Genomic DNA, 57,671 nt, shown 5'->3' on the forward strand with positions numbered 1-57,671 from the left:
GCCTGAGCCTGAGCCTGAGCCTGAGCCTGAGCCTGAGCCTGAGCCTGAGCCTGAGCCTGAGAAAAAGAAGAAAGATGTTCTGGATACCATTTTCTCTATGGCAGCGAATGAATCTCTAGCCCAAGGGAATAATGCAGTAATGACAGAAAATATGGCGTTAATGATTGCGCCAGGTATTCTTAAAAAGAATAGTGATGAAATTGTTGAACGACTTGTCAGTGCAGGTATTGATGTTAATATCGTTAATCGTAATGGAGAAACACCATTTTATCAGGCAGTGAGTCATTCTCGCTCAATAGAGACATTAAAAGTCCTCTTAGATGCTGGAGCCGATGTGAATAAAGCGGATAATGCGGGAATAACACCGTTGATGTCGGCAGTCATAGGCCATAATCTCCAACAAGTATCGATGCTTTTGGCTCTTGGGACGAATGTTAATCAAACGAATAAATATGGAACGACTGCACTGCAATTAGCCGCTAAATATGGTTCAAAAGAAATTATTTCTATATTGATACGAAATGGTGCGGAAATTGATTTTATCTCTACTGATGGCATCAGTGCACTCACGGTAGCAACAAAATTTGAAAAAAAAGAGAATGTTGTGACATTGCTTGCCGAGGGTGCTGATGTGAACCTGAAAAATAAAGCCGGTTATGCGGCGATAGGATATAGCCATAAGGGGAATATTCGCCAGCTATTGCTCGATAACGATGCAGAGACAAAGGGGCAAGAAGTCCTAATGGCGCAAAGTGATCTACAGTATTGTGTTGATAACTTTTTAGATTTCGTTAACACATCGATGATGGCTAGCGCGATTACGGGGGGGCGTCCCAGCGAATTCGGACAACACAAAACTTGTCAAGGATTCGGTCGATTATCTATGTCTAGTTTTATGGATAAAATAAAATTTGAGCAGACAGAGACACAATACATGGATAAAACGATCCAATGTACCGTGGAGAAAAATAGTGCTACGTGCCATTAGTTTTATACCCTAACTAATTCAAGTCTCAGGACAAAAACGGCAACGCGTTTTTGAACAGCGCTTGCGCTGAGGTCAAAGGGGCGAGGCTCATGGATGAGCCGAGTAACGAACGAAGCCAATGCACATGCAACTTGAAGTATGACGGGTATAATATAGATGTGTGGTTCATAAAGACTGAGTTCACGGGCACTTCAGATGTTTGCTGGCGGATGACAACAAAGCTGGAAGATGCCTGAGAGGCAAGAGGCAAGAGGCAAGAGGCAAGAGGCAAGAGGCAAGAGGCAAGAGGTATTGAGGTGTGTAGGGTGGAGGAGCATCGTTCAGCCCGGATGGGATGGATGGCCTAAACACTACATGCTTCATAGTGGAAAATTTTCATTCAGGATCGCTATCTTACGATAGCGTATTGCCCTGTAATGTGGATTGTTCGGGGATAAATTAATGGGTATCAAAAACCAGGCCGTTCGAACGCATTTTCTTTAAATGAATACTTGCCCATTCTCCCCCCATATTTGATGCTTTGAGGAATAGTTGGTAAGCCTTACGGTCATTTTTAATGACGCCTTTACCTTCGTAATAACATATACCAAGATTAGTGATGCCATTGACGTTATTCTGAGCAGCTGCTTTTTCGTACCAAATAACGGCATTATTCATATCTACAGGGAAACCCCGTCCCTTTTCATAACAATAGGCGACAGTATTCTGTGCTTCTGCATGCCCCAATTCTGCCGCTTTTAACATCCAATGGCAGGATGATGCCTTATTCTCTTCAACTCCCAGGCCAAAGTCATAAAAACGGCCTATTATAAAATCAATTTCGGCATCAGGACTTTCAGCCGTCCATGTTTCAAGGCGTTTGAGCTCTGAGGAGGCTTCAAGGTTTAGCTCTTTTTTGAAAGCTATTTCATCTTTTTCAGGACGGTTAACGAGTAAACGGAACATCAGTCGAGCATAGGCGGGGCGAACTGAGCGATCGTTTTTGACCTCTTCTCTCGCCGTGTTGACTTGCTCTTTAATGATATCAGGTAAAGATGACGCGATTGCGTGATTAAAAAGCGGATTAAGTAGCAGGACACTTATAAATAAAACTTTATACACGATATATTATTTCCATATAATAAAAAACGAACTATAACCTTTTACGTGCAATACCGCCATCCTAATTTATTTTTGTTATTGCCGTTGCTAAATGTGAATCGGTATCCAGCTATGTGATAGCGGTTTTCGTCGTCATATTATTTTTTTATAGATAGGCCGGGTATTTATTCTCTATGGTATTCTCTGACGGATTATATCAACGGCAAAAGGACATTGTGATGAGGATTATTGATGCGACCGCTGAGCATATTGCCAGCATTCAAGAAATTTATGCATGGCATGTTGTGAATGGTATCGCGACTTTTGAAACGGTTTCACCTACGGTTGAAGAGATGTTGGAACGACTCACCGCCGTTCATGGCGCAGGAACGCCATGGCTTGTTGCGGAAGTTGATGGTGTTATTGCCGGTTACTGCTATCTTGCGCCTTATCGACCACGATATGCTTATCGCTTCACGCTCGAAGACTCTGTTTATATTCATCCGCATCAACAGGGGAAAGGGATCGGGAAAGCATTGTTGACCGAAGCGATTCGTCGGGCGGAAGTGACTGGGTTTCGTCAGTTGGTTGCGGTTATTGGCAACAGTGAAAACCGTGGTTCTATTGCTCTCCATCGGTCTCTTGGCTTTGAATTGACAGGGATCTTGAAATCCGTGGGGTTCAAGCATGAACGTTGGGTTGATACTGTGATTATGCAAAAGTCACTCGGTGAAGAAGTCCATAGTACGCAGCCATAATATTCCCCTTCTTGCTTTAAGCGACGTTAGTGTTGGCGAAAATGGAAACATTTTTTTGAGTTTTTATCGCCACGCTCCCGCTATTGAATGCTTGCTGACTCGATGATATTCCAGTGAAGATATCGCGCGTAATATTGTTGTAAGCCAGATATTCCACCATCATTTCTTGCTTGAATACTGACAAATATTGTTTTCTGTACTACGGTCTAAGTAATTATCATGTCACGGAGATGAATATGGGCTTTTGGCGAATTGTCTTTACCATTATTTTGCCACCGTTAGGCGTTCTTTTAGGGAAGGGGATCGGTGGTGCATTTATTCTGAATATCATTCTAACGCTGTTGGGGTATTTCCCTGGACTGATCCATGCGTTTTGGGTTCAGACGAAAACGGATGGTATTTAGCAGAAAATATGCGGTGTGGTCTATTATATTAAATATCACATATTATTAATATTCAGTTACAAATAGTATGGCGACCAAATAGTATTCTGCTTCGGCAGAATACTATTTGAGTATAAACAGTCACTATTCAGATTTAACTACCTGATTGCGTCCTTGTTGTTTAGCCTGATAAAGCGCGATATCCGCCCGATTAATCAACATATCCAGTGTTTCATTGTTTTTATATTCAGCAACTCCACAGCTAATAGTGATCTGAATAGTATCATCTTTTGTGCGTACTTTTGCCGATTCAATCTTTTTACGTAGTGTGTCAGCGCGGAGCAAGGCATTATCGAGATTGCAATCGTCCAGCAGAATAACAAATTCCTCCCCGCCCCAACGACAAGCTTGATCGCTATGGCGAACGGTCTGTTGTATCAGATTGGCGATGTGGCGCAGCACGATATCGCCTACGCCATGGCCATAGTGATCATTAACTTGTTTAAAGTGGTCAATATCAACCAATAAAATGGAAATACTACGGTGCTGGGAGATGCGTTTGGCCAATAATCGTTTGAAAAAATAGTCAAATGCCTGCCTATTCATAATGCCAGTGAGTTTATCCGTCGTTGCCATCTGTTCCAGTCGCCGTTGATAACCACCAATCGTCAACCAGAGCAGAAATAAAAACAGCATACTGACACTAATGCTAACACCCAGGTTTTTCATCAATGTGGCGAAAAGTCGTTTCTCACTGGGATGATTGCTTTGTTCCACCATCAGATACCAGCCAAACTCGGGCAGTAAACGAGTGTTCAGGAATATCTGCTCGCCATTTACATGGTATTCATATGCCCCGCCAGGAACCGTTAAAATAGATGTTGCCAGTGAGGAAAGACCGGGTTGATCCTGAATCTTTAGCGGACGGTTGTATGTGGCTCCATGAAGGGAAACGTTACCCGTTTTATCAATAAAGTAAATCGTACGGTTATAGCGCTGTTCATATTTTTCAATCAGGAGTTTGACCCGATCAACAGGGATACCCACACCCGTGACGCCAATGAAATTATTGTTATAGTCCATCACTCGATGATTGATGAAAATATCCATACGAGTGCGTTTTTCGGGATCCACGGAAATATCTATCGAATAAGGGGTTTCTTCTGAGAGCGTACTGGCCTGGAAGTACCATTGATCGTCAGGAACGTTTTCCGAGATCGTTTTTAGAATACGCTGCGGATCGTAGTAGAGCTTTGTTTTATCCGAAACGAAAAAAGAGAATACCGTATTGAATCGATTATCAATCTCTTTCAGGTAACGAATCATGGCTTGTGGGTCGCTTTCATTATTGAGCACCCAGTCCCGCAAAAACGTGTCATGCGCCATCAGAGATGAAATAAAAATAGGTTTGAGTAGGTCTTGCTGAATTTCGGAATAGACATTATCACTGGTTAAAGGAAGGGTATTTTCTGCGATTTCTTCTTCTAATGATTTTCTTGCGACTTCGTAACTGGTCCAACTAATAATCAAAAATGCGGCGAGGAGCATAGTGGAAAACAGGACGATTGCCCGGGGTTTATTTAACCAGCGTGAATTTGTCATTAATTTCATTCGCAAGACAGTACCCTCAGTGTAGTAACCAAATGATAAGGCAACTCAAGATCCATCTTGCACCCAACAAAAACAGCTGAGCATCTTACTGAAGTTAAGCAGTCACGCCAAGAAACATCAATGCAGTGATGAGCAAAGAAACGTCAATTCGCGGCGATCAACTTTAATGTTGAATGTGTTGTAGTTTATTTGTAAAAAAGAATAGGAATACTGATGAAGAGAATGAAAAAAAGGGACCGCGAATTTGCATTGTCCCTTGTTGGAATTATGGGCAGCGTGTCGACGTATTATTTAAAAATACGGAAGCGCTCTTCATCGGAGATGTAGGCTTTTTCGCCTGCCGGTTGTTCAATGGAGCCGAAGGGTAATTGGGCGCGTAGCTTCCAACTGTCAGGCAAGTTCCACTGTTTCTTTACATCATCATCAATGAGCGGATTGTAATGCTGCAACGATGCGCCAATTTTTTCCTGTGCCAACGTGGACCACACCGCAAATTGAGCAATACCGGTAGAATGTTCTGACCAGATCGGGAAATTATCGGCATACAGTGCAAATTTTTCTTGCAGACCTTTGATAACGGCGGTGTCTTCAAAAAAGAGCACGGTACCCGCGCCTGCGGCAAAGGAGGCGAGTTTTTGTTCTGTCGCGGCAAATGCGTTTTCAGGGACAATTTTCTTCAGTTGTTGCTTAACAATATCCCAAACTTTGGCATGTTGTTCACCGAATAGTATAACAACACGAGAGCTCTGTGAGTTGAACGAGGAGGGGCTTTCTTTCACAGCTTCGGTAATTAGCGTGGTAACGGCCTCTTCAGAGATTGGCAATTTATTGCCAATCGCATAGATACTGCGGCGTTCTTTGATAGCTTGTAAAAAAGCATTACTCATGATCTGTTCCTCTTTACATGATAATTGATCTGTACTGTGTCACTGATATTTATTGCACGCAAGGCAATAGTCTTTTGATTTATATATGTAAATCTACTAACGATGAATGAATTCGTTATACCCGTCATACGTCAAGTTGCTTGTGCGTTGGCTACGCTCGTTACTTGGCTCACACTCGTGGGCTAACGCTTTGTCCTGAAACTTGAGTGAGTTAGGGTCTGTTCCTTTAAAGCAAGACCGCGTTAGAACAGGGGGATAGGCCTGCCTTCGTCATTTACCGCCACAAAATTAAACTGTCCTGAAATCACTTTCGTTCGGCCTTCTGCATACATTTGTTCCAGAAAAACGTTAACGTCAACGGTCAGGCTGGTTCTTCCCACACGACTGACCTGTCCGATGAGTTCAATAATCGTTCCTGACGGTATGGGCGTATTGAAATTGATTTTTTCAGTAGAAACTGTCACCAGAGGTTTATGGCAAAAACGGGTTGCCGTAATGAACGATATTTCATCCATCCACGATAGCGCCGTACCACCAAATAGCGTGGAATGATGATTGATATTAGTAGGGAAAACGACCTTAGCAACTTTAGTGATGGCGTTTTGGATTCTGTCGTCGAGAGAAAGCGGCTGACTCATCGTGTATCTGGCCTGCTTGAGAAGCGAATAAACATTCTACACCAGAAATATATACAAGGTCATAACAATATGCGCGACAACGCGTAGAAGAAAAGGTAGATAAAGAAAGGTGCGGCCCTAATGTATTAGAGGCCGCGTTTACGGTTTCAAACGTAGTTTCAAGCGGATAGGTGCTCAGCCCCACAGACATCACAGGTCGGGTTTTGCGGCAGTTTGATCTCTCGAAACTGTAACGTCATCGCATCAAACATCAGTAATCGCCCTCTGGCGATGTGACCGTAATGGGTCAACAGTTTGATCGCCTCCATGGCTTGTAGGCTACCGATGGTGCCAACGAGGGGGGCCATGACGCCTGCTTCTACGCAAGTTAGCGCATTATCACCAAACAACCGGCTCAGACAGCGGTAACAAGGCTCTCCCGGTTGATAGGTAAAGACACTGATTTGGCCTTCCATGCGAATCGCCGCGCCGGAAATTAACGGTTTCTTTAGCTGAAAACCTAGCCGGTTCAAGCGATCGCGAATAGAGACATTGTCGGTACAATCCAATACAGCATCGTGCTTTTCCATCAGTTCTCTTAGCGCATCGTCTTCCAGATTGGCATTCACCGTGTCCAGAGAAAGATGCGGATTAAGGGCTGATAGTGCGATACGAGCGGATTCGACTTTTGCCATCCCAATGCGTGCATCGCAGTGCAATATCTGGCGCTGTAGATTGGAAAGTGAAACGGTATCAAAATCCAGCAGGGTCAGATGACCGACACCCGCAGAGGCCAGATATTGCGATGCCGCACAGCCTAATCCACCAAGCCCTACAATCAGCAGGCGCGAGGCTTTTAGCTTTTCCTGCCCGTCAAAATCAAAACCTCGTAATACAATCTGACGGTTATAGCGTAGCGCCTCGGTGTCACTGAGTTCCGGCAGCATAATCAATGTCCTAGTAGTGAGTTGAACGGCTCTATTTCGACCCATTCTCCGGCAGCAACACGGCCTCGTTCCGCTTCCAGAACAATAAAACAGTTGGCGAGGCTAAAAGAACTGAAGACATGCGACCCCTGATGTCCGGTGGTGCTGACTTCCCATTCGCCCTGTTCGTTGCGGCGAAAGATACCGCGTTGAAAATCGGTACGTCCCGGTGTTTTTTTCAAATTGCTGACAGTTTTTACACGCAGGCGTGCGGGTAAATGCCAGGCCGTGTGTCCACTCAAACGAGCCAGCAGAGGCTGAACCAATTGATAGAAGGTGAGGGCCGCGGAAACTGGGTTTCCAGGCAGACCACAGAACCAGGCATGTTGAAGTTTACCGAAAGCGAATGGCTTACCGGGTTTGATTGCCAACTTCCAGAAGTGGATATCACCCAATTCGTCCAGTATCTGTTTTGTATAATCGGCTTCACCGACGGAGACGCCTCCGCTGCTAATCACGAGGTCGGCATGCTGGTCTGCCTGATGAAAGGCCGCGCGTAACGCCGCTGGATCGTCACGAATAATGCCCAAATCATGAACTTCGCAACCGATTTGCTCCAGCATCAGACGCACGGCAAAACGGTTAGTGTCATAAATTTGACCCGCCTGAAGCGGCGTACCGACAGGCTGAAGTTCATCGCCTGTTGAAAAAATAGCGACTTTCAAACGACGATGAACGGCAATCTGAGCGATCCCGAGTGACGCCAGCAACGGCAATTCTGCTGCGCTTAATTTTCTTCCTGCTGATAGAACCACTGCGTCAGCATGAATATCCTCTCCTGCCAGACGGATATTTTGTCCGGGTTTGACGTCATGCGTAAAACGTACACCAGCCTCACTCACTTCGGCGTGTTCCTGCATGATAACGGCGTCAGCACCCTTCGGAATTGGCGCACCTGTCATGATCCTGATGCAACTTTTTTCAGGCCATTCGTCATCAAAGGGGGCACCAGCAAAGGCTTTCCCAGCCACGGTTAGCGGTGCTGAGGCAACAAGATCGGCGCAACGGACGGCATAACCATCCATGGCAGAATTAGCAAAGGGAGGGACGCTTATCGGTGACGTGATTGGATGCGCGGTAATGCGGTCTGTGGCGTCATACAGTGAAATATTTTCTGTCTCAGGAATGGGTGATACCTGATCAAGTATCATTTTCAAGGCCTGTTCGAGGGGCAATAAGCCAGAGGTCACGCTTTCCATCTGCACTCCATGATTGGTTTCGCCGGAGAAGGTTTATGGGCGAAAACAGGGATCGTATGCCAACATTATGTCAGATAACGTCGCCACGGAGAATGTTCGTGGGTCAATGAATGGGCGGGTTTCGTGGCCGAAAATGATGTCATGAATGATCGTGATACGTTGGTTGGTACGTTTATATCATTTGTTTATTTTTATTAACTTAATGTTCTAAAAAGATTTTTTATCAGAGCATTGATTCAGTTTCTCCTTTACATCATTCCCGGTGCTAAATATAGTCAAAACGGTTTGAACTGTCACAATCACGATCCTATTACATGGAGATTCATTGTTAATGGTATTAGCACGGCACCCTTTTGCTGCGGCCTCTTCCCCGGAATCAGGGCTTTCTCTGCCTGATGAACGGGTGCTGGCGGTTCGTGATTTGAGCGTTTATTTTGAGCAGCAAGGCCAGCGAACGGATGCGGTACGTCATTTAACTTTTTCTGTCGATCGGGGTGAAACGCTGGCGATTGTCGGTGAGTCTGGATCGGGGAAATCTGTCACATCGTTGGCCGTGATGCGTCTGATAGAACAGGCTGGTGGGGTGATAAATCATGGCGACATGCTGTTCCGTCGGCGTAATGGTCAGGTGCTGGATTTACGACACAGCAGCCCATCATTGATGCGGACGCTACGTGGTGCCGATTTAGCCATGATTTTTCAAGAGCCGATGACGTCGCTTAATCCAGTCTTTCCGGTCGGCGAGCAAATCGCTGAATCTATCCGATTACATCAGGGCATGAACCACCGGGCAGCGCGTCAGGAAGCGCTGCGTATGCTGGATTTGGTTCGTATTCCTGAGGCGCGTAATGTTTTGGATCGTTACCCCCATCAGCTTTCTGGCGGGATGCGACAACGTGTCATGATTGCAATGGCGCTTTCCTGTAAGCCTTCCCTGCTAATTGCTGATGAACCGACAACAGCATTGGATGTGACGATTCAGGCTCAAATTTTACAACTGATTCGCGTGTTGAAACGAGAAATGAATATGGCGGTTATCTTCATTACTCATGATATGGGCGTGGTCGCTGAAATTGCCGATCGGGTCATGGTGATGTATCGCGGCGAAAGCGTGGAAGCTGGGCCGGTGAACCAAATTTTTCAAACACCACAGCATGATTATACGCGAGCCTTGTTGGCGGCCGTGCCGACGTTGGGATCGATGAAGGGGCAGACGTTTCCTGCAAAATTTCCGTTGCTGAGTGATCAGGTTCACCACGTTGACAACAGTGCGCCACAGAATACGATTCCACTGAATGCGTCGCCTATTTTACAGGTGCAGAATTTGGTCACTCGCTTTCCGGTACGTAGCGGCCTGTTGAACCGCATAACCCGCCAGGTTCATGCGGTGGAGAAAGTGAGTTTCGATCTCTATCCTGGCGAAACGTTGTCACTGGTCGGCGAATCGGGTTGTGGTAAATCAACGACCGGTCGAGCCCTGCTGAAACTGGTAGAGAGCCAAAGTGGAACGATTATTTTTGATGGGCGACAGATTAATCAACTGAGCGGATCAGCGTTACAGCACATGCGTAAGGATATTCAGTTTATTTTTCAGGATCCTTATGCATCGCTGGATCCTCGCCTTACGGTCGGGTTTTCTATTATGGAGCCGCTTCTGGTGCATGGCATCGGAAGCCGGCAGGAAGCTGAACAGCGTGTTGAATGGTTACTCACCCGGGTGGGTTTACAGCCTGAGCATGCCCGACGTTATCCACATGAGTTTTCTGGTGGGCAGCGCCAGCGAATTTGCATTGCCAGAGCGCTGGCGCTCAACCCCAAAGTGGTGATCGCAGATGAAGCGGTTTCGGCGTTGGATGTGTCCATTCAGGCGCAGATCGTCAATTTGATGTTGGATTTACAACGTGAATTCGGCATTGCTTTTCTCTTTATTTCTCATGATATGGCCGTCGTTGAGCGAATTAGCCATCGGGTTGCGGTGATGTATATGGGACAGATCGTGGAAATCGGCCCACGCAGCGCGGTGTTTGAAAATCCCGCTCATCCCTATACCCGTAAGCTGATGGCAGCGGTGCCTGTCGCCGATCCGTCGCGCCATCATCGTGAGCAGGTTTTACTGGTTGATGAAATACCCAGCCCGATTCGGGCTATCGGCGATGAACCTACCGTCGCGCCTCTGGTTCAGGTCGGTGAACGACATTTTGTTGCGCACCACCCGATTGCTGGCGCTTACTGACAGGGATTCACAAGGAGAACGTAACACGATGAATGTTATTACTTTTAAGCGTAATTGGTTAGTGGCTGCTGGCGTTGCTGCGGCACTGGCGGCAGCGCCCGTCTGGGCAGCGAAAGATGCGGTAATTGCGGTGGCGTCCAATTTTACTAGCCTTGACCCTTACGATGCTAATGATTCGCTGTCACAAACCGTGGCTAAATCGTTCTATCAGGGGCTATTTGGTTTTGACAAAGATATGAAACTTATCAATGTGTTGGCGGATAGCTATGACGTCAGCACGGATGGTCTGGTTTATACCGTCAAATTGCATCCCGGTGTGAAATTTCATGATGGCACAGATTTCAATGCTGAGGCCGTAAAGGTCAATCTCGACCGGGCCAGTAATCCAGAGAACCGACTGAAACGTTATAATCTGTTCAAAATGATTGATAAAACCGAGGTGGTTGACGCCCAAACGGTGAAAATCTCACTGAAGTCTCCATTCTCGGCGTTTATCAATAATCTGGCACACCCTGCGGCCGTGATGATTTCCCCCGCTGCGCTCAAACAATATGGCAAGGAAATCGGTTTTCACCCGGTGGGAACCGGTCCATACCGTTTCGTGACCTGGAACCAAACCGATTACGTCAAGGTGGAAAAATTCACCGGCTACTGGAAAACGGGATTGCCGAAGCTGGATAGCATTACCTGGCGTCCTGTTGTCGATAACAATACACGAGCGGCGTTGTTACAAACGGGCGAAGCGCACTTTGCTTACCCGATCCCGTTTGAGCAGGCTAAGATTTTGGAGAAAAATGACAAGCTGGCGCTGGTGGCATCGCCGTCGATCCTGCATCGTTACATCAGCATGAATGTTACACAGAAGCCGTTTGACAACCCCAAGGTTCGTCAGGCCCTCAATTATGCCATCAATAAAGAAGCGCTGATTAAAGTGGCTTTCTCCGGCTATGCCACGCCGGCAGAGGGGCCATTGCCGCCAAACATTGATTATTCGGTGAAGTATCAGCCTTGGCCTTATGATCCGGCTAAAGCCCGTGAACTACTGAAAGAAGCGGGATATCCAAACGGATTTACCACCACGTTGTGGTCATCACATAATCATAGCACGGCGCAAAAAGTGTTGCAGTTTACGCAGCAGCAACTGGCGCAGGTGGGGATAAAAGTGAATGTTACCGCAATGGATGCGGGTCAGCGGGCCGCAGAGGTTGAAGGCAAAGGGGTGAAGGACACGGGTGTCCGCCTGTTCTATACCGGCTGGTCCGCGTCGACCGGCGAGGCTGACTGGGCGTTGTCACCGCTGTTTGCAACCTCATCCTGGCCGCCAGCGTTGTTTAATACCGCATTTTACAGTAATCCACAGGTTGATGCGGACTTGACTAACGCACTTAAAACAACCGATCGTACCGAGAAGCAGAAATTGTACAAAGATGCACAGGATAAAATTTGGGCCGATGCGCCGTGGATTTTCCTGGCAACGGAGCGTCTGGTTTCCGCGAATAGTAAGACACTGAGTGGATTTTACGTGATGCCAGATACGCTGTTCAGCTTTGATGATGCCGATCTGAAAGAGTAAATTTGGTGAAATTCCATGCCATCAGGGAGGTCCGTTCGGCCTCCCTCCTTTTTGACACTGGTGGAGGGTAAGGGTAGAAACCGACCCATGTTGAATTATTTTATTAAACGTTTATTAGGGCTAATTCCCACGCTGCTGATCGTCATGGTACTGGTGTTTCTGTTTGTCCATCTGTTGCCGGGGGATCCTGCGCGTCTGGCGGCCGGTCGCGAAGCGGATGCCACGGTGGTTGAGCTGGTCCGTCAGGATTTGGGGCTGGATAAACCGTTGTCAGAACAATTTTGGCGTTTTTTTGTGCGCAGTCTGCAAGGCGATTTCGGTACGTCCATCGTATCTAAACGACCGGTTGTGGATGAGATTGCCACACGTTTCATGCCGACATTCTGGCTGACGGTCAGCAGTATGGTCTGGGCCGTGATTTTTGGCATGGCAATCGGTGTGGTATCGGCCGTGTGGCGCAATGGTTGGCCAGACAGGATTGGTATGACGCTGGCGGTATCCGGAATCTCGTTTCCTGCCTTTGCGCTGGGTATGCTACTGATGCAGGTTTTTTCCGTTGAGTTGGGATGGTTGCCTACTGTGGGGGCGGATACCTGGCTGCACTATATTTTGCCGTCGATTACGCTGGGGGCGGCAGTGGCTGCGGTGATGGCCCGTTTCACCCGAGCTTCTTTTGTCGAAGTGATGCAAGAAGATTATATGCGCACTGCGCGGGCAAAAGGGGTGAGAGAATCGCTGGTGGTGATCAAACATGGGTTACGCAATGCGCTTATTCCTGTTATCACCATGATGGGGCTACAGTTTGGCTTTCTGTTGGGCGGCTCGATTGTGGTTGAAAAAGTATTTAACTGGCCTGGTTTGGGGCGATTGCTGGTCGATTCGGTCGAGATGCGAGACTATCCCGTTATTCAGGCTGAAGTTTTGTTGTTTTCTCTGGAGTTTATCCTGATTAATTTGTTGGTCGACATGTTGTATGCCGCCATTAACCCGTCGATTCGTTATAAATAAGGGAAGGGAATGAGAAACTGGCGACGCAAAGCGGTGTTATCCACTCTGCCGGTGCTCAGCGAGCATCAGATTCGCACACCGTGGCGCGAGTTCTGGCGGCGTTTCCGCCATCAGCATGTTGCTATGCTGGCGGGCATATTCGTGGCTTTACTGATACTCATCGCTTTACTGGCTCCTTACCTAGTTCCTTATGATGCAGAAAGTTATTTTGATTATGACCGGTTAAACGAAGGGCCTTCAGCGGTGCACTGGCTCGGCGTGGATTCGCTGGGGCGTGATATTTTCAGTCGTATTCTGCTGGGGACCCGCATCTCGCTGGCAGCGGGTATTTTTTCCGTACTGGTTGGGATGTTGCTTGGTACATCATTGGGGCTGCTGGCGGGATATTATGAAGGCTGGTGGGACCGCATTATTATGCGAATTTGCGATGTGTTGTTCGCTTTTCCCGGTATTCTGCTGGCGATTGCGGTTGTTGCCATCATGGGAAGCGGAATGGCGAATGTGATTGTCGCGGTGGCGATTTTCAGCATCCCGGCATTTGCCCGTTTGGTGAGAGGGAATACGCTGGTATTGAAACATCAAACCTACATCGAATCTGCGCGGAGCATTGGCGCATCTGATTGGGTTATAGTTTTTCGTCATATTTTGCCCGGTACGGTGTCGTCGATAGTGGTGTATTTCTCCATGCGTATTGGGATGTCAATTATTACCGCGGCCAGTTTGTCTTTCCTGGGGCTTGGCGCACAGCCTCCGACGCCAGAATGGGGCGCGATGTTAAATGAAGCTCGTTCAGATATGGTGATTGCGCCACACGTGGCGATTTTCCCCAGTCTGGCTATTTTCCTGACGGTGCTGGCTTTTAACCTATTGGGCGATGGTTTACGCGATGCGTTGGATCCGAAGCTGAAGGGGTAAAGAGCAGAGTGTGATTGTGAATGCGTCAAAATATAAACGCCGCCCAGTGTTATCACTGGGCGGCGTTTTTACATAACAAATCACCCGTCATACTTCAAGTTGCCTGTGCGTTGGCTACGATCAGTCACCCGAATCACTTACTCAAGTAAGCTCATCGGGATTCCTTCGCTTGCCGCCTTCACGCAACTCGAATTATTTAGGGGGTATTGGTCAATCAGAAAGACGTTCGTTTATAACTACGATACTGCGGTTGCCAGAAGTTGTGTGCGATGGCTTTTGCCAGCGCATCAGCAGATGTAACGACGGCAACGCCCTGCAACTGCGCCGCTTTACCTACTTCCAGCGCAATGCGCTTGGACACGTCTTGAATATCTGCGATATCCGGCAATAATGCCCCTTCACCGTTGTTAGCCATAGGCGAACAGTCAGCCAATGCGCGACTGGCTGCCATCAACATGCCATCCGTAATGCGTTTTGCGCCGGAAGCCAGAACGCCGAGGCCAATCCCAGGGAAGATAAATGAGTTGTTACACTGGGCAATAGGGTAAACCTTATCTTGATAGGTGACCGGGCTGAACGGGCTCCCCGTTGCGACCAGTGCGGCTCCTTCAGTCCAGCGGATGATGTCTTCCGGACGCGCTTCTACCCGAGATGTTGGGTTCGACAGTGGCATAACGATTGGTCGAGCACAGTGTTTGTGCATTTCACGGATGATCTCTTCCGTGAACAGGCCAGGCTGGCCGGACACACCAATCATGATGGTGGGCTTGGCATTACGGACGACTTCCAGCAGCGAGATAGCATCACTGGCTGCATCCCAGTGAGTGAGTTGCTCGCTTTTTTGTACCAGTTTGCTTTGGAAATCAAGCAGGTTAGGCAGTTTATCCGTCAACAGGCCAAAACGGTCAACCATAAAGACGCGTGCACGAGCTTCGCTTTCACTCAGTCCTTCGGACTTCATCTGGGCGATGATTTGTTCAGCGATGCCACAGCCGGCGGAACCAGCACCGAGGAACACAACGGTTTGGTCGCGCAGTTGGCTACCCGCCGCTCGGCTGGCGGCAATCAGACTACCCAGCGCAACCGCAGCCGTTCCCTGAATATCATCATTAAAACTACAGATTTCATCACGATAGCGATTCAACAGCGGCGTGGCGTTTTTCTGGGCGAAATCTTCGAACTGTAACAAGACGTTCGGCCAACGGCGTTTGACGGCCTGAATAAATTCATCAACAAACGCGTAATATTCGTCATCCGTAATACGAGGATGACGCCAGCCCATGTACAGCGGATCGTTTAGGCGCTGTGGGTTATTCGTGCCAACATCCAGAACGACTGGCAGGGTATAAGCTGGGCTAATGCCGCCACAGGCGGTGTATAGAGACAGTTTACCGATCGGAATACCCATACCACCAATACCCTGATCGCCTAGTCCTAAAATACGTTCCCCATCAGTGACCACAATGACTTTTACATTCTGCTCGGTGGCATTCTGTAACATGTCGTCAATATAGGCACGATTTGGGTAGGAAATAAATAAGCCGCGTGCCCGACGATAGATATCAGAGAAATGCTCACAGGCTTCGCCTACCGTTGGGGTGTAAATGATTGGCATCATTTCACTCAGGTGAGCATCCAGCAGGCGGTAGAATAGGGTTTCGTTGGTATCTTGGATGTTGCGCAGATAGACATGCTTATCGATATCGTTCTTGAATTCCTGATATTGACGCCAGGCTCGTTCAGCCTGTTCTTCAATGGTTTCAACCGCTTCAGGCAATAAACCATGCAGGTTAAAGTTAGCGCGTTCTTCTTGGGTAAATGCGCTACCTTTATTCAGCAATGGGAACTCAAGCAGGATAGGGCCAGCATAAGGGATGTAGAGGGGACGTTTACTTTCGTATTCTAATTCCATGACTTTTTTTACTCTTCGGGTAACAGAAACGAATCCAAGGGGAGATCAATAAAAGCTGAGCCGGATCTTAAATTACCCAGAAAATATGTACAGGAAATGTTAATTAAAATAGTTACAGATGACTTGCATCCGTGGGAAAAAATAAGATGAATCGATTCATCTTGTTTACATTTCTATTATTCATCCATGAAACACAGTGCAACATCGGTACACCCCAATTCTCCCAGTATGATCTGCGACGCGGCGTACTGACTGATAGCGGCATGTCGACGTTCGACGAGCGTGGCTCGAACGATATCGGTTGGCGCTTCTCCGGCAAGATTCATTACATTCAGAGCGGCTTGCAACGGTGGCAGGCTGGGGTTAAATGCGGCGTTTTCCGCATAACGACCCGTATAAATATGGCCGTTCACCGTTTCCAGCGCGATGCCGCTGATTGCGTGGCTGTATGGTGCGTGGCTACGGTTGGCTGCCTCCAATGCTTGTAATGTTAATCGGTCTGCATTGTCCAATTGATAACCATGATTGATGTCATCCAGCAACAACGTTTTGATTTGTAAATCGTTCGGTCCAAACGCATCGGGCAAATAATAGCTGAGTCGCGCAGGTTGGTGCCCCGGTAATTGGATGAGAAGCGTTGAGGCGCAGTTCAGTTCATTCATAAACTGCCTGCAATGGCCGCAAGGTGTGTAATTCACCGTAATAGACGTTAACGCTTTTTCATTGCGCAGCCAGGCATGGACGATGGCACTTTGTTCTGCATGCACGGTTTGTTGTAACTGCACATGAGCAAATTCCATATTGGCACCAAAATAGATGTTGCCGCTCACGCCTTGTGCGATCGCGCCGACCTGGAAATGAGAAATTTCAGCTTGAGCACAGGAAGCCGCTAACGGTAACAATGCTAATGCCAGCGAATCGCGAGTCATATGACTGGAAAGACACAGATTTTCGACCTCATCATTCGTGAGCATAGCGGAAAAATCGTGGCGGCTCAGGATGGGGAATAGCGCAGACTGCAAATCGCCAGGTAACCGTTGAAAAGCGTTATCGAATCGTGGGTGCATAGTGGCTTACTCGTGAGCGGGTCAATGAACCTTATGTTAGAGAGCGAATCAGCTATAAATGGTGATACATATCTCCTTTGAGATGAAAGGCATGAAAGTTAAACGTTAAATGCGAGATGTTTCTCAAATTTCATGCCGAACTACTGACCAACGAATTGCAGTAGAAGAGGAAAAACAAACGGTGCGATCAGCGAGGTAATAATGCCGCAAATAACCAGTGCTAATGAGCTGAAAGCACCTTCCTGAAAATCGACTTCGGCACAACGTGCCGTGCCCAACGCGTGCGATGCGGTTCCCATTGACAAGCCGCGCGCTGCCTTGGTTTTGATACCGACGCGGTTGAACAGGCTGTGCCCCAATACCGCGCCCAAAATGCCCACAAAAATCACGCAAACCGCACTGATTGCAGGAATACCGCCAATGGAACTGGCGACGGCCATGGCAATGGGGGTAGTAACGGATTTCGGTAACACGGATGCCGCGATCTCTGGTGATGCCCCCATCCACAATGCGACCATGGTTCCTGTCACGATGGCGGTCACGCTACCGATAAAACAAACGCTGATGATCGATTTCCAACGGGCTCGAATCTGATGTAATTGCTCGTATAAAGGAAAGGCTAACGCGACGACTGCGGGTTGTAGTAAATCGTTGAGGACCTCGCTACCTTTGAAATAATGGTCGTAAGGAATATCCAATAACAAAAGCAGCGGGATGATAATGGCCATTGAGATCAGTAACGGGTTCAGCAATGGCATTTTGGTCCAAATCGCCAGTCGACGTGCGGCAAAAAAGACAAACAGCGTGAGTGGCAAAGACCACCATAAAGAGGCCAACATTATTTTTTATCCTCATCTTGCAGACGATTATCTGCGATGATTTTTTCTCGTTGCATGAGTTGCGTGCTGAAACCGACGACGAGCATCACAATAAAAGTGCTGATCGCACAGGATACGACAATGGGGCCGAACTGTTGTTTAAGCAGTTCGTAATAGCTCATTACGCCCACACCAATAGGGACAAACAGCAATGCCATATAACGGATTAGCAGATGGCAACCGGGCTTTACCCAGGTTGACGGCAGGATCTGCGAGGCAAGCAGCGCGAACAGAACCAGCATACCAATGATGCTACCGGGGATAGTCAGCGGAAGTAGCGCGGATATCGCATTGCCCGCCAACAGACAGAGGTAAATCAATGCGAAAGCGCGTAAATACTGCCAGCACAGAGTGATCGTATTGCGCATAGGAAATTCCTGATTAATTGAGTGGCTATCATAACGCTAATAGAATTAGCGTGCTACAGCTCACAGGTTTTCCGGGCAATATGATGGGCTGGCCGTCTTCTGATACCAACTTGGGGTATAGGATTAATCGTTAAATAGACTGGCGTTTGCCAGTGCATCACCGATAGCGGTGGTAAGTCGGTGTAATTGTTCGGGATGAATGATGAACGGCGGCATGAGATAGATCAGTTTACCAAACGGCCGAATCCAGACACCCTGTTCGACAAAAAAGTGCTGCAACCGCGCCATATTGACAGGTTGGTGCGTTTCAACCACCCCGATCGCGCCCAAAACCCGCACACCGGCGACGCGTTCGGATGTGGCGAGCGGCATGAGCGCCTGGCGCAATTGCTGTTCTATCGCACTAACCTGTGCCTGCCAATGATTCGTTGCCAGTAGCGATAAACTCGCGTTGGCGGCAGCACAGGCGAGTGGGTTACCCATGAATGTCGGGCCGTGCATAAAGCATCCTGCTTCACCATTGCTAATCGTGGTGGCGATAGCTCTGGTTGTCAGCGTGGCAGATAGTGTCATGTAGCCGCCAGTCAATGCTTTCCCCAGACACATGATATCGGGTGAAATTTTGGCATGCTCACAAGCGAACAGTTTTCCTGTGCGGCCAAACCCCGTCGCGATTTCATCCGCAATCAATAATACGTGGTATTGATCACACAGTTCGCGAACGTGTCGGAGATAGGTCGGATGATAAAACCGCATTCCTCCAGCCCCCTGAACAATCGGCTCCAGAATGATCGCGGCAATTTCATGCGATCGTTCGGCTAGCGCATTCCGCAAAGGAGCGATATCGGCATCTTGCCAATCACTGCCAAAGGAGCACTGTGGTGCAGTGACAAACAAATGATTGGGAAGATAGCCTTGATAAAGGCTATGCATGGAGTTTTGCGGATCACAAACCGACATCGCGCCGAGCGTATCGCCATGATAACCATGGCGCAGTGTGAGGAAACGCTGCCGTTTTTCACCTCGAGCCTGCCAGTACTGTAGTGCCATTTTCATTGCGACTTCAACGGCAACCGATCCTGAGTCAGCGAGGAAAACACACTCTAGTTCAGCGGGAGTCATTGACACGAGCTGGCGGCAGAGCGCGACAGCGGCAGGATGCGTAATGCCACCAAACATGACGTGTGACATCTGGGAAAGTTGCTGCTGTACCGCCTGATTTATCGCCGGGTGGTTATAGCCATGAATGGCAGCCCACCAGGAAGACATGCCATCAATGAGTTTACGCCCATCATCAAGCTGAAGTTCTACGCCAGTCGCCGACACGACGGGATAGCAGGGAAGTGGTTGTGTCATTGAGGTGTAAGGGTGCCAGATATGGCATCGATCAAATGCTAAATCTTCTGGAGTCATCGAGTTCATACTATTTTTTACGTAAACCAAACTGGATATAATTTGGTTGACAGTATATCGGGTAGATTTAAACTGGCGAAACAATTTTATTTTGGAGACGCCGTGATGGCTGACCGCATTTACTGGACGCTTGAGCAAGCAAAGGATCTTTTTAATAAACCATTTCTGGAACTGATGTTTGAGGCTCAGCAGGTCCACCGTCAGCATTTTGACCCTCGTCAGGTGCAGGTTAGTACACTGCTATCGATAAAAACTGGCGCTTGCCCGGAAGATTGTAAGTATTGTCCACAAAGCTCGCGTTATCGGACAGGCATTGAAACCGAGCGGCTGATGCAGGTGGAACAAGTGCTGGAATCAGCACGTCAGGCAAAAGCCGCCGGTTCGACCCGTTTTTGTATGGGGGCCGCGTGGAAAAACCCGCATGAGCGCGATATGCCTTATCTGGAGCAGATGGTCCAGGGGGTTAAGGAACTGGGTATGGAAACCTGTATGACGCTTGGGACGTTGAGTGGCGATCAGGCGGAGAGACTCGCCTCGGCGGGGCTGGATTTCTATAACCACAATCTGGATACCTCCCCAGAGTTCTACGGCAATATCATCACGACGCGCAGTTATCAGGAACGCCTGGATACGCTGGGGAAAGTACGACATGCCGGGATTAAAGTCTGCTCGGGCGGTATTGTCGGGCTGGGCGAAACGGTACGAGACAGAGCCGGACTCTTGGTACAGTTGGCTAACCTGCCCAAGCCGCCGGAAAGTGTGCCGATTAATATGCTGGTCAAGGTGAAGGGAACGCCTTTAGCCGATAACGATGACGTTGATCCGTTTGATTTTATCCGCACCATTGCCGTCGCGCGCATCATGATGCCATCGTCTTACGTGCGACTATCGGCAGGGCGTGAACAGATGAGTGAACAAACGCAAGCCATGTGTTTTATGGCGGGCGCTAACTCCATTTTCTATGGCTGCAAACTGCTGACCACACCGAATCCGAAAGAAGACAAAGATGTGATGTTGTTCCGCAAACTCGGGCTGAATCCGCAGCAGACCGAAGTTGAGTACGGTGATAACCAACAGCAGGCGCGGTTGGTGAATCAATTGACCCACGGTGATAGCGAGCAGTTTTACAATGCGGCGGTTTAAGATCGTGTGTTTGTCTAAAGCTGAATCATCCGTACAGAAAAGTAAGATAACGCGGAGCCCGGTACGATGAGTTGGCAAGCACGCATTGCGCAGGCGTTGACGCAACGGCAACAGGACGATGCATACCGTTGGCGGCAGGTTAATCAGGGTGGAAATGGACGCTGGCTGGTGCAGGATGAACGCCGTTATCTGAATTTTTCCAGTAATGATTATCTGGGGTTGAGCCATCATCCAGAGATCATTCGTGCCTGGCAGCAGGGCGCGGAGCGGTACGGTATTGGCAGCGGCGGTTCGGGTCATGTGACAGGCTATACCGATGCACATGCCACACTGGAAGCGCAACTGGCCGACTGGCTGGGCTATCCACGAGCGATATTATTGATTTCCGGCTACGCGGCGAATCAGGCGATTATCGCTGCGTTAATGCAAGCGGGTGACCGGATTCTGGCCGATAAATTGAGCCATGCCTCATTATTAGAGGCGGCAGTACATTCACCTGCGACACTGCGGCGCTTTTCGCATAATCAGGCGGAGAGTCTGCAACAATTGCTGGAAAAGCCAGAAGACGGTCAAACGCTGGTGGTGACCGAAGGTGTCTTCAGCATGGATGGCGATAGTGCGCCATTAGCGCAACTGTATGCGCAATCGAAAGCGCACGATGCGCTACTGATGGTGGATGATGCCCACGGCATTGGTGTTTTCGGAGAGGCAGGGCGAGGAAGTTGCTGGCAGCAGGGTGTCAAACCCGATCTGTTAGTGGTGACATTCGGTAAGGCATTTGGTGTCAGTGGGGCAGCGGTGTTATGCGATGAGCCTCTCGCTGAATATTTCTTGCAGTTCGCCCGTCATCTGATTTACAGCACGGCGATGCCAGCAGCTCAAGCCTGTGCGCTCAGTGCCGCGCTAAACTGTATTCGCAACGAACAGGAACGGCGGGATGCGTTACAGCGTAATATTGCGCAGTTCCGGGCCGGCTTTTCTACTGCGTCGTACCAACTGATGAACTCATCAAGTGCTATCCAGCCTCTGGTGGTAGGTGATAATGCCCGGGCGCTTGCCCTCATGGCGGCACTGCGAGAACAGAATCTTTGGGTTAGCGCGATGCGTCCTCCCACCGTCCCCCCGGGCAGTGCGCGATTGCGTATTACGCTAACGGCGTCTCATCAACCGGAAGATATCGAGCAATTGCTGGCGGCGATCCATCATGTCTGTTGACCAAGATCACAAGCAGGCGATTGCACGAGCGTTTGGCCGGGCGGCTACGGGTTACGATCGTTTTGCTGAATTACAACGTACCACAGGTAAACGCTTGCTCGATTTTATCCCACCACAGACGGGGAAACAGGTGCTTGATGCCGGTTGCGGGACGGGGTACTTCAGTCGCTATTGGCAGCAGCAGGGAAAACAGGTAACGGCGCTGGATCTTTCTCCGGCGATGTTAGCGTATGCCAATGAGCAACAGGTCGCCGAACATTATGTGCAAGGCGATATCGAGAGCCTGCCGTTGGAAACGGGTTGTGTAGATATGAGCTACAGCAATTTAGCGGTGCAGTGGTGTGATGATTTGCCCCAGGCGTTGGCCGAGCTGTATCGCGTTACGCGTTCAAACGGCGTTATCGCTTTTTCTACGCTAGCGGCGGGATCGTTGAAAGAACTGTCACAAGCCTGGTTGCAGTTGGATGGCACGCATCGGGTCAACTCTTTCCTCACGCCTGATGTAATAGAGGCGGCGTGTCAGCCATATCGCTATCAACTTCACCGTGAGCATGTCACCTGCTATTTCCCAAGTGTATTCGAGTTGATGAAGTCGTTGAAAGGCATTGGCGCGACCTGGTTGCATCAGGGGCGAACCCCTGGGTTGTTGAGTCGCACCCGGCTGAACCGTTTATCAACGCTTTACCCATACCATTCCGAAGGGTACCCACTTACCTATCAATTAATTTATGGAGTGATTTATCGTGATTAAGCGCTGGTTCGTCACCGGTACCGATACCGAGGTCGGCAAAACGATAGCCAGTTGCGCGTTGTTGCAGGCGGCAAATCATGCCGGATATCGTACGGTTGGCTATAAACCTGTGGCATCTGGTAGCGAGCTCACGCCAGAGGGCGTTCGTAATAGCGATGCGCTGGCCCTTCAGGCTAACAGCAGTGTCTCGCTTGATTATCAGGCAGTGAATCCGATGGCATTTGTGGAGCCAACGTCACCGCACATTGTCAGTAGAGAAGAACGGCGGCCAATTCATTTGTCTGAGCTATCTTCTGGGCTTCGCGCGTTGGAAACGCGAGCGGATTGGGTGTTGGTGGAAGGGGCAGGGGGATGGTTTACGCCGCTGTCGGAGCAAGAAACGTTTGCCGATTGGGTCAATCAGGAACAACTGCCGGTTATTCTGGTGGTGGGGATCAAATTAGGTTGCATAAATCATGCGTTACTGACTGCCAATGTGATTGCACATTCAGGATTGCGGCTGGCCGGTTGGATCGCGAACGATATTATCCGACCGGGAAAACGACATCAGGAATACCTAAACTATCTACAGCATCATCTCTCTGCGCCAATGTTGGGCGAAATTCCCCATTTGGGTGCGCCGCAGCGGCATAATTTGGGGCAGTATATTGATTTGTCTCGTTTGGGCTAATGATTGTTTTTAGTATTTTTCAATCTAATACTTATAAGATAAATCGCACAAAGAGTGGGAAAAAAATCCATATTCATGGCGATATAGGATAAAGCGGGTATTTCTACAACTCAGGGGGGATGCGGGGTTGTGGGAGTTATCCACCATTTCTGTGGATAACTGTGTGCATTAGAGATAGAAAAATCACGTCAGACGAGAGCGGGCGCGGGTTGACGGCAGGTTGACGCTATTCTCCGCTTTTTAGATAATTTATTCAAAATCATAATGTTAATTAAAATCAAGTTTCTTTTTTATGCCTAATGTCGAGCTGCATGAATTAGCAACATAAGTAACGCCCACACGTTAAAAAAAAGGTGAAATTGGGGATAAATAGGGATGATATCTTCTGGCAGAACGGCGATGAATGTGCTAGCCAATTGCTTTGCTTAATCATTATCCAATAGCGGAATAATTTCCTTGATGCTGTTTTTATATCCAGTATTATGTGGGTGGTAAAATCCACGTTAGGTTCCCATAATAATCAGCGTGGAAAGACATCACCCTATCCCATAGATTGTAAAATACAGGCTGATTCTGTTCAAACCGTCCCATCCGCTTGCCATGGGCAACCAGGCATGATGAGTAGCGTAGTTAACTATGAGTAAAGTCTTTAAACTGAAGTCCGATTTTAAACCCGCGGGCGATCAACCCGAGGCCATCCGTCGCCTGGAAGAGGGGCTGGAGGATGGGTTAGCGCATCAGACGCTGCTTGGCGTGACGGGGTCCGGTAAAACGTTCACTATCGCCAATGTTATTGCTGATTTAAATCGTCCAACCATGATTCTGGCGCCGAACAAGACGCTGGCGGCACAGCTTTACGGTGAGATGAAGGCCTTTTTCCCGGATAACGCGGTGGAATACTTTGTCTCGTATTACGATTACTACCAGCCAGAGGCGTATGTTCCCAGTTCCGATACGTTTATCGAGAAAGATGCGTCAGTGAACGAACATATTGAACAGATGCGCCTTTCTGCGACCAAAGCACTGTTGGAGCGAAAAGATGTGGTGGTGGTCGCTTCGGTTTCCGCTATTTACGGTTTGGGCGATCCCGATCTTTATTTGAAAATGATGCTGCACCTGACACAAGGTATGTTGATTGACCAACGCGCGATCTTGCGGCGGTTGGCTGAGCTGCAATATACGCGCAATGATCAGGTATTTCAGCGCGGTACGTTTCGCGTGCGTGGGGAGGTGATCGATATATTCCCCGCCGAATCGGATGATATCGCGTTGCGTGTCGAATTGTTCGATGAGGAAGTCGAACGGCTATCGTTATTTGATCCGCTGACGGGGCATGTTGTTCAGACGATGCCGCGCTATACCATTTACCCGAAAACGCACTACGTGACGCCGCGAGAGCGTATTTTGCAGGCAATGGAAGATATTAAGGTTGAGCTGGCCGAGCGTAGAAAGGTGTTGTTGGCGAACGATAAGCTGGTGGAAGAGCAGCGACTGAGTCAGCGCACGCAGTTTGATCTGGAGATGATGAACGAACTGGGCTATTGCTCCGGTATTGAAAACTATTCACGTTTTCTGTCTGGTCGCGGGCCCGGCGAGCCTCCGCCGACCTTGTTTGATTATCTGCCTGCCGACGGGTTGCTGGTCGTGGATGAATCACACGTGACCATACCGCAAATTGGCGGAATGTATCGTGGCGATCGGGCGCGTAAAGAAACGCTGGTTGAATATGGTTTCCGGCTACCGTCGGCGCTGGATAACCGGCCAATGAAATTCGAAGAGTTTGAGGCACTGGCTCCGCAGACGATTTACGTTTCTGCAACGCCAGGAAACTATGAATTGGAGAAATCGGGTAGTGAGGTGATCGATCAGGTTGTGCGTCCGACTGGCCTGCTGGACCCGATACTTGAAGTTCGCCCGGTTGCTACACAGGTCGATGATTTATTGTCTGAAATTCGTCAGCGAGCGGCGGTAAATGAGCGGGTATTGGTGACGACGCTCACCAAACGAATGGCCGAGGATTTAACGGAATATCTTGAGGAGCATGGGGAACGCGTCCGTTATCTGCATTCGGATATTGATACCGTTGAGCGAGTGGAAATCATTCGCGATCTGCGGCTTGGCGAATTTGATGTGCTGGTGGGGATCAACCTGCTACGAGAAGGTCTGGATATGCCAGAAGTCTCGCTGGTGGCGATTCTGGATGCAGACAAGGAAGGCTTCTTGCGTTCAGAACGATCGCTGATCCAGACGATTGGTCGTGCGGCGCGGAACCTCAAAGGAAAAGCGATTTTGTATGGCGATAAAATTACGCCGTCAATGGCGCGAGCAATTAGCGAGACTGAACGTCGTCGTGAAAAGCAACAGGCCTACAACCTGAAACATGGCATTGTACCGCAAGGGCTGAACAAGAAAATTGCCGACATTTTGCAGCTTGGTCAACCGAGTAACGGAAGAGGCAAAGGACGCAGTAAGAAAGCGGCCGAACCTTCAGCCAGTTATGGATTAATGACGCCAAAAGCGTTGGAACAAAAGATTCGTGAGCTTGAAAGTAAAATGATGACGCATGCGCAGAATCTGGAGTTTGAGGAAGCGGCCAGCCTGCGTGACGAAGTTCAGGCGCTACGGGCTCAATTTATTGCTGTGTCTTGATGGAGGGGAAACGATGGATATCACGATACCTGGCGTAGACGTCTTGTTTGTGGCAGGTTTTGGCCCAATAGCCAACTCCTCGACGGCTAGCGCGGCATTTTACGTTGATACATTGCGTTTGCCATTGAAACCGATGGCTGAGAATCCTGATTATCTGGTAACGGACGCGTTGGAGGGGGTAAAACACTTTGCCGTATGGCCGCTGGAACAGGCTAGCGAATCTTGCTTTGGGCAGAAAACATGGCCATCCACGTTGCCAGTGCCGCAGAGTTGGCTGGAGTTTGATGTGGCGGATATGGCGCAAGCCACGCAGGCGATTAAGGCCCATGGCTATACGCTGCTGGTCGATAATCGATTGGAGCCTTGGGGGCAGCGTGTCACTCGTTTCCTGAGTCCTGAAGGCATGCTGGTGGCTGTCACGCACACGCCCTGGCTACGACAATAATTATCCGAGCCGCTGTAATACCGTTTCTATTGCCTGACGTAACAACTGACGATCGTGATGATGTGGTACGTCTTCGGCCGCTAGCGGCTGTTGTACGACCAGACAATCATGTATCTGGCTGACATCCACTTTGGGGCTGACGATAACGGCGTCGATAACTTGCCGACCAATCTTTTCTTCCATGAGATCCAGTTTTTCCCTGAGTGAAAGTTTGGCGGCGGCTTGGTTCTGTTCATCGCCTAAATTGCCAATGTAGACCATCGGCGCAGGCGTTCGGCGCAATGCCTGGGTGAGGTCGGAGAGCAACAGTAGCGGCATCAGGCTGGTCAGAAAGCTGCCGGGGCCGATGAGAATCAGGTCTGCTTGCGCAATGGCAGTCAGTGCTTCCTGAGTCGCCTGTACCGGAGGAAATAGCGTAAGTTCATGCGGCATTGTGGTGAGTTGGTCGATAGCGACCTCCCCGTAAACGGGATTCCCAAGTTCATCGGTGGCCTGCAAATCGACAGGGTGTTCGGACATCGGGATTAAGAAAGCATCGACTTTCAGCAAATTGCGCACCAAATTGATTGCTTCGAGTGGGCGAACGCTCAAATGATCGAGGGCTTTCAGCATCAGATTCCCCAGATTATGGCCCGCAAGTTCGCCATTGCTGTTAAAACGGTATTCAAACATCGCAGAAGCAATACTGGGCGTCGTGATCAATTGGTTCAGGCAATTACGCATGTCTCCCCAGGCGATCCCGCCTTCTGAACGGCGGATACGTCCGGTTGAACCGCCATTGTCGGTGGTGGTGACAATACCGGTTAGCCGCGATCCCAGAGAAGACAAGGAAGACATGACCCGGCCCAAACCGTGTCCGCCTCCCAAGGCAACAACCCGATCGAGGTCGGCTAACGTGCGATTGCGCATAGTAATCCTTAATGGCTGAACGTGTAGGAAGGGATCGAACCGATTTTTATTGCGGCTAAGGTAGCTGATTTTTGTTTAAAAGGCGAAGAATCCGACTCGATGTATGACCTGAGACAATTTACGCGATACATTTTACAGTATGCTTGTTTAACATAAGGTATTGAAAAATCGCTATATATTTATTTATATACCGATTTTTTAAGTGGCTAACTGTCATTGTTGGCTTTAGACTGAATAGTGAAAATACGATTCTCGTTTCGCATGGCTGGCTTTCTTTGCCGCGGTGCTGTCGAGAGTCAAACTCCTAGCCTTGGTGCCTAAGTGATGTGTTAAATCACATGATAAGGTGCTCTGGCCGTGACCTAAGCGTCACCAGGGTGCGAGGTAGAAATGCCTGCATCTCCCGTATTTGGAAAGGTGTTTATGGTAAGTCAACTGACTGATGCGTTTGCGCGCAAGTTCTATTATTTGCGTCTGTCGATAACCGACGTATGCAACTTTCGCTGTGCTTATTGTTTGCCGGACGGTTATAAGCCGCAGGGCAACAACCCTCATCATTTCTTATCGCTTGACGAAATCCGGCGTGTCAGCCGTGCGTTTGCCGAACTGGGAACGGAGAAAGTCCGTTTGACGGGAGGCGAGCCCTCTTTGCGTCGTGATTTTGTTGAAATTATTGCGGCGATTCGTGAAAACCCTGCTATCCGCACGTTGGCGGTGACGACCAATGGCTATCGATTGGCCCGCGATGTTGCGCAATGGCGTAACGCTGGACTGACGGCATTGAATGTGAGCGTAGATAGCCTGGATGCCAGACAGTTTCATGCTATCACCGGACAAGACAAATTTCGCCAGGTGATGGACGGTATTGATGCCGCATTTGAGTGTGGTTTTGCCAAAGTGAAGGTGAATACCGTACTGATGCGTGATGTCAACGACAACAGTTTACAGGCATTTCTGACGTGGATTAAGCATCGCCCGATTCAACTGCGGTTTATCGAGTTGATGGAAACCGGTGAAGGGGGGGCGTTGTTTCAGCAGCACCACGTTTCCGGCGATGTGATTCGCCAACGTCTACTGTCGCAGGGCTGGGTGCAGCAAGTGCGCGGGCGTAGTGATGGTCCGGCGCAAGTCTTCCAACATGCTGATTATCAAGGTGAGATCGGATTGATCATGCCTTACGAGAAAGATTTCTGTTTAAGCTGTAATCGCCTGCGGGTATCTGCGACAGGCAATCTGCATCTTTGCCTGTTCGGTGAACAGGGTATTCCTCTTCGTGATCTTATGAGCGACGATCGACAGCTAGATGCGTTGAAAATGCGTATTTCTGGTGGTCTGTCGACCAAAAAACAGACCCACTTTTTGCATCAAGGCAATAGTGGCATTACGCAGAATCTGTCGTTTATTGGTGGCTAAGGCCCCACAACGTTTATTCGTCAGACGTTTGATATGAATCAGGAGTTGGTATGAGTAAAGTCAGCAGCGAATTTATTCCTCTTAATCTTGCCGTGCTTACGGTATCGGAAAAACGTACAGCAGCCGATGACACGTCGGGAGATTATCTGCGTGAAGCCGCAGCGTCTGCCGGGCATCACATTGTTGCCAGTGGTATTGTTAAAGAAAATTTGTACCAGATCCGAGCTCAGGTTTCAGCCTGGATTGCGAGTGATACGGTACAGGTTATTCTGATTAATGGTGGTACAGGGTTTACAGCTGGCGACGTGGTGCCGGAAGCGATTGGGGTATTATTCGATCGTGAAATCGAGGGATTCGGTGAATTATTCCGCATGGTGTCGTATGAAGATATTGGCACCGCGACGTTACAGTCTCGAGCGACCGCCGGGTTGGCCAATCAAACGCTGATTTTTGCGATGCCTGGCTCGACGCGAGCTTGCCATTCCGCCTGGGAACGTATTATTCAGGAACAGTTGGATGCGCGTCAGAAACCGTGCAACTTCTACCCACATTTGAAAAAACTCTCTTAACGATAAGCCTTAATTCATTATGTCATCATCTAAGCCACAATTGACCCACATTAACGCCGCTGGCGAAGCCGTGATGGTGGATGTTTCTGCCAAAGCGGAGACGGTACGAGAAGCCCGAGCGGAAGCCTTTGTTGAAATGGCACCGCAGACGTTGGCCATGATTATTGCGGGCAGCCACCACAAGGGTGATGTGTTTGCGACAGCCCGTATCGCCGGGATTCAGGCTGCAAAACGTACCTGGGAACTGATTCCTCTTTGCCATCCGCTGTTGCTGAGTAAAGTTGCCGTCGAGCTGGAAGCGCAACCGGAGCACAATCGGGTTCGTATTGAGTCCGTGTGCCGCTTGACGGGGAAAACCGGCGTGGAGATGGAGGCGCTGACGGCGGCGTCTGTGGCGGCCTTGACGATTTATGATATGTGTAAAGCCGTGCAGAAGGACATGGTGATTGGCCCCGTACGTCTGCTGGCAAAAAGTGGTGGAAAGTCCGGAGATTTTACGGTGGAGGGCGCATGATTAAGGTTCTTTTTTTTGCTCAGGTGCGTGAGCTGATCGAGACAGAAAGCCTATCGCTGCCTGCCGATTATGCCACTGTGGAAGACGTTCGGCAGGCGTTATGTCAGCGCGGTACGCGTTGGGCGTTAGCGTTGGAATCAGGCAAACTGCTGGCGGCGGTGAATCAGTCATTGGTTGAGTTATCGCATCCGTTACAGGACGGAGATGAAGTTGCTTTTTTCCCACCGGTAACGGGAGGTTGATTGTGGCAGAAACACGTATTCGGGTCGGCGAAGAGTGCTTCAACGTGGGTGATGAGTACCAGTGGCTGTCGCAGTGTGATGAAGATGGTGCCGTCGTCACGTTTACTGGCAAAGTGCGTAACCATAATCTGGATAAAAATGTTAGCGCGTTGACGCTAGAGCATTATCCTGGCATGACGGAAAAGGCACTGGCAGAGATTGTCGAGCTGGCGCGAGAACGCTGGGAATTGCCGCGTGTGAGCGTGATTCATCGCGTAGGTGCACTTTACCCAGGTGATGAAATTGTGTTTGTTGGCGTCAGTGCTGCCCATCGTAGCTCGGCGTTTGATGCCGCTCAGTTTATGATGGACTATCTGAAAACCCGTGCGCCGTTCTGGAAACGGGAAGCAACGCCGGAAGGTGAACGCTGGGTGGAATCGCGTGACAGCGATAAACAGGCTGCGCAACGCTGGTAGGCGATTTCTGTGTTAGGATAAAAAGAGGGTAGGGAGAACATATTTCGTCTCGATCCCTCAAACAGGCGGTTCAGGCCGCGTTAATCAGATAACTTTATGCAAAGGTAACATCATGGACAGATATCCACGCTCGGATTCAATCGTTGAGCGCTCACAGTCTGGTCTTCAGACTTATATGGCACAGGTTTATGGCTGGATGACCTGCGGCCTGCTGCTAACGGCGTTCGTCTCCTGGTATGCAGCGAATACACCTGCCGTACTGAATTTTGTTTTCTCCAGCCAAATTACCTTCTTTGGTTTGATCATCGCACAATTAGGGTTGGTGTTTGTTATCTCTGGTATGGTGCAACGCCTGAGTGGTGGTGTGGCAACCAGCTTGTTCATGCTGTATTCCGCGCTGACCGGGCTGACGCTTTCCAGTATTTTTATACTGTATTCAGGCGAGTCTATCGCCAGCACATTTGTTATCACCGCTGGGATGTTCGGGGCGATGAGCCTGTATGGCTATACCACGAAACGCGATTTAAGCGGCCTCGGCAGTATGCTATTCATGGCGTTGATCGGGATCATTCTGGCCTCGCTGGTTAACTTCTGGCTGAAGAGCGAAGCGCTGATGTGGGCAGTAACTTATATTGGCGTGGTGGTGTTTGTCGGGCTGACGGCGTATGACACCCAGAAGCTGAAAAATATCGGCGAAACGTTATCGGTTGATGATAAAGACAACTTCCGCAAATATGCGATTGTTGGTGCACTGACGTTGTATCTCGACTTCATTAACCTGTTCCTGATGCTGTTACGCATTTTCGGCAACCGTCGTTAATCTTTCTTGTTGTTCGATCCTTTCTCAGGCGCGGTTCCCGCGCCTTTGTTTTACTCAGCTTTCACGCAATATTCCGACGGAAAATGGCATAAGCGGCACTGCCGGTCGTCGCCGTAATCACCAATAATGGCCATAAGCTGTGCCAGATAATCGTGAAGTCAGCATCTTTCAGGTAAATCTGTTTAGTTATGTCAGTAAAGTGTCGGATAGGGTTAATCCAGGTCAACTGCTGCAACCATTCGGGCATATTTTCTACGGGAGATACGTAGCCAGAGAGCAGAATAGCGGGCATGAGAAAGACAAACACACCGATAAATGCCTGTTGCTGTGTGGCGCAGAGTGATGAAATCAATAGGCCGAATCCAACGAGCGATAGGCCATAGAGTAGCATCGTGGCATAGAAAAGCAGCAACGAACCCGCGAAAGGAATTTGGTACGCCAGAATGCCAGCCAGTAGTACGACGGTCGCTTGAAATGAGGCAACGATTAAGGCCGGTATCGCTTTACCTACAAATATTTGCCAGGTAGACAGCGGTGAAACCAGCAGTTGTTCCAACGTGCCCTGTTCGCGCTCGCGGGCAACGGAGAGCGCCGTGACGATTAGCACGCCAATCGTGGTAATCATGGCAATTAAGGAAGGCACAACAAACCATTTGTAATTGAGGTTGGGGTTATACCAGTGGCGGATAATCAACTCGCTATTATTCTGTTTTGGCTGATCGCCGGACAATTCAAGCTGATAATCACGCACGATCTGCTGTACATCATTGGCGGCGATCTGAGCGCTATTAGAGCGGCGACCATCCAGAATGATCGGCAGCGTAGTTTGCTGTCCATTCACAATATTGCGTGAAAACTGGGGTGGAAAACGAATAATCAGCAGCGCTTTCTGGTTATCGAGTGTTGACACGATGTCATATGGACTATGTAGCATCACCACGTTGGAAAAAGACTGCGCTTTGGCAAAGCGCTGCGTCAGCTCAATCGCAGCATGACCGTTATCTTCGCTGTAAATTGCGATCGTGGCATTTGTCACATCCAACGTAGCAGCAAAAGGAAAGACGCAAACCTGAATGATCACGGGCAACACCAGAATGGAGCGAGTCTGCGGTTCACGCAAGAGTGACTGTAATTCCTTGATGATTAATGTCCACAGACGATGAAACATGCGAACTCCTTAATCCAGCCTGCGCCGGGTTTTCCAGGCGGTTAAGCCGATAAAAACGATGGCAGAAGCGATAAGAAACATCAGATTAATCAGCAGTACACTGCCAATATTGCCAGCCAGGAAGAGCGTTTGTAGCGTGCTGACAAAATAGCGAGCAGGGATGAGGTAAGACACGCCGCTCACCAGCGCTGGCATACTGTCAATTTCGAAAATGAAGCCTGATAACATAATGGCAGGCAGGAAAGCGGCGTTGAGGGCGACCATCGCGGCGTTGAATTGATTCCTTGTCAGTGTTGAAATCAGGAGTCCCATCCCCAGAGTGCTCGCGAGAAATAAGCTACTGACGCCAAAAAGAATCAGTAGCGATCCACGGTAGGGCACCTTCATCAGAAAAGTTGATACCAGAATGCACAGCACCATGGCGAACATGCCGAGAAAATAGTAGGGGATCAGTTTAGCCAGCAATAATTCACCGCGGGTAACCTGAGTGGAAAGTAACGCTTCCATGGTTCCGCGTTCCCACTCACGAGCGATGACCAACGAGGTGAGTATTGCGCCGATGACGGTCATGATGATGGTAATGGCACCGGGAATGATGAAGTGCTGACTGATGGCGGCAGGGTTAAACCAATAGCGCAGTTGAGGCTCGATCAGTTGCTTGAATTCCTCACCACGATCGCTGGCACGCTGCTGTTGCCAGATAAGCCAGACGCCTTCGGCATACCCGCGAACAAAATTGGCGGTGTTAGGCTCACTCCCGTCAGTGATGACTTGAAGCGAGGCTTGGGTTTCAGGGCGAGCCATGCGCTCGGCAAAATCATTAGGGATGACGATCAGGCCACGAATACTGCCTGCCTGCATCAGTTGAATTAACTGCTGACGATTGTCGCTGATTGTCGGTTCGATGAAGGGGGAGGCGCTGAACGTGTTTGCCAGATCCCGTGCCTCTTCGCTTTGCTGTTCCATCAGGATGCCGACGTGCAGACGACTGGAATCCAGATTAATGCCGTAGCCAAAGATGAACAGTAATAGTAAGGGGATGACAACAGCAATCAGCCCACTGCTGGGGTCGCGCAGGATCTGGCGCGTTTCTTTCAGGCACAATGCGCGTAAGCGACGCCAGGAAAAATGAATGCTACCGCTCTGGTTAGCCATGTTTTTCCTCCCGATCGTAATCCTGGATCAGGGCGATAAAAGCTTGCTCCATGGTTGGCGAGGGCGTTGCGTCACTCGCCGCCTTTCGCTTTAACTCATCGGGTGTACCGCTGGCGATGAGTTTGCCGTGATAAACCAGTCCGATACGATCGCAATATTCCGCTTCGTCCATAAAATGTGTGGTAACCATGACGGTGACACCACGGTTTACCATGCCATTGATGTGTATCCAGAACTCGCGGCGGGTGAGGGGATCAACGCCGGAAGTCGGCTCATCCAGAAACAAGATGTCGGGTTCATGCATCAGGGCACAGGCCAACGCTAGCCGCTGTTTGAAGCCTAATGGCAGAGAGTCTGGCGTTTGGCGATAAATGGGGCGGAAATTGAAGGCATCGGTCATTTCTGCCATTTTATCGCGTTGGTTTTTACCCGACAGACCGTAGACGCCGGAGAAGAAGCGCAGGTTCTGTTCAACGGTCAGATTACCGTAAAGTGAGAACTTCTGCGCCATGTAACCCAAATGCTGACGAGCCTTACCCGAGCGGGTCTTTAAGTCCATGCCCAGAACCAGTGCGTTGCCATCGGTTGGCACCAGCAGCCCGCACATCATTTTAAACGTCGTGGATTTTCCGGCGCCATTTGGCCCTAACAAACCAAAAATCTCGCCGCGTTTAACTGCAAAACTGACGTGGTCGGTGGCAGCAAAATCGCCGAACTTCTTTGTTAACTGCTGTGCTTCAATGACCGTTTCTTCACTGTTGGACTCAATCTGCGGCATAATCTTTGCCAGCGATGATTCGCTGGCCGGGCCTCCGCCAAGCAGATCGATAAACGCGTCTTCAAATCGTGGTTCGGTATTCTGCAAGCTATCCTGTGTCAGTTTGAGTGCCGATAACAGCGCCTGACGGTCTGCTTTTTCTTTCAATATCAGTCGTACATATTGTCCCTGGATCACGCCGTCGCTGACATGCGGCAGTCCTAGCGCGTGTTGCAGAAGCTTACGATGGTTGCCCGTACTGACGTTAATCAGAACGCTTCGTCCCGCCATACTTTTTGTCAGTTCTTTGGGTTCGCCGCGGTAGAGTAACTCACCTTCGTTTAGCAGAAGGACGTCACGGCATTGTTCAGCCTCATCAAGATAAGACGTACTCCAGACGATCAGCATGCCGTCATTTGCTAACTCGTGCACCATTTGCCACAGTTCGCGTCGGGAAATCGGATCCACGCCGACCCCAGGTTCGTCGAGTAGCAGCACGCGCGGTTGGCCCAACAGCGTACAGGCCAGCCCCAGTTTTTGTTTCATGCCGCCGGATAATTTACCCGCCAGCCGATGGGTAAAATGAGTGAGATCGGTAAAGGATAACAGCCGTTCAAATGTGTCCTGGCGAACCTGGCCCGTGATGCCGCGTAAATCGGCATATAGCGTCAGGTTTTCCATGACCGTCAGGTCTTCGTATAACCCGAACTTCTGTGGCATATAGCCAAGAATGGCATGCAGTTGGCGATCGTCCTTGATGGGATTTAGACCGAGAACCGTCATCTCACCCTGACTTGGCGTCAGCAACCCTGCCAACATGCGCAGCAGCGTTGTTTTACCTGCGCCATCCGGCCCGACCAATCCGGTTACCGCGCCGCTGTGAATTTCGGCGGTGAGGCGGGCCAGTGCAGGTTTATCCTGTCCGGGAAAGTGTTTTTCTAACGCATTGAGCGTGATTGTTACGGGCATGTCACTCATGGCGTGGTTGACCCTGAGCGTCCAGATCAAAGCGTAAGGTGACGGGCATTCCCTGACGAAGCAGGTCATCGGCGTCATTGACAATGATGCGCAGACGATAAACCAGATCGGTGCGGAGGTCTTCCGTTTCGACGTTTTTGGGTGTGAATTCCGCGCTGGGAGAAACAAAGCCGATTTTGCCGTGATAAGGCGCATTCGGTCGGCTATCGGTATAAATCAGAATATCGCTACCGGGAACGGCCCGACCGAGATCTTTTTCACTGATGTAGGCGCGAACCCAGACGGGCGTTGTCAGTGACAGCGTAAATACGGTGCCGCCAGCGTTGAGCATGCTACCCGGTTCGACTGCCCGGGTCAGAATGACACCGGCGGATGGGGAATAGAGCTCGGTATCTTTTAGATCCAATTCAGCCTGAGCCTGTACGGCGAGTGCCTGAGCCAGCGTTGCCTGTGCCGCTGCGACCTCCTGTGGTCGGTTGCCGTTTTCATACTGGCTCAGCTTATCTCTGGCTGCCTGCAATGTCGCCAAAGCCTGATTACGCATGGTCTTTGCATCTTCCAACGCATCGGCAGAAATAACGCGTTTTGCCCACAGACCTTGCTGGCGTAGATAAAAACTATTGGCATAATCGTAAGCAGCCTGATTTTGTGCCAGTGTGGCACGGACCTGAGCGATTTCTTCTTGCCGATAGCCTTCCTGTAATAGCCCCAGTTGTGCTTGGGCGCTGGCAACGTTAGCCTGTGCCTGGTGCAACGCGTTGAGGTAAGGTGCGCCATCCAGTGTTGCCAACTGCTGTCCCGGTTTGATGCTGTCGCCTTCATCGACCGCCAATGCAATGAGCCGCCCTCCGACACGAAACCCCAGATTGACCGTGCGGATATCAACATTGCCATAAAGCGTGAGCGGTTTGTCCTGCTGTTGCCGATAGTGAGTCATGGCGTATGCTATCGCGATGATGAGTATGATAATACCGCCGATAGCGACCCCTTTTTTCTTATTCATAGCGTCTTATTCCTTCCTCTGCTGAACATGACGATCCCGCAATCCGGTAAGTAAAATTTCAAGGTGTTCAATCAGAACTTGTTGGATCAGCGTCGCTTCTTCGACGCCGATATTTTGCCATCTTGCACGTAACAAAATGGTTTCCCGGGCAACGCGGAACGATAACACTTCGCCAATTAACGCATGGGTGTGAATAATGGTTTTGCGGTCGGTACTGTCCATGCCGGTATAACGAGCCACCAACTGCGTCATCAATTGATGTAACGGTTCAATCACTTGTTGGTGAATGATAGGGTAAGCATCGGTCGGGGACAGTTGTTCACGTGACATGATCCGACTGAGATTCAGTGTTTCTGAACGGGTCATTAACCGACTGAAATGCAGCAAAGCCCGGCGTAAATAATCCATGATCTGTTCAGCGGATTGCGCTTCGGTAGGCTGCTGCATAAACGCAGAGATTTCAGCTACCAATGGCCGATAGGTTTGGTGAATGTAATCCGCAATCCAGTTGGCAACCGCCAGATAGAGCCCTTCTTTCGAGCAAAAATGATAGGCGATAGCCGCGATATTTTGTCCTGCTCGATGAGCGATCACGCGAGTGGTGGCCGCTTGTAATCCATACTCTCCAAAGACATCAAGAGCGGCCTGGATGAGTTGTTGTCGGGTCTGTTCGCCACGACGCTGTGCGGTAGGGGCGTTAGTCATTATCACGATGAGAATTTAATCAATCATATGATTAAATTTAGGCTATTTGTCGTATTATGATGTGACGTAATTAACAAAATTGTGATGGCTGGAGGCGTTCGATATTTGTTATGTTTTGGCAGCAGAAGAGGATTGAAGAGAAAATCAAACGCAGCAGACGCGAAAATCAGGATAAAAATCACCCATTACAGAGAAAAATCCCTTAACGTTAAGAATCTCTGCTACAATCCTCGGCAGTTATGCACCGTAGTTGTGCCCGTTCATCGTGGTTATTGCTTATGCCGTTTTCAATTGTCTGTCGTGATTGAAATCGTGGTTCGGCAAACCCGTCTTATCGTCCCTCTGAAAACTACACCGGCTATGGTTCGGTCAGAGCGGATCTGGAGTTGTTCTCTATTATGTCATTTGATTCTCTCGGCCTGAGTGCCGACATCCTGCGTGCTGTTGAAGAACAGGGCTATCGTGAACCTACGCCTGTACAACGTCAGGCTATTCCGGTGGTGCTGGCAGGCCGTGATTTAATGGCCAGCGCCCAGACGGGCACCGGTAAAACCGCAGGCTTCACGTTGCCGCTGCTGCAATTGCTGAGTAGTCGTGCGTCGCAGGGAAAAGGCCGCCGTCCTGTTCGGGCGCTGATTTTGACACCAACCCGTGAACTGGCCGCGCAAATTGATGAAAACGTGCAGGCATACAGCAAATACCTGCGCTTACGTTCATTGGTGGTGTTTGGCGGCGTGAGTATTAATCCGCAGATGATGAAACTGCGCGGTGGCGTCGATATTCTGGTCGCCACGCCGGGGCGTTTGCTCGATCTGGAACATCAGAACGCCGTTGATCTGTCGCAGGTTGAGATTTTGGTGCTGGATGAAGCCGATCGTATGCTGGATATGGGCTTTATTCACGATATTCGTCGTGTACTGGCGAAACTGCCGGTGAAACGTCAGAACTTGTTATTCTCTGCTACGTTCTCAGATGAAATTAAAACACTGGCCAGCAAATTATTGACTAATCCGGCCTCGGTTGAAGTCGTGCGTCGTAATACGCCATCCGAATTGGTGACGCAGCATGTGCACTTTGTGGATAAGCGTCGTAAGCGCGAACTGCTGTCGCAATTGATCGGTGAAAATAACTGGCAGCAGGTGCTGGTCTTTACCCGTACTAAACACGGCGCGAATCATCTGGCTGAACTGCTGGAAAAAGACGGCATTACCGCTGCCGCGATTCATGGCAACAAAAGTCAGGGGGCGCGTACCAGAGCGCTGGCAAACTTCAAGAATGGCAGTATTCGCGTACTGGTTGCGACGGACATTGCGGCTCGTGGTCTGGATATCGACCAACTGCCGCACGTAGTGAACTATGAATTGCCAAACGTACCGGAAGACTATGTTCACCGTATTGGCCGTACGGGTCGTGCTGAAGCAACAGGTGAAGCCCTGTCGTTGGTATGTATTGATGAACATAAGCTGTTGCGTGATATCGAACGCTTGCTTAACCGTGAAATTCCCCGCATTGCGCTCCCCGGTTATGAACCGGATCCATCGATTAAGGCTGAACCGATCATCAATGGTCGTCAGGGTAATCGAGGTGGTGCTGGGCGTTCCAGTGCTCCACGTTCACAGGCGGGTGCACCGCGAGGTAGATCTGACCGTAATCAGGGACAGGGGGAACGACGTTCTGCCGATGGTCATCGCCAGCCGAACAAAACGGGCGGTAATGGTGATAGCCCATGGGGTAATAAAGGTAAGAGTAACGGCGAAGGGGCGCGTCGTGCTCCTCGACCGCAAAACCGCAATAAACCAGCGGATAAGTAAAATCGATAGGGAGCCAATGGCTCCCTTTATCAGAGAGTCAGCGTTATCTTTCCCATTGCGTTCCCCCTATAATACCCCCTAACATTGCCTGCTTTTTTTGTTGTACCAATCATGGCTGTGATTAACGATAAATGATTACCGAGTAGCGTTATGCGTGTTCTGCTTGCCCCGATGGAAGGGGTTCTCGACTCATTAGTGCGGGAACTGCTGACCGAAGTAAATGATTATGACCTGTGCATCACCGAGTTTTTACGCGTGGTGGATCAGTGCTTGCCGGTTAAGTCCTTTTATCGCCTTTGCCCGGAGTTACACCATGCCAGCCGCACGCCGTCCGGTACGCTGGTGCGTGTTCAGCTACTGGGGCAGTATCCGCAGTGGCTGGCGGAAAACGCGGTGCGGGCCGTTGAGCTAGGTTCGTATGGCGTCGATCTCAACTGCGGTTGCCCGTCGAAGCTGGTGAACGGTAGTGGTGGCGGGGCGACGTTGTTGAAAGATCCCGAGCTGATTTATCAGGGCGCGAAAGCCATGCGTGAGGCGGTGCCAGCTCATCTGCCGGTCACTGTGAAAATACGGCTGGGCTGGGATTCCGGCGAGCGTCAGTTTGAAATTGCCGATGCGGTGCAGCAGGCGGGCGCAAGCGAACTGGTCGTGCATGGTCGCACCAAAGAAGACGGTTACAAGGCGGAATGCATCAACTGGCAGGCGATAGGGGAAATCCGCCAGCGTCTGCGTATTCCGGTCATCGCCAACGGCGAAGTCTGGGACTGGCAGAGTGCTCAGGATTGCATGACGACAACGGGCTGTGATGCTATCATGCTGGGGCGTGGCGCGCTGAATGTGCCGAACCTGAGCCGCGTGATTAAGTATAACGAGCCGCGTATGCCGTGGCCGGAAGTTATGTTGCTGCTACAGAAATACGTGCGGCTAGAAAAGCAGGGCGACACTGGAATGTATCACGTCGCACGTATCAAACAGTGGTTGGGTTATTTGCGTAAAGAATACGACGACGCCACCGAATTATTCAGCGAGATCCGCACCTTGAAAACATCGGCAGACATCGCACGTGTGATTGGTGAGTCGTAAGCGCTCACCGTTTCCCCATTTTTTGCCTTCCCACTCTTCGTGTTTTCATCACGCTGTTCAGATTTAACGCACTTCATCGCTCTCCCTCCGGCCTGCGCTTTACTTTACGAATCGGTTGACGGTATAACACGCTATCTGTCTGGAAGTTTAGACGTCTATAACAAAAGGTCATCATGGAACAACACGCATCAGGCTCGGAAGGGCAGTTTAAGCGCACCATGAAAGCTCGCCATCTGGTGATGCTTTCGCTCGGTGGCGTCATCGGTACTGGCCTGTTTTTCAATACGGGATACATTATTTCCACAACGGGAGCGGCTGGCACGCTATTGGCGTATCTGATCGGCGCGTTGGTGGTGTATCTGGTGATGTTGAGTCTGGGGGAGTTGTCCGTCGCGATGCCCGAAACCGGGGCGTTCCATGTGTACGCGTCTCGCTATCTCAGCCCTGCGACGGGCTATGCTGTGGCGTGGCTATATTGGCTGACGTGGACGGTCGCGCTGGGTTCCAGCCTGACCGCTGCTGGTTTTTGCATGCAATATTGGTTCCCTCTGGTGCCGGTCTGGATCTGGTGTCTGCTGTTTTGTGTGCTGATCTACCTGTTGAATATCGTGTCGTCCCGCTTTTTCGCCGAAGGGGAATTCTGGTTCTCGATTGTGAAAGTTGTCACTATTCTGGCCTTTATCGTGCTCGGCGCGGGAGCGATGTTTGGCTTTATCCCGATGCAGGACGGCTCTCCTGCACCGTTCTTCCAGAACATTACCGCATCTGGCTGGTTTCCACACGGCGGCCTGCCGATCTTGATGACCATGGTGGCGGTAAACTTCGCGTTCTCCGGTACGGAATTGATCGGTATCGCGGCAGGAGAAACCGAGAATCCACAGAAAGTGGTGCCGATGGCGATTCGTACGACCGTTGCGCGACTGGTGATCTTCTTCCTGGGAACGGTGCTGGTGTTGGCGGCGATGATCCCGATGGAAGAGGCCGGTATCGCTAAAAGCCCGTTTGTGCTGGTGTTTGAAAAGATTGGTATTCCTTACGCTGCCGACATTTTTAATTTCGTGATTTTGACGGCAATTCTGTCCGCCGCTAACTCAGGACTGTATGCCTCGGGGCGTATGCTGTGGTCGCTGTCCAATGAAGGCACGTTGCCGCGCCGTTTTTCCCGTCTGACGCTCCGCGGCATTCCGCTCTTTGCCATTTCCGTCAGTATGCTGGGTGGGCTGCTGGCGCTGTTTTCCAGCGTTGTCGCACCGGATACCGTTTACGTGGCGCTGTCTGCGATTTCTGGCTTTGCTGTGGTGGCTGTATGGCTGAGCATCTGCGCTTCGCACTATATGTTCCGCCGTCACCATATCCGTACGGGAAAACCGCTTTCCGACCTGCAATATCGTGCGCCCTGGTTCCCAATCACGCCGATTCTTGGCTTCCTGCTGTGTTTACTGGCCTGCGTCGGACTGGCGTTTGATCCCAGCCAGCGAATTGCGTTGTGGTGTGGAATTCCGTTTGTTGTGTTGTGCTACGGCGCTTATTATTTCACGCAGTCAATGAAGAAGCGTGGATTAACGGGAGTGGAAGACATTGCGTAAAAATACGGTTACCGAACTGCTGGCGACGGCACCCACGATTGTGCTGGACGGTGCGTTGGCAACCGAACTGGAAGCGCGCGGCTGTGACTTAACGGATCCACTGTGGTCGGCGAAAGTGCTGGTTGAAAATCCGGCATTGATTTATCAAGTGCATCTCGACTATTTCAAGGCAGGAGCGCAGTGTGCGATTACGGCTAGCTATCAGGCGACGCCGCAAGGGTTTGCGGCGCGCGGCTATAGCGAAGCGGAATCGCTGGCATTGATTGCCAAGAGTGTACAGCTGGCGGCGCAGGCGCGGGATGATTATCGTCGCGACAATCCACAGGCTGGGTCGCTGCTGGTGGCAGGATCAGTCGGGCCATATGGTGCTTATCTGGCGGATGGCTCGGAGTATCGTGGTGATTATCAGCTGCCGCAGGCTGACATGATGGCGTTTCATCGGCCGCGTATGGCGGCGCTGTTGGAGGCGGGAGCGGATCTGCTGGCCTGCGAGACGTTGCCGTCTTTTGCGGAAATCGAGGCGCTGATTGCGTTACTGGCCGAGTTCCCTCAGGCGCAGGCGTGGCTCTCCTTCACGCTGCGCGACAGCGAGCATCTCAGCGACGGTACACCTCTGCGCACGGTGCTGGCGCGGGTCAACGCCTGTTCTCAGGTGGTTGCCGTGGGGATCAACTGTATTGCGCTGGAAAACGTGACGCCAGCGTTGACGCATCTGTCTTCACTGACGAATTTGCCTTTGGTGGTTTATCCCAATTCCGGCGAGCAGTATGATGCAGTAACGAAAACGTGGAGCCGCGTTCACGATGCAGCATGCTCGTTGACGGCGTATCTGCCCGAGTGGCAAGCGGCAGGGGCTCGTCTGATTGGTGGCTGCTGTCGCACCACGCCCGCTGATATTGTCGGTATCGCGCGCTGCTGCCAGCATGGACATCAGCACTAAATAAGGGGATGCTGAGATGGAAAATGATGTGAACCTGAAACAGGCGTACTCGCTTGCCAGACAGCGCGTCGCGCCGGAGATGCCGGTAACGATGCTGTGCATTGGCGAACAGCAGACGACAGTTGTCTGCGGGACGGCATCACAACCGTCGGTAACCCTGCAATTGACCATTGGTTTTGATAAAACGGCGACGTTTTTTAAACATCTACCTCCAACCCCAGACGAAATGGAGCTGGCGATCATGGCGGTAGAGGATGAAGTGACGCGGATTCGCCATGATATCCCTGCGGGTTCCGCTCTGTTTGCTTTCGATCCCGCTTTGGTGGCTATCGCACAGATATCGGGAGCCGACGAAGAAGAGGCTGGCTGGCGCTTGCCGCAGGATGATATGGAACGGACATTTAAACGTCTGGAACGCGTCATGCTGGGGAGTCCGGCTGCCTGGGAGGGTATTCCGCTTGAGAACGCCTTCTCTGCGCGGTTGCTGATTTTGCGTGAGTTTATGCATCACCACGACTTTGCTTCAGTGGTAATAATGTCCGATCTGACATCATTGTCATGATGCACTAGCGATTTCTGCCGTCTTGACTACTATTAACGGCCGATACTGACGGAAAGAGAGCGGTTATTTTCTATTCAGTGAGGGACCCATCGCGGGAAAGGACGTTTAGGGGGATTAGCAGGTAGTCCATTAAGGAGAAAGAACATGGTTGAACATTTTACAGGGAAATATGAAGTTGAACTAAAATTCCGTATCCAAGATATTATTGTTTTTCGAAATACACTTTTTAGCCTTCATCCTGAAGCCTTTGTTTTTGAAAATAAAGAGCATGATATTTATTATGATGATGCTCAGCATAGTCTACAACAGCAACATATCAGTATGTTATTACGGCGTATGGAACCATCTGGCATTAAGCTGTGGATTGTCAAAGGTCCTGGCGTTGATCGCTGCGAAGCTGTAAATGTCGAGTCGTTTGAGAAAGCCGACAGTATGCTAAATACGCTAGGTTATCAGGCGCTCTATACCATTAATAAAACGCGTAGCATTTATTTTTTAAATATTTTCCATATTACGTTGGATTATATCGAGTCATTGGGCCATTTTGTCGAAATATCGGTTATGACGGATGATGAAACGTTGTTGAAAAAATTAAGGGAGCAATGTATTGAGTGTGCGCTGAAGTTGGGGTTGTCAATGGATAATATTGAGAATCATTCTTATCGAAAATTACTGGGTTTTTAATCGATAGCGAGATTAATATACAAAACGCGAGTTTGCCAATATATGATCGAGTTAAAATTTTTATAGCATGATCGGCGTAGTATCACATATGACATTGTTTTGTTAGTGGTTACAGGATCGTCTGTATCAAATCAGTGCCAGTTCGACCTGATTCAGGAAATAACATCAATGTTTGGGATTTCATTGAAATGGACTGTTTTATCTTTATAAAAAATGCGCCATGACCATCCCCATCTCAATGACTGTCATTCCTGATTAAAAATAACAAAATATGGATTGATACAATATGAAGAAAAAAATTCTATTACTAAGCACTCTGGCATTGGCTTTTTCCTCTGTTGTTCATGGTGAAACTACGGATATTGTGATTATCGGCGCGGGTGGTGCGGGAATGTCGGCTGCGATTGAAGCGCATAATCAGGGGGCCAACGTTATTTTGCTGGAGAAAATGCCGTTTGCTGGTGGGAATACGGCTCGAGCGGAAGCCGGGTTAAATGCGGCAGGTACCGATCTGCAAAAAGCGCGGGGGATTACGGACACGCCGGAAATGTTCTATGAAGACACCATGAAGGGCGGCCGAAATATTAATAATCCTGAAGTCGTGAAGACGCTGACCGAGCATGCTAAAGATTCTGTGATTTTTCTGAAAGAGAACGGCGCAGATTTAGCCGATTTGACGCGAACGGGTGGATCTCGTGTTGACCGTACCCACCGTCCGGCTGGTGGTGTCGCAGCCGGAAGTTTTATTGCGACCGCATTGATTAAAAAAGTGAAGGCGCTGGATATTGATCTGCGCACCAATACGTCGGCAACCGATATTCTTCAAAATGAGAAAGGGCAAGTTACAGGCGTTAACGCGAAAGGAAAAGACGGTAAAACATTTACCATTGATGCCAAAAAAGTCATGATCACCAGCGGTGGTTTTGGTGCCAATTTTGATATGATCAAGCAGTATGATCCCAAGCTGGTGGGCTTTAAAACCACCAATGCGCCAGGCAGTCTGGGGGAAGGGATTAAAATGGCAACCAAGCTAAATGCCAAACTGGTGGATATGGAATATATCCAAATACATCCGTCAACGGTGCCGGGGAAAGGTATTCTGATCACCGAAGCTGTACGCGGCGATGGCGCAATCATGATTAATGAAAGCGGCAAACGCTTTGTGAATGAACTGCTTACCCGTGATGTGGTATCACAAAGTATCTTGAAGCAACCGGGTGCGCATGCTTATTTGATTTTTAATGATGAACTGGTGAAGCAGAATCAGGCAACGAAATCTTACTTTAAGCAAAAACTGGTTGCCGAGGGCGAAACACCGGATGCGCTGGCCAAAGCAATCAAGGTGGATGGTAAGCAACTGACACAAACGATCAATACCTACAGCGCTGCTGTAAAGGCGAAAAAAGACAGCGAATTCGATCGTGACAGCATGAAACTCGCGCTGGATAGCGGCAAATATTATGCTATTGAAATCACGCCGGGGATCCACCACACCATGGGGGGGATCGCTATCAATAACAAAGCACAGGTGTTGGATGTGAATGGCAAGGTTATTCCGAACCTGTTTGCTGCCGGTGAAGCTGCTGGTGGGGTGCACGGTGCTAACCGTCTAGGCGGGAATTCTCTGGCGGATATTGTAACGTATGGGCGTATTGGGGCCGCTGAAGCAGTGAAAGAAATCAAAGCGGGCCAATAACGATTTTTAGGTAAGTATGAGTACGCTGGGGCTGTCACGACGGTAGAACGGTGGGAGCCCCATGGTGTGTCTCTTTTATCTTCGTCACACTTCGAACTGCCTGAGCGCTGTTAGTGTTTGTTGATCAACTTATTGGTGGGCCTTGCTTCAAAGGATTAACGCTTCGCGTTGTGCAAAACGATAACATTTTTCCTGAAGTTTGAATGATTGCGGGTATATTCACGCAGCAACAGGGGTTGTGATTTTACTTATTTACGGGAAAGTTATGAAAAAATTGATACCAGCCATGTTGGCAGCTTTAACGCTTTCGTGCTCGTTGGCGGCATACGCTACCGATGCTGCGCAATATAAGGATGGCACCTATACTGGCAAGGGGCAGGGCAAGGAAGGTGAAATTGAGGTCAGTGTCAGTATCAGTGACGGAAAAATTGCCAATGCCGAAGTCGTAAAGCATGAAGATACTGAAGCATTGATGATGGGTGTTATTGATAACGTGGTTCCTGAGCTGATTGAAAAACAAGACATTGATAAGGTTGATTCGGTCACCGGCGCAACGATGTCAAGTCAGGGTGTCATTAGCGCCGTGAAACAAGCGCTTGAACAAGCAAAAAAATAAGGTTTATACAGAGGGTGGACTCTCGCACTGGTTTGTCTTGAACGATAGGTCTGGCAGGCCAGTGTGAGCGGTTTCGAATAATGATTTAATGAATCTTTCCTCAAACGTTTTCATTTCTGCCATTAACCAGCGAGAGCATAAAAGTTTACTCAGTCGGTGTGCGAGTTCATCTTATGAGCGGTCGCGCATTGCTGATATTTGACTGACGGTAATGCAGTGCTGACAGCGACAGATTGACCAGCAATCGTATGATAAGAAAGGGTCACTGGTTGGGAATTGTCATCTTATGGAAAGTTTGTTGGAGATCATTCGTCATACGCCATACTGGGTGTGGGGCGTCTTAGTTTATCTTTTTTACGCAGGGCTTAAAGCACGTCAGACAAGACGGCAATCACCGCTTCGTATGTTGATTATCCCCGGTGTTTTTTTGTGCTGGGGGCTGGTTACGATAATTCATTCTCCGGTGTCGTCAGGCATTGTGGCCGTCAGTTTTGTTCTGACGTTAATACTGGGTGGGGTAATTGGCTGGCAGATTGGCAAGAACGCGGGAGTTTATCTGCCAGAAGAACGGTGCTTTATGCGCAATGGTTCATCGTGGCCGCTGGTTCTGATGTTGGCGACGTTCTGTGGCCGTTTTTACTTTTCCATGCAGCAAGCCCGTTTTCCTGAATTAGCGCATAATACTTTTTTCAGTGTGCTATCCGGCGCATTTTCTGGGATCGCTGCCGGCATATTCTGGGGGATAAGTTTTCGTTTGCTAAGCCAAATACGCAGAGGGAACATTTCTCGCTCATCATCGCGTTAATATGCTGAAATGACTTCAGCGCCTGTTAAATTTTGTCACAAAGCTTTCACTGTTGTGCGAGTGCGTGGGATGTGTCGGTAAATTATAATGCGACAGCCTATCTCTTTTCATTTAACAGATTACTGTTTAAGTTGTTGAATAATGAGTAAAAAATTCAGACTTTCTGTGTTTTCTTTGATGCTGTTGTCAACCCATGCTTTGGTCATGCCTGCTGCTATAGCAAAAGCGCCTGCCAAGGCTGCAATGGTTGCTCATCAGGAGATCGCATCCGGAAGTGCCATGGTGGTGGATTTACGCGATAACCACGTTTTATATTCGACTAATCCAGATGTCATCGTACCGATTGCATCGGTAACCAAACTGATGACGGCAATGGTTGTGCTGGACGCTAATCAACCATTGGATGAAGTGATTTCCATTGATATCAGCCAGACGAAGGAAATGAAAGGCGTTTATTCTCGGGTTCGGTTGAACAGTGAAATCAATCGTCGCGATATGTTGCTGTTGGCATTGATGTCGTCGGAAAATCGGGCGGCTGCCAGCCTTGCACATCATTACCCCGGCGGCTATCAGGCATTTATTCGTGCGATGAATGCAAAAGCTCGTTCGCTGGGAATGACGCATACTCGTTATGTCGAGCCAACCGGGTTGTCGATTAACAACGTCTCAACCGCTCGCGATCTCACCAAGCTCCTGATTGCCAGTAAACAATATCCGCTACTGAGCCAACTCAGTACCACGCAGGAAAAAACGGCAACGTTCTCCCATCCGACGTATAGCCTGCCGTTCAGAAACACGAATCATCTGGTCTATAAACCAGATTGGAATATTCAGCTAACCAAAACAGGTTTTACCAATCAGGCCGGTCATTGTCTGGTCATGCTGACGGTGATCAATCAACGCCCGGTCGCGCTCGTGGTGTTGGATGCTTTTGGCAAGTACACGCATTTTGCCGATGCGAGTCGTTTACGTAACTGGCTGGAAAGCGGAAAAGTCACCGCTGTTCCGGCTGCCGCATTAAGCTATAAGAAGCAAAAAGCACTGGCGTCAAAGCAGCCGCAAAACATGGCCAGTGTGGGTACTGAGTAGTTCGGTGTGTTTCATGTCGTCCCTGCGTCCGCAGGGACTGATATACCCGTCATACTTCAAGTTGCCTGTGCGTTGGCTGCGCTCGTTACTCGGCTCATCCATGAGCCTCGCCCCGTTGGGGCCGCTGCAAGCAGCGTTCAAATCTGCTCCCGGCAGATTTGTCACCCGAATCACTTACTCAAGTAAGCTCATCGGGATTAAATGAGAGACATCCTGTCTCTCACCAGAGGCCAGCCGTTGGCTGGTCAAATTCGTTCCCGACGAATTTGTCCCTCACTTGCTGCGTTACAAGGCCATAAATGGGCCTTGCCCTAAAGGGTCAACGCAGAGCGTTGTTCAAAACGCTAACGTTTTGTCATGCAACTCGAATTATTTTGGGTATAGTTATGCTTTTGCCCGCAGATCTTCGATAATATCACCCGCATTGGCCACATCTTCTTCGTGTGACTCTTCGCGCCAGGTTTCCGCGAGCGCATCAGCCAGCCAGCGTTGCATCGCGGGTTGCGCCAGTAAATGTGAGCAATAAGCGTTAACCAATTCGGAGACCGGCAACTGATAAGTTCGAATGCGGAAAACGACAGGGGCAAAGAATGCATCTACTGCGGAGAATGTCTTTCCTGCCAGAAAGGGACCACCAAATTTCGTTAATCCTTCCTCCCACAGTACATTAATTCGCTGTATTTCAGCGTTCAGCGCTGGTGAAATCTCGCGCATGTTCACTTTTACACCGCAACTCATCGCACAATGATTACGCAGTGCGGTAAAGCCAGAATGCATTTCTGCCGATGCGCAGCGGGCCCAGGTTCGCGCCTGTTTCTCAGCAGGCCAGACTTGCGGGTATTGTTCAGCAATATATTCGGTAATCGCTAACGAATCCCAAACGGTGATATCGCCATCGATCAGGCAAGGCACCTTGGCCGTTGGTGAGAAACGTTTAAATTCAGGTTGCGTTGCGCCGGGAGTGAAAGCAACTAGCTTCTCTTCGAAGGGTATCAATAGCGTTTTTAACAATACCCACGGGCGTAATGACCAGGATGAGTAGTTTTTGTTGGCGATATAGAGTTGATACATCGTGTCTGTAGCTCCTTGTGCGAGTAGCAAATGACTGAGAAATGTTTATTGTGCGCAGCCTATACCCGTCATACTTCAAGCTGCTTGTGCGTTGGCTGCCCTTACTCACCCCAGTCACTTACCTGAGTAAGCTCCTGGGGATTCGTGCGGTTGCCGCCTTCACGCAACTCGAATTATTTTGGGTATATCGCATTATTCTTCTCGTTTTTATTAAATGAAATCTAAACAAATACATTATTATTACGTGCTGTGTATTTGAGTGCGTTGGCGTTTGCTCTGTCAGATGTTATGACACAGTTGCTGACCTATCTTCAACCTGTCTTGTGCTTCAGTGAGGTTTCCTGATGCCAGGAACGATTGGGTTTATATAACGAATGAAATGGATTACCTCACTGACGATGGCGATTGGACTTGCCTGTCACCCGGCTATTGCTCAGGAAACGCTTTCTGCGTCAGCCCATGTCACGGCTTCATCCCAGCAACGTGACGCCTTTGTGACTGATTTACTGAAAAAAATGACGCTGAACGAGAAAATTGGCCAGCTTAGGTTAATCAGCGTAGGGACGGATAACCCCAAAGACGCCATCCGTGAGATGATCAGAAATGGTCAGGTTGGAGCAATTTTTAATACGGTAACGCGGCCTGATATTCGTGTCATGCAAGATCAGGTCATGCAGCTTAGTCGGTTGAAGATCCCTCTGTTTTTTGCTTACGACGTGGTGCATGGTCAGCGAACGATTTTCCCTATCGCGCTGGGTCTGGCTTCCAGTTGGGATATGGCGGCGATAGCCAAAAGCGCTCAAGTATCCGCTTATGAAGCGACGGAAGATGGTCTGAATATGACGTGGGCACCGATGGTGGATATTACCAGAGATCCTCGTTGGGGACGTGTTTCCGAAGGCTTTGGTGAGGACACCTGGCTAACCAGTAAGATCGCTGGCGTGGTTGTTAGCGCGTTTCAGGGAGAGGATGTCACGGGTCGCCACTCATTGATGACCAGCGTGAAGCATTATGCACTTTATGGTGCAGTTGAAGGTGGACGCGATTACAACACGGTGGATATGAGCCCTCAGCGAATGTTTCAGGACTATATGCCGCCTTATAAAGCTGCGATTGATGCTGGCAGTAGTGGCGTCATGGTGGCGCTGAATTCCATCAACGGTACGCCAGCCACTTCAAACAGCTGGCTGCTGAAGGATGTGCTGCGCGAACAGTGGAATTTCAAAGGCATCACCATTACCGATCACGGTGCGATTAAAGAGCTGATTAAACATGGCGTGGCTAGCGATCCCCGAGATGCTTCGCGTTTGGCGCTGAAATCTGGCATTGGTATGAGTATGAGCGACGAATATTTTGTTCGCTATTTGCCGGATCTGGTGAAAAATGGCGCGGTGACCGAGCAGGAGATCGATGATGCCTGCCGTCAGGTCCTCAATGTGAAGTATGACATGGGGTTATTTGCCGATCCTTATCGTCACCTGGGTCCTGCGGATGCCGATCCGGTTGATACCAATGCGGAAAGCCGTCTGCATCGGTTAGAAGCGCGTGAAGTGGCGCGTAAGAGTTTGGTCTTGCTGAAGAATCGGTTGCAAACGTTGCCACTGAAAAAAGAGGGCACGATTGCTGTCGTAGGGCCATTGGCGGATAGCCAGCGCGATACGATGGGAAGCTGGTCTGCCGCTGGTGTGGCTAAACAAACGATCACCGTTTATCAGGGGATCAAAAACGCGGTGGGCAACCAGGCCACTATTCTGTATGCCAAAGGTGCTAATGTCACTAACCATCAGGGAATTATTGATTTTCTAAACCAATATGAACAGGCAGTGCAGATCGATCCTCGTTCACCTCAGGTGATGATTGATGAGGCCGTTCAGGCGGCGAAACAGGCTGATGTTGTCGTTGCTGTGGTTGGTGAAGCGGCTGGTATGGCTCATGAAGCCTCAAGCCGTTCTAATATTGATTTACCTCAAGGGCAGCGCGACCTGATCGCCGCGTTGAAAGCGACGGGTAAACCGCTGGTGTTAGTGTTGATGAACGGTCGTCCATTGGCGTTAGTACGTGAAGATCAACAGGCGGATGCCTTGTTGGAAACCTGGTTCAGCGGAACGGAAGGGGGCAACGCCATCGCTGACGTTCTGTTCGGCGATTACAACCCTTCAGGAAAATTGCCGATGTCCTTCCCGCGATCGGTAGGACAGATCCCCATTTATTACAACCACTTGCCGTCCGGTCGTCCTTATACGCCGGAGAATCCGGGAAAATACACGTCTCATTACTACGATGAGGCGAATGGCCCGCTTTATCCGTTTGGGTACGGTCTAAGTTATACGACGTTCAGCGTATCGGATGTACGTTTATCGAATCAGATCATGAAGCGCAATGGTGCGTTGACCGCCAGTGTGACGGTGAAAAATACTGGTGCTCGGGCAGGGGAAACAGTGGTGCAGATGTATTTGCATGATGTTGTTGCATCGATCAGTCGCCCAGTGAAAGAACTTCGTGGTTTCCAAAAGGTGATGTTACAGCCTGGAGAATCCCGCACGATCAGCTTCCCAATCGATCAGGATGCGCTGAAATTTTACAATGCACGTATGCAGCAGGTGGTAGAGCCCGGTCAGTTTGATGTGTTTATTGGCTTGGATTCACAGCGCGTGAAGCGTGAGCGTTTTACCCTGTTGTAATGTCTGTCTTCCCTCTATCGTCATGGCTATAATGACGTTTGTTCAGTCACACCGCCGGTTAACGTCGGCGGTGTTTTATATTGTATGCATGCGGTAATGGGAGATGACGATGCCATTGACTGAGGTGATTCTGGTTGATGAATACGATCGGCCAACGGGTGTGATGGAAAAACAGGAAGTTCACGAGAAGGGATTGTTGCATCGGGCTGTCACCGTCTATGTTTTCAATTCGAACCAACAATTGCTGCTGCAACAACGGGCTGAAGGTAAATATCATAGCGGCGGATTGTGGAGTAATACCTGCTGTAGTCACCCCGCGCCGGGAGAAGGTACACGGGACGCAGCCTATCGTCGGTTGTATCAGGAGATGGGGTTACGCTGTCAGCTTACTCCGGTATTCACGTTGACGTATCGATTGCCTTTGGATAACGGCCTAATCGAACATGAGTTGGGGCATGTTTATTTTGGTATCACGGATGAGAGGCCAGAGCCTAATCCTGAAGAAGCGGCTAATTACGAATATCTGTCGCTTGAGCAAATTAAACAACAAATGGCGGCATCGCCGGAGCGTTTCACCGATTGGTTCCGGCTGACATTTTCACGCATTCCTGCTCATTGGGCGCAGTATCAGCGTGGGCTTTCTCGCTGAAATGCGACGTTGAAAGGGCGGCGATGAGTGTAATAAGTGAACCAACGCCTTTAGCTTTAGCCGCCGTGAACAATGATAATGTAACCAACCAGCATTACGCCACCCACCCCACCGATAGCACACAGGGCGAACAGCCCGATTATCCCCAGCTTGCTTAACGTCATTAGGTTATCCTTTTGTTAACTGCTACGGATTATAGTGTCTTCCGTGAGTGAAACAAGCCGGGTGTGATTTGATCGCGAAATTGGCTTAGCGATGGAAGAGCAGTACCAGGCCGAAGAGGAGTAAAATGACACCAGCTCCGCGTTCAATCATGTTCAGATAGCGTTGTAGACGCAGTTGTATCCACGAACGTGTTATCAATGCAGCAATCAGTAAATCCCAACCTAATACGGCAAAAAACATCCAGCTACCGCTGACAATCTGTTGTTGTGTTGTCACGTTCTGACCCAAAATCGTAGTCATCAGACTGAAATAAAAGAGCATGTTTTTGGGATTGAGTAGGGAAGATCCCAATCCTAACAGGACTTGCTGGTATTTTGTCGGACAGGCTTCGACCTGTTGTATTGACCGTAATGGATGAGGTGAACGACTTTTCAATAACTGATAGCCAATCCATAACAGATAACCCGCTCCGCACAGTTCAATCAGACTAAACAGCCGTGGCGAGTGCTGAATACCTGCCCAGCCAATCGTTGCCAGTAGGATATAAACGCCATTGCCGAGGGCGATCCCCAGACAAATACCGATGCTGCCGCGTAGGTGATAACGGATGGCATAAGCGGTTAATAAGAAGAAATCAGGTCCTGGGCTGAGTAGCGCAACGAAATGTGCTAGTGCCAGTGCAGGAAAATGGGTGGGAAATAAGGTGCTAATAAACATCATGCCTGTTACCTCGAAAATAAATCGGGGTCAGTCTAGGCAAGGAGGCGCGCTATTTATTGTCAAATATTGATCGCGGATGACGGTATTGACCGGGGGTTGCGGCGGTATATTGAACAAAGATTTTGTGAAAATGACTTTGATCGCAAAACCCGCTTTGATACCCGGTATCAGCCAGCGCAGCACCCTGACGCAGCAGCATTTTGGCATGTTCCACCCGTGCATTATTCAGAAATGCCATGGGGGTCACGCCGGTTTCGCGACGAAACTGCCGTACGATGGTTTCCCGACGCAGATTTAACTCTTTGGCTAATGTCTCGAGAGAGGGGGCGGTTTGCAAATCGTTCAGCAAACGTTGGCATAGGTGGCGCGTGGTCTTTTGTGTTGATGAGAGGGGGACTGGCATGGGCAGGGCAATATCCAGCGGTCGGCAGTATTGCTGAAAAATGGGTATCACGAGGTCATGTAGCGCCTGTTCTATCGCGGTTATTTTTCCTTGGCGAAACTGAAGCATCACCTGTTGATAGCGGGAAAAAAGTGTGGGATCGCGTAGTACTACGCAATGTGAGTGCAGCGCAGTGGCGGTTTGACCATAAAGTGCCGATATGTGCTGTAAACACCAGTCCGTATCTAAATAGAGCATATGATAACTGCGCGTTTTTCCTGGCACAGGATTACAACTGTGCGGTTGATCGGGATCGATAAGGATGAGATCGCCAGCCTGTAGTCGATGTGATTGCCCGCGGTAGCAGCAGTTTGTTTCACCCTGTTCAATCGCACCGATGGAAAGTTGTGCATGCGTGTGTGTTTTGTACTCCAGCGTGCTATGCCAGGTTGAGCGGCTTTCAACATATGGCAGCAAGGGTGAAAACCAGTAGGTTTGATTGACGTGGTATACGGATGACATGATTCTCAATTTCAGGATGATGAACGCATTTACCCTAATCGCTGCAACGCAAATTGTCGAGGTGGGGATATTCTGATCATGGAATAGGGTCGTGGAATAGGGTAGTGATATCGGCTGACGTGTTTCCCTGTCTGTGGGACAATGAACGCCGGATTTAATAAATACAGAGAATGCATGGCGCTGTCCCCCGCAATAAAATTGCAGATTGGTCAATGGTATAAGGCCCTGCAACAGCAGATCCCGGATTTTATTCCTCGTCTCCCTCAACGACAGATGATTGCCGAGGTGGCAAAAACGCTGGCGGGCGATTACCCACGTCATCTGGTGATTGAAGCGCCAACGGGGGTAGGGAAAACGCTGTCCTATTTGATTCCTGGTATCGCGGTTGGCCGTGCAGAAGCTAGAACGCTGGTGATCAGCACTGCTAATGTGGCGCTACAGGATCAAATTTTTAGTAAAGATTTGCCGTTGTTGCAGGCATTTATTCCTGAATTGAAATTTACTGCCGCGTTTGGTCGCGGGCGCTATGTTTGCCCGCGGAATTTGGCCATGTTGTCGACGGATGTGGATGCGCAAGGCGATCTGACACTATTTCTGGGAGATGAACTGGTGCCCTCCAGTCGCGAAGAGCAAGGACTTTGCTCTCGTATCGAGAAAGCATTACGCAGCTACGCCTGGGATGGACTGCGTGACCACTATCAGGAATCCATTGACGATAGCCTGTGGCGTAAGCTGAGTACCGACAAGGCGAACTGTCTTGCACATAATTGCCACTATTTCCGGGAATGTCCTTTTTACGTTGCACGACGAGAGGTTGAGCAGGCGGATGTGGTCGTTACCAACCATGCGCTGGTGATGGCGTCCATGGAAAGTGAATCTATCCTGCCCAATCCCAAAGATCTCTTATTGGTGTTGGATGAAGGTCATCATATTCCTGACGTCGCTCGCGATATGTTGGAGATGTCTGGCGAGGTCACGCCTGCCTATGTGATGTCTCAGTTGGAGCAGTTGGTGCAGTTGATTGGGCTGTGTATGTCGCAGTTTGCGCCGAAATCGCCGCCACGTCTGGCTCACAGTGAAAGATTGACTTCGCATTGCGAGGAGTTACATGAGCAGCTCCAACTCTTTGCGCAAATCAGCGGGCTTTTTTTGCCGGGGGATAACAGTGAGGCTGAATACCGTTTCCCGATGGGGCAAATACCGGAAGAGATGCGTGAAGTGTGTGTGCGACTGTTCAAGTTGACCGAGACATTACGTGCGCTGACGGAATATATGCTTAACGATCTCAGTGAGAAAACGGCGAAGCACGATGTAGTACGATTACATCATTCTTTGTTAAAAATGAGTCGGGCACTCGGTTATCTGGAGTCGTTGAGTAAACTGTGGCGGTTGGCCGCGATGGAGAAATCGTCCAATGCGCCGGTATCCAAATGGCTAACCCGAGATATCCGTGACAAACAGGTACATTTGTCTTTGCACTGTGCGGGTATTCGCGTGTGCGATCAGTTGGAAAAACTGTTGTGGAGCAAAGTGCCCCACGTTGTTGTGACGTCGGCGACGCTGCGTTCGTTAAATAGCTTTGTCCGTATACAGGAATTGTCCGGCCTGGATGAAAAGGAAGGAGACCAGTTTGTTGTGCTGGATTCGCCCTTCAATCACCGTGAACAGGGACGCCTGGTCATTCCTCAAATGCGCTATGAACCGTTGATGGAAAATGAAGCGCAGCATATTGCGGAAATGGCCATGTTTTTTCGGGCTGAGCTGAAAAAGGAGGTGCACCGCGGTATGCTGATGTTATTTGCCAGCCAGCGCGCCATGCAACTTTTTCTGACGCAGGTGGCTGATTTACGTTTAATGCTATTGGTTCAAGGGGATAAGCCACGCTATCGGCTGGTTGAGTTGCACCGCCAGCGCGTCGAGTCGGGGCAAACCAGCGTGCTGATTGGCCTGCAATCCTTCGCTGAAGGGTTGGATCTTAAAGGCGAGTTGCTGTCTCAGGTCCACATTCATAAGATTGCTTTTCCGCCTATTGATAGCCCGGTTATCCTGACGGAAGGCGAGTGGCTTAAGAGCCTAAAACGTCATCCGTTTGTGGTGCAAAGTCTTCCGAGTGCATCGTTTAGTTTGATCCAGCAGGTGGGACGTTTGATCCGTAGCCATACGTGTTTCGGTGAAATTGTTATCTACGACCGCCGGTTGTTGAGTAAAGGCTACGGTGCCCAGTTGCTTGCTGCGTTGCCGGTATTTCCCATTGAAGAGCGCGCGATGCCTTGACCGGTTGCGTGTTGTCCTGTTAATGCTATTTTCACCGTTATAGATAACGATGTGTCGTTAATGAGAGGCCGGAATGGATTACACCAATATCATTAAAGAGATCGGTCGCGGCAGAAATCATGCCCGTGACCTGGATCAGGTCACCGCTTATGAGTTGTATCGCCGTATGCTGAATGGCGACGTATCAGCGCTTGAACTGGGTGGAATACTGATAGCTTTGCGCATTAAAGGCGAGTCTGAATCTGAAATGCTGGGCTTTTATCAGGCGATGAATGAGCGGGTATTGCAACTTCAGTCTCCCGCAGGACGGCCGATGCCCGTGGTCATTCCCAGTTATAACGGAGCGAGAAAGCAGGCTAATCTGACACCGTTATTGGCCTTGTTGCTCACAAAACTAGGGTTTCCGGTTGTGATCCACGGCGTGAGTGACGATCCTACTCGGGTGACTACCGCTGAAATACTGAGTGTTCTCGGGGTCGCGAGTGCACAAAATGCTGAACAAGCCCAGCAGCAGATTGATGAGGGTTATCCGGTATTTATCCCTGTTTCCGTGCTGTGTCCTGAAATTGATCGGCAATTGCAACTTCGGTGGCGCATGGGCGTGCGTAACAGCAGTCATACGTTAGCGAAGGTCGCGACACCTTTTGCCGAAAATGCCGCATTGCGGGTCGCCAGCGTATCGCATCCTGAATATGTTGATCGTGTTGGGACATTTTTTCATGCGATTCAGGGGCGAGCGCTGTTGATGCACGGAACGGAAGGGGAGGTGTATGCCAACCCACAGCGCTGTCCGGAAATCCATTTTATTCGTCAGCAGAAAACGAGCGTTCTGCAACTGCGACAGGATATTGCCGTCCCGCCGGATAGTTTGCCTATTGCGAGGGACGCGGCAACGACG

The 57,671-nt window shown here is 49.7% G+C and carries 54 protein-coding genes and 1 riboswitch (1 of these 55 running past the window's edge); of the genes, 33 read left to right on the forward strand and 21 right to left on the reverse strand.

Translation table 11 applies throughout. The annotated features are described in order from the left end of the window. On the forward strand, positions 1–988 hold a 988-nt coding region (locus ACKPVM_RS09705; RefSeq protein WP_409308843.1), incomplete at its 5' end, for an ankyrin repeat domain-containing protein. A gap of 438 nt (positions 989–1,426) precedes the next feature. Here ACKPVM_RS09705 and ACKPVM_RS09710 read toward each other — a convergent pair. Further along, entirely contained in the window at positions 1,427–2,089 is a 663-nt protein-coding gene (locus ACKPVM_RS09710; RefSeq protein WP_409308844.1) for a tetratricopeptide repeat protein, read from the reverse strand. Between the two features lie 218 nt (positions 2,090–2,307). Between ACKPVM_RS09710 and ACKPVM_RS09715 the strand changes: the two genes are divergently transcribed. Then, positions 2,308–2,826, forward strand: a complete 519-nt coding sequence (locus ACKPVM_RS09715) for a GNAT family N-acetyltransferase (protein ID WP_409308845.1) — start codon at positions 2,308–2,310, stop codon at positions 2,824–2,826. A 236-nt stretch (positions 2,827–3,062) separates the two neighbouring features. Then, positions 3,063–3,230 (forward strand): YqaE/Pmp3 family membrane protein, encoded by a 168-nt coding sequence (locus tag ACKPVM_RS09720; RefSeq protein ID WP_409308846.1) that lies wholly within the window; start codon positions 3,063–3,065, stop codon positions 3,228–3,230. A gap of 123 nt (positions 3,231–3,353) precedes the next feature. Here the strand turns inward: ACKPVM_RS09720 and ACKPVM_RS09725 are convergent, their stop codons facing one another. The 5 genes from ACKPVM_RS09725 to moeA all read right to left on the reverse strand — a co-directional run bounded on the left by ACKPVM_RS09725 (position 3,354) and on the right by moeA (position 8,509). After that, the gene (locus ACKPVM_RS09725) at positions 3,354–4,811 is read right to left on the reverse strand and encodes a sensor domain-containing diguanylate cyclase (RefSeq protein WP_409308847.1); all 1,458 of its coding nucleotides are present in this window, start codon (positions 4,809–4,811) and stop codon (positions 3,354–3,356) included. Between the two features lie 296 nt (positions 4,812–5,107). Further along, positions 5,108–5,707, reverse strand: a complete 600-nt coding sequence (locus ACKPVM_RS09730) for a nitroreductase family protein (RefSeq protein ID WP_409308848.1) — start codon at positions 5,705–5,707, stop codon at positions 5,108–5,110. A 242-nt stretch (positions 5,708–5,949) separates the two neighbouring features. Continuing rightward, a complete protein-coding gene (locus ACKPVM_RS09735; RefSeq protein WP_409308849.1) occupies positions 5,950–6,345 on the reverse strand; it encodes an acyl-CoA thioesterase in 396 nt (131 codons plus the stop codon). 158 nt (positions 6,346–6,503) lie between these two features. After that, entirely contained in the window at positions 6,504–7,271 is a 768-nt protein-coding gene (gene moeB / locus ACKPVM_RS09740) for a molybdopterin-synthase adenylyltransferase MoeB (protein WP_409308850.1), read from the reverse strand. Between the two features lie 2 nt (positions 7,272–7,273). Beyond that, positions 7,274–8,509, reverse strand: coding sequence for a molybdopterin molybdotransferase MoeA (gene moeA / locus ACKPVM_RS09745; protein WP_409308851.1), 1,236 nt, complete (start codon positions 8,507–8,509; stop codon positions 7,274–7,276). A gap of 331 nt (positions 8,510–8,840) precedes the next feature. Between moeA and gsiA the strand changes: the two genes are divergently transcribed. The 4 genes from gsiA (at position 8,841) to gsiD (ending at position 14,238) form a co-directional block, all read left to right on the forward strand. Beyond that, a complete protein-coding gene (gene gsiA, locus ACKPVM_RS09750; protein WP_409308852.1) occupies positions 8,841–10,742 on the forward strand; it encodes a glutathione ABC transporter ATP-binding protein GsiA in 1,902 nt (633 codons plus the stop codon). A gap of 28 nt (positions 10,743–10,770) precedes the next feature. Then, complete coding sequence (gene gsiB / locus ACKPVM_RS09755; RefSeq protein ID WP_409308853.1) at positions 10,771–12,315, forward strand: glutathione ABC transporter substrate-binding protein GsiB; 1,545 nt, start codon at positions 10,771–10,773, stop codon at positions 12,313–12,315. Positions 12,316–12,402: 87 nt separating this feature from the next. After that, a complete protein-coding gene (gsiC, locus tag ACKPVM_RS09760) occupies positions 12,403–13,323 on the forward strand; it encodes a glutathione ABC transporter permease GsiC (protein WP_409308854.1) in 921 nt (306 codons plus the stop codon). A 9-nt stretch (positions 13,324–13,332) separates the two neighbouring features. Beyond that, on the forward strand, positions 13,333–14,238 hold the full coding sequence (gsiD, locus tag ACKPVM_RS09765) for a glutathione ABC transporter permease GsiD (RefSeq protein ID WP_409308855.1): 906 nt from the start codon (positions 13,333–13,335) through the stop codon (positions 14,236–14,238). A 214-nt stretch (positions 14,239–14,452) separates the two neighbouring features. Here the strand turns inward: gsiD and ACKPVM_RS09770 are convergent, their stop codons facing one another. From ACKPVM_RS09770 to bioA, 5 genes are all read right to left on the reverse strand, one after another. After that, positions 14,453–16,150, reverse strand: coding sequence for an NAD-dependent malic enzyme (locus ACKPVM_RS09770; RefSeq protein ID WP_409308856.1), 1,698 nt, complete (start codon positions 16,148–16,150; stop codon positions 14,453–14,455). Positions 16,151–16,326: 176 nt separating this feature from the next. After that, a complete protein-coding gene (gene cdd / locus ACKPVM_RS09775) occupies positions 16,327–17,217 on the reverse strand; it encodes a cytidine deaminase (protein ID WP_409308857.1) in 891 nt (296 codons plus the stop codon). Between the two features lie 140 nt (positions 17,218–17,357). Then, positions 17,358–18,056, reverse strand: coding sequence for a CidB/LrgB family autolysis modulator (locus ACKPVM_RS09780; RefSeq protein ID WP_409308858.1), 699 nt, complete (start codon positions 18,054–18,056; stop codon positions 17,358–17,360). Beyond that, entirely contained in the window at positions 18,056–18,463 is a 408-nt protein-coding gene (locus ACKPVM_RS09785) for a CidA/LrgA family protein (protein ID WP_409308859.1), read from the reverse strand. Before ACKPVM_RS09785 ends, ACKPVM_RS09780 begins: the two co-directional genes overlap by 1 nt. Positions 18,464–18,586: 123 nt before the next feature. After that, the gene (gene bioA / locus ACKPVM_RS09790; RefSeq protein WP_409309031.1) at positions 18,587–19,876 is read right to left on the reverse strand and encodes an adenosylmethionine--8-amino-7-oxononanoate transaminase; all 1,290 of its coding nucleotides are present in this window, start codon (positions 19,874–19,876) and stop codon (positions 18,587–18,589) included. A 105-nt stretch (positions 19,877–19,981) separates the two neighbouring features. On the opposite strand from bioA, the gene bioB reads away from it, so the two are divergent. The 6 genes from bioB (at position 19,982) to ACKPVM_RS09820 (ending at position 26,749) form a co-directional block, all read left to right on the forward strand. Further along, entirely contained in the window at positions 19,982–21,019 is a 1,038-nt protein-coding gene (gene bioB, locus ACKPVM_RS09795; protein WP_409308860.1) for a biotin synthase BioB, read from the forward strand. Between the two features lie 66 nt (positions 21,020–21,085). Further along, the gene (gene bioF / locus ACKPVM_RS09800) at positions 21,086–22,234 is read left to right on the forward strand and encodes an 8-amino-7-oxononanoate synthase (RefSeq protein ID WP_409308861.1); all 1,149 of its coding nucleotides are present in this window, start codon (positions 21,086–21,088) and stop codon (positions 22,232–22,234) included. Continuing rightward, positions 22,224–22,985, forward strand: coding sequence for a malonyl-ACP O-methyltransferase BioC (bioC, locus tag ACKPVM_RS09805; protein WP_409308862.1), 762 nt, complete (start codon positions 22,224–22,226; stop codon positions 22,983–22,985). The genes bioF and bioC overlap by 11 nt, the downstream gene beginning before the upstream one ends. Further along, on the forward strand, positions 22,978–23,655 hold the full coding sequence (bioD, locus tag ACKPVM_RS09810; RefSeq protein WP_409308863.1) for a dethiobiotin synthase: 678 nt from the start codon (positions 22,978–22,980) through the stop codon (positions 23,653–23,655). The genes bioC and bioD overlap by 8 nt, the downstream gene beginning before the upstream one ends. A 636-nt stretch (positions 23,656–24,291) precedes the next feature. Beyond that, positions 24,292–26,304, forward strand: a complete 2,013-nt coding sequence (gene uvrB, locus ACKPVM_RS09815; protein WP_409308864.1) for an excinuclease ABC subunit UvrB — start codon at positions 24,292–24,294, stop codon at positions 26,302–26,304. A 13-nt stretch (positions 26,305–26,317) separates the two neighbouring features. Then, complete coding sequence (locus ACKPVM_RS09820) at positions 26,318–26,749, forward strand: VOC family protein (RefSeq protein WP_409308865.1); 432 nt, start codon at positions 26,318–26,320, stop codon at positions 26,747–26,749. Here ACKPVM_RS09820 and ACKPVM_RS09825 read toward each other — a convergent pair whose 3' ends face one another. After that, positions 26,750–27,658, reverse strand: a complete 909-nt coding sequence (locus tag ACKPVM_RS09825) for a gluconeogenesis factor YvcK family protein (RefSeq protein WP_409308866.1) — start codon at positions 27,656–27,658, stop codon at positions 26,750–26,752. Positions 27,659–27,947: 289 nt separating this feature from the next. Then, positions 27,948–28,094: riboswitch (molybdenum cofactor riboswitch) on the forward strand. On the opposite strand from ACKPVM_RS09825, the gene moaA reads away from it, so the two are divergent. The 6 genes from moaA (at position 28,082) to ACKPVM_RS09855 (ending at position 31,671) form a co-directional block, all read left to right on the forward strand. After that, entirely contained in the window at positions 28,082–29,071 is a 990-nt protein-coding gene (moaA, locus tag ACKPVM_RS09830; protein WP_409308867.1) for a GTP 3',8-cyclase MoaA, read from the forward strand. It overlaps the preceding riboswitch by 13 nt. A 50-nt stretch (positions 29,072–29,121) precedes the next feature. Then, positions 29,122–29,640, forward strand: coding sequence for a molybdenum cofactor biosynthesis protein B (moaB, locus tag ACKPVM_RS09835; RefSeq protein WP_409308868.1), 519 nt, complete (start codon positions 29,122–29,124; stop codon positions 29,638–29,640). A 19-nt stretch (positions 29,641–29,659) separates the two neighbouring features. After that, positions 29,660–30,154 (forward strand): cyclic pyranopterin monophosphate synthase MoaC, encoded by a 495-nt coding sequence (moaC, locus tag ACKPVM_RS09840; protein WP_409308869.1) that lies wholly within the window; start codon positions 29,660–29,662, stop codon positions 30,152–30,154. Further along, a complete protein-coding gene (moaD, locus tag ACKPVM_RS09845; protein ID WP_409308870.1) occupies positions 30,151–30,396 on the forward strand; it encodes a molybdopterin synthase sulfur carrier subunit in 246 nt (81 codons plus the stop codon). The genes moaC and moaD overlap by 4 nt, the downstream gene beginning before the upstream one ends. 2 nt (positions 30,397–30,398) lie before the next feature. Further along, positions 30,399–30,851, forward strand: a complete 453-nt coding sequence (moaE, locus tag ACKPVM_RS09850) for a molybdopterin synthase catalytic subunit MoaE (RefSeq protein WP_409308871.1) — start codon at positions 30,399–30,401, stop codon at positions 30,849–30,851. Positions 30,852–30,963: 112 nt separating this feature from the next. Continuing rightward, positions 30,964–31,671, forward strand: coding sequence for a Bax inhibitor-1/YccA family protein (locus ACKPVM_RS09855; RefSeq protein WP_409308872.1), 708 nt, complete (start codon positions 30,964–30,966; stop codon positions 31,669–31,671). 61 nt (positions 31,672–31,732) lie between these two features. On the opposite strand, the gene ACKPVM_RS09860 is transcribed toward ACKPVM_RS09855, so the two are convergent. Genes ACKPVM_RS09860 through ACKPVM_RS09880 form a run of 5 tightly spaced genes read right to left on the reverse strand, consistent with a single transcriptional unit; the run spans position 31,733 to position 37,437 of the window. Continuing rightward, positions 31,733–32,839, reverse strand: a complete 1,107-nt coding sequence (locus tag ACKPVM_RS09860; RefSeq protein WP_409308873.1) for an ABC transporter permease — start codon at positions 32,837–32,839, stop codon at positions 31,733–31,735. Between the two features lie 9 nt (positions 32,840–32,848). Then, positions 32,849–33,994, reverse strand: coding sequence for an ABC transporter permease (locus tag ACKPVM_RS09865; protein ID WP_409308874.1), 1,146 nt, complete (start codon positions 33,992–33,994; stop codon positions 32,849–32,851). Then, positions 33,987–35,729, reverse strand: a complete 1,743-nt coding sequence (locus ACKPVM_RS09870; protein ID WP_409308875.1) for an ATP-binding cassette domain-containing protein — start codon at positions 35,727–35,729, stop codon at positions 33,987–33,989. The genes ACKPVM_RS09865 and ACKPVM_RS09870 overlap by 8 nt, the downstream gene beginning before the upstream one ends. Then, entirely contained in the window at positions 35,722–36,732 is a 1,011-nt protein-coding gene (gene hlyD, locus ACKPVM_RS09875) for a secretion protein HlyD (RefSeq protein ID WP_409308876.1), read from the reverse strand. The genes ACKPVM_RS09870 and hlyD overlap by 8 nt, the downstream gene beginning before the upstream one ends. Positions 36,733–36,738: 6 nt before the next feature. After that, positions 36,739–37,437, reverse strand: coding sequence for a CerR family C-terminal domain-containing protein (locus ACKPVM_RS09880; RefSeq protein ID WP_409308877.1), 699 nt, complete (start codon positions 37,435–37,437; stop codon positions 36,739–36,741). A gap of 398 nt (positions 37,438–37,835) precedes the next feature. On the opposite strand from ACKPVM_RS09880, the gene rhlE reads away from it, so the two are divergent. From rhlE to pbpG, 10 genes are all read left to right on the forward strand, one after another. Beyond that, positions 37,836–39,248 carry an ATP-dependent RNA helicase RhlE gene (gene rhlE, locus ACKPVM_RS09885; RefSeq protein ID WP_409308878.1) on the forward strand — a complete coding sequence of 471 codons (1,413 nt, stop codon included), beginning with the start codon at positions 37,836–37,838 and terminating at the stop codon, positions 39,246–39,248. Between the two features lie 150 nt (positions 39,249–39,398). Continuing rightward, complete coding sequence (gene dusC / locus ACKPVM_RS09890) at positions 39,399–40,331, forward strand: tRNA dihydrouridine(16) synthase DusC (protein WP_409308879.1); 933 nt, start codon at positions 39,399–39,401, stop codon at positions 40,329–40,331. Positions 40,332–40,504: 173 nt separating this feature from the next. Beyond that, the gene (mmuP, locus tag ACKPVM_RS09895) at positions 40,505–41,917 is read left to right on the forward strand and encodes an S-methylmethionine permease (protein WP_409308880.1); all 1,413 of its coding nucleotides are present in this window, start codon (positions 40,505–40,507) and stop codon (positions 41,915–41,917) included. Then, the gene (gene mmuM / locus ACKPVM_RS09900; protein WP_409308881.1) at positions 41,910–42,857 is read left to right on the forward strand and encodes a homocysteine S-methyltransferase; all 948 of its coding nucleotides are present in this window, start codon (positions 41,910–41,912) and stop codon (positions 42,855–42,857) included. Before mmuP ends, mmuM begins: the two co-directional genes overlap by 8 nt. A 16-nt stretch (positions 42,858–42,873) precedes the next feature. Beyond that, a complete protein-coding gene (locus ACKPVM_RS09905) occupies positions 42,874–43,419 on the forward strand; it encodes a hypothetical protein (RefSeq protein WP_409308882.1) in 546 nt (181 codons plus the stop codon). Between the two features lie 144 nt (positions 43,420–43,563). Further along, complete coding sequence (gene cyaB, locus ACKPVM_RS09910; protein WP_409308883.1) at positions 43,564–44,103, forward strand: class IV adenylate cyclase; 540 nt, start codon at positions 43,564–43,566, stop codon at positions 44,101–44,103. Positions 44,104–44,389: 286 nt separating this feature from the next. Continuing rightward, entirely contained in the window at positions 44,390–45,799 is a 1,410-nt protein-coding gene (locus ACKPVM_RS09915; protein WP_409308884.1) for a flavocytochrome c, read from the forward strand. Between the two features lie 265 nt (positions 45,800–46,064). Continuing rightward, positions 46,065–46,415 (forward strand): FMN-binding protein, encoded by a 351-nt coding sequence (locus ACKPVM_RS09920; RefSeq protein WP_409308885.1) that lies wholly within the window; start codon positions 46,065–46,067, stop codon positions 46,413–46,415. Between the two features lie 286 nt (positions 46,416–46,701). Then, entirely contained in the window at positions 46,702–47,220 is a 519-nt protein-coding gene (locus tag ACKPVM_RS09925; protein ID WP_409308886.1) for a DUF6622 family protein, read from the forward strand. A gap of 141 nt (positions 47,221–47,361) precedes the next feature. Continuing rightward, the gene (pbpG, locus tag ACKPVM_RS09930; protein WP_409308887.1) at positions 47,362–48,309 is read left to right on the forward strand and encodes a D-alanyl-D-alanine endopeptidase; all 948 of its coding nucleotides are present in this window, start codon (positions 47,362–47,364) and stop codon (positions 48,307–48,309) included. A 384-nt stretch (positions 48,310–48,693) separates the two neighbouring features. Here the strand turns inward: pbpG and ACKPVM_RS09935 are convergent, their stop codons facing one another. Next, a complete protein-coding gene (locus tag ACKPVM_RS09935; protein WP_409308888.1) occupies positions 48,694–49,380 on the reverse strand; it encodes a glutathione S-transferase family protein in 687 nt (228 codons plus the stop codon). A 374-nt stretch (positions 49,381–49,754) separates the two neighbouring features. Between ACKPVM_RS09935 and bglX the strand changes: the two genes are divergently transcribed. Next, positions 49,755–52,061: a beta-glucosidase BglX gene (gene bglX, locus ACKPVM_RS09940; RefSeq protein ID WP_409308889.1), complete on the forward strand. Its 2,307-nt coding sequence runs from the start codon at positions 49,755–49,757 to the stop codon at positions 52,059–52,061. Positions 52,062–52,170: 109 nt separating this feature from the next. After that, positions 52,171–52,710, forward strand: a complete 540-nt coding sequence (idi, locus tag ACKPVM_RS09945) for an isopentenyl-diphosphate Delta-isomerase (protein WP_409308890.1) — start codon at positions 52,171–52,173, stop codon at positions 52,708–52,710. A gap of 56 nt (positions 52,711–52,766) precedes the next feature. On the opposite strand, the gene ACKPVM_RS09950 is transcribed toward idi, so the two are convergent. The 3 genes from ACKPVM_RS09950 to ACKPVM_RS09960 form a co-directional block, all read right to left on the reverse strand. Next, the gene (locus ACKPVM_RS09950) at positions 52,767–52,874 is read right to left on the reverse strand and encodes a YohO family small membrane protein (RefSeq protein ID WP_409308891.1); all 108 of its coding nucleotides are present in this window, start codon (positions 52,872–52,874) and stop codon (positions 52,767–52,769) included. A gap of 85 nt (positions 52,875–52,959) precedes the next feature. Next, complete coding sequence (locus tag ACKPVM_RS09955) at positions 52,960–53,595, reverse strand: LysE family translocator (RefSeq protein WP_409308892.1); 636 nt, start codon at positions 53,593–53,595, stop codon at positions 52,960–52,962. Positions 53,596–53,644: 49 nt separating this feature from the next. Further along, positions 53,645–54,499, reverse strand: a complete 855-nt coding sequence (locus tag ACKPVM_RS09960) for an AraC family transcriptional regulator (protein ID WP_409308893.1) — start codon at positions 54,497–54,499, stop codon at positions 53,645–53,647. A 174-nt stretch (positions 54,500–54,673) separates the two neighbouring features. On the opposite strand from ACKPVM_RS09960, the gene dinG reads away from it, so the two are divergent. Together dinG and ybiB are read left to right on the forward strand one after the other, a co-directional pair. After that, on the forward strand, positions 54,674–56,773 hold the full coding sequence (gene dinG, locus ACKPVM_RS09965; protein ID WP_409308894.1) for an ATP-dependent DNA helicase DinG: 2,100 nt from the start codon (positions 54,674–54,676) through the stop codon (positions 56,771–56,773). 73 nt (positions 56,774–56,846) lie between these two features. Continuing rightward, positions 56,847–57,671, forward strand: partial view of a DNA-binding protein YbiB gene (gene ybiB / locus ACKPVM_RS09970; RefSeq protein ID WP_409308895.1) — the 5' portion only. It continues 144 nt past the right edge of the window; the window shows 825 of its 969 coding nt (coding positions 1–825); its start codon is at positions 56,847–56,849; its stop codon lies beyond the right edge, outside the window.

This window comes from Pectobacterium hainanensis, assembly GCF_046237015.1.
In the GTDB taxonomy this organism is placed as follows: Bacteria; Pseudomonadota; Gammaproteobacteria; order Enterobacterales; family Enterobacteriaceae; genus JBJYIN01.

Bases quoted from the DNA above. Each gene is read 5' to 3' on its own strand.
- ACKPVM_RS09715 (WP_409308845.1), top strand. From the start codon at position 2,308: ATGAGGATTATTGATGCGACCGCTGAGCATATTGCCAGCATTCAAGAA.
- ACKPVM_RS09720 (WP_409308846.1), top strand. From the start codon at position 3,063: ATGGGCTTTTGGCGAATTGTCTTTACCATTATTTTGCCACCGTTAGGC.
- ACKPVM_RS09725 (WP_409308847.1), bottom strand. From the start codon at position 4,811: ATGACAAATTCACGCTGGTTAAATAAACCCCGGGCAATCGTCCTGTTT.
- ACKPVM_RS09730 (WP_409308848.1), bottom strand. From the start codon at position 5,707: ATGAGTAATGCTTTTTTACAAGCTATCAAAGAACGCCGCAGTATCTAT.
- ACKPVM_RS09735 (WP_409308849.1), bottom strand. From the start codon at position 6,345: ATGAGTCAGCCGCTTTCTCTCGACGACAGAATCCAAAACGCCATCACT.
- moeB (WP_409308850.1), bottom strand. From the start codon at position 7,271: ATGCTGCCGGAACTCAGTGACACCGAGGCGCTACGCTATAACCGTCAG.
- moeA (WP_409308851.1), bottom strand. From the start codon at position 8,509: ATGGAAAGCGTGACCTCTGGCTTATTGCCCCTCGAACAGGCCTTGAAA.
- gsiA (WP_409308852.1), top strand. From the start codon at position 8,841: ATGGTATTAGCACGGCACCCTTTTGCTGCGGCCTCTTCCCCGGAATCA.
- gsiB (WP_409308853.1), top strand. From the start codon at position 10,771: ATGAATGTTATTACTTTTAAGCGTAATTGGTTAGTGGCTGCTGGCGTT.
- gsiC (WP_409308854.1), top strand. From the start codon at position 12,403: ATGTTGAATTATTTTATTAAACGTTTATTAGGGCTAATTCCCACGCTG.
- gsiD (WP_409308855.1), top strand. From the start codon at position 13,333: ATGAGAAACTGGCGACGCAAAGCGGTGTTATCCACTCTGCCGGTGCTC.
- ACKPVM_RS09770 (WP_409308856.1), bottom strand. From the start codon at position 16,150: ATGGAATTAGAATACGAAAGTAAACGTCCCCTCTACATCCCTTATGCT.
- cdd (WP_409308857.1), bottom strand. From the start codon at position 17,217: ATGCACCCACGATTCGATAACGCTTTTCAACGGTTACCTGGCGATTTG.
- ACKPVM_RS09780 (WP_409308858.1), bottom strand. From the start codon at position 18,056: ATGTTGGCCTCTTTATGGTGGTCTTTGCCACTCACGCTGTTTGTCTTT.
- ACKPVM_RS09785 (WP_409308859.1), bottom strand. From the start codon at position 18,463: ATGCGCAATACGATCACTCTGTGCTGGCAGTATTTACGCGCTTTCGCA.
- bioA (WP_409309031.1), bottom strand. From the start codon at position 19,876: ATGACTCCAGAAGATTTAGCATTTGATCGATGCCATATCTGGCACCCT.
- bioB (WP_409308860.1), top strand. From the start codon at position 19,982: ATGGCTGACCGCATTTACTGGACGCTTGAGCAAGCAAAGGATCTTTTT.
- bioF (WP_409308861.1), top strand. From the start codon at position 21,086: ATGAGTTGGCAAGCACGCATTGCGCAGGCGTTGACGCAACGGCAACAG.
- bioC (WP_409308862.1), top strand. From the start codon at position 22,224: ATGTCTGTTGACCAAGATCACAAGCAGGCGATTGCACGAGCGTTTGGC.
- uvrB (WP_409308864.1), top strand. From the start codon at position 24,292: ATGAGTAAAGTCTTTAAACTGAAGTCCGATTTTAAACCCGCGGGCGAT.
- ACKPVM_RS09820 (WP_409308865.1), top strand. From the start codon at position 26,318: ATGGATATCACGATACCTGGCGTAGACGTCTTGTTTGTGGCAGGTTTT.
- ACKPVM_RS09825 (WP_409308866.1), bottom strand. From the start codon at position 27,658: ATGCGCAATCGCACGTTAGCCGACCTCGATCGGGTTGTTGCCTTGGGA.
- moaA (WP_409308867.1), top strand. From the start codon at position 28,082: ATGGTAAGTCAACTGACTGATGCGTTTGCGCGCAAGTTCTATTATTTG.
- moaB (WP_409308868.1), top strand. From the start codon at position 29,122: ATGAGTAAAGTCAGCAGCGAATTTATTCCTCTTAATCTTGCCGTGCTT.
- moaC (WP_409308869.1), top strand. From the start codon at position 29,660: ATGTCATCATCTAAGCCACAATTGACCCACATTAACGCCGCTGGCGAA.
- moaD (WP_409308870.1), top strand. From the start codon at position 30,151: ATGATTAAGGTTCTTTTTTTTGCTCAGGTGCGTGAGCTGATCGAGACA.
- ACKPVM_RS09855 (WP_409308872.1), top strand. From the start codon at position 30,964: ATGGACAGATATCCACGCTCGGATTCAATCGTTGAGCGCTCACAGTCT.
- ACKPVM_RS09860 (WP_409308873.1), bottom strand. From the start codon at position 32,839: ATGTTTCATCGTCTGTGGACATTAATCATCAAGGAATTACAGTCACTC.
- ACKPVM_RS09865 (WP_409308874.1), bottom strand. From the start codon at position 33,994: ATGGCTAACCAGAGCGGTAGCATTCATTTTTCCTGGCGTCGCTTACGC.
- ACKPVM_RS09870 (WP_409308875.1), bottom strand. From the start codon at position 35,729: ATGAGTGACATGCCCGTAACAATCACGCTCAATGCGTTAGAAAAACAC.
- hlyD (WP_409308876.1), bottom strand. From the start codon at position 36,732: ATGAATAAGAAAAAAGGGGTCGCTATCGGCGGTATTATCATACTCATC.
- ACKPVM_RS09880 (WP_409308877.1), bottom strand. From the start codon at position 37,437: ATGACTAACGCCCCTACCGCACAGCGTCGTGGCGAACAGACCCGACAA.
- rhlE (WP_409308878.1), top strand. From the start codon at position 37,836: ATGTCATTTGATTCTCTCGGCCTGAGTGCCGACATCCTGCGTGCTGTT.
- dusC (WP_409308879.1), top strand. From the start codon at position 39,399: ATGCGTGTTCTGCTTGCCCCGATGGAAGGGGTTCTCGACTCATTAGTG.
- mmuP (WP_409308880.1), top strand. From the start codon at position 40,505: ATGGAACAACACGCATCAGGCTCGGAAGGGCAGTTTAAGCGCACCATG.
- ACKPVM_RS09905 (WP_409308882.1), top strand. From the start codon at position 42,874: ATGGAAAATGATGTGAACCTGAAACAGGCGTACTCGCTTGCCAGACAG.
- cyaB (WP_409308883.1), top strand. From the start codon at position 43,564: ATGGTTGAACATTTTACAGGGAAATATGAAGTTGAACTAAAATTCCGT.
- ACKPVM_RS09915 (WP_409308884.1), top strand. From the start codon at position 44,390: ATGAAGAAAAAAATTCTATTACTAAGCACTCTGGCATTGGCTTTTTCC.
- ACKPVM_RS09920 (WP_409308885.1), top strand. From the start codon at position 46,065: ATGAAAAAATTGATACCAGCCATGTTGGCAGCTTTAACGCTTTCGTGC.
- ACKPVM_RS09925 (WP_409308886.1), top strand. From the start codon at position 46,702: ATGGAAAGTTTGTTGGAGATCATTCGTCATACGCCATACTGGGTGTGG.
- pbpG (WP_409308887.1), top strand. From the start codon at position 47,362: ATGAGTAAAAAATTCAGACTTTCTGTGTTTTCTTTGATGCTGTTGTCA.
- ACKPVM_RS09935 (WP_409308888.1), bottom strand. From the start codon at position 49,380: ATGTATCAACTCTATATCGCCAACAAAAACTACTCATCCTGGTCATTA.
- bglX (WP_409308889.1), top strand. From the start codon at position 49,755: ATGAAATGGATTACCTCACTGACGATGGCGATTGGACTTGCCTGTCAC.
- idi (WP_409308890.1), top strand. From the start codon at position 52,171: ATGCCATTGACTGAGGTGATTCTGGTTGATGAATACGATCGGCCAACG.
- ACKPVM_RS09950 (WP_409308891.1), bottom strand. From the start codon at position 52,874: ATGACGTTAAGCAAGCTGGGGATAATCGGGCTGTTCGCCCTGTGTGCT.
- ACKPVM_RS09955 (WP_409308892.1), bottom strand. From the start codon at position 53,595: ATGATGTTTATTAGCACCTTATTTCCCACCCATTTTCCTGCACTGGCA.
- ACKPVM_RS09960 (WP_409308893.1), bottom strand. From the start codon at position 54,499: ATGTCATCCGTATACCACGTCAATCAAACCTACTGGTTTTCACCCTTG.
- dinG (WP_409308894.1), top strand. From the start codon at position 54,674: ATGGCGCTGTCCCCCGCAATAAAATTGCAGATTGGTCAATGGTATAAG.